General features: G+C 67.3%; 53 protein-coding genes and 1 tRNA gene (1 of these 54 only partly in view). 22 read left to right on the plus strand and 32 right to left on the minus strand.

Going from position 1 to position 55287, the window contains the following annotated elements; genetic code table 11:
• Window positions 1-594: 594 nt before the first annotated feature.
• Together CFB81_RS00010 and CFB81_RS00015 are read right to left on the minus strand one after the other, a co-directional pair.
• Window positions 595-1125 carry a cytochrome b gene (locus tag CFB81_RS00010; protein ID WP_179235886.1) on the minus strand — a complete coding sequence of 177 codons (531 nt, stop codon included), beginning with the start codon at window positions 1123-1125 and terminating at the stop codon, window positions 595-597.
• Window positions 1125-2210: a catalase family peroxidase gene (locus CFB81_RS00015; protein ID WP_089434416.1), complete on the minus strand. Its 1086-nt coding sequence runs from the start codon at window positions 2208-2210 to the stop codon at window positions 1125-1127. Before CFB81_RS00015 ends, CFB81_RS00010 begins: the two co-directional genes overlap by 1 nt.
• Before the next feature lie 158 nt (window positions 2211-2368).
• Between CFB81_RS00015 and CFB81_RS00020 the strand changes: the two genes are divergently transcribed.
• The gene (locus CFB81_RS00020; protein WP_089434307.1) at window positions 2369-2890 is read left to right on the plus strand and encodes a sigma-70 family RNA polymerase sigma factor; all 522 of its coding nucleotides are present in this window, start codon (window positions 2369-2371) and stop codon (window positions 2888-2890) included.
• Complete coding sequence (locus CFB81_RS00025) at window positions 2887-3645, plus strand: anti-sigma factor (RefSeq protein ID WP_089434308.1); 759 nt, start codon at window positions 2887-2889, stop codon at window positions 3643-3645. Before CFB81_RS00020 ends, CFB81_RS00025 begins: the two co-directional genes overlap by 4 nt.
• Before the next feature lie 246 nt (window positions 3646-3891).
• Here CFB81_RS00025 and CFB81_RS00030 read toward each other — a convergent pair whose 3' ends face one another.
• Both CFB81_RS00030 and CFB81_RS00035 read right to left on the minus strand, forming a co-directional pair.
• A complete protein-coding gene (locus tag CFB81_RS00030) occupies window positions 3892-4494 on the minus strand; it encodes a hypothetical protein (protein WP_089434309.1) in 603 nt (200 codons plus the stop codon).
• A 570-nt stretch (window positions 4495-5064) separates the two neighbouring features.
• Window positions 5065-5316, minus strand: a complete 252-nt coding sequence (locus tag CFB81_RS00035) for a hypothetical protein (protein ID WP_143328550.1) — start codon at window positions 5314-5316, stop codon at window positions 5065-5067.
• Between the two features lie 773 nt (window positions 5317-6089).
• On the opposite strand from CFB81_RS00035, the gene CFB81_RS00040 reads away from it, so the two are divergent.
• Together CFB81_RS00040 and CFB81_RS00045 are read left to right on the plus strand one after the other, a co-directional pair.
• Window positions 6090-6166, plus strand: a tRNA-Val gene (locus tag CFB81_RS00040).
• A 309-nt stretch (window positions 6167-6475) separates the two neighbouring features.
• Window positions 6476-6991 (plus strand): DUF2628 domain-containing protein, encoded by a 516-nt coding sequence (locus CFB81_RS00045; RefSeq protein WP_089434311.1) that lies wholly within the window; start codon window positions 6476-6478, stop codon window positions 6989-6991.
• A 100-nt stretch (window positions 6992-7091) separates the two neighbouring features.
• Here CFB81_RS00045 and CFB81_RS00050 read toward each other — a convergent pair whose 3' ends face one another.
• Entirely contained in the window at window positions 7092-7973 is an 882-nt protein-coding gene (locus tag CFB81_RS00050) for a sigma-70 family RNA polymerase sigma factor (protein ID WP_089434417.1), read from the minus strand.
• Complete coding sequence (locus tag CFB81_RS00055; protein WP_089434312.1) at window positions 7973-8449, minus strand: carboxymuconolactone decarboxylase family protein; 477 nt, start codon at window positions 8447-8449, stop codon at window positions 7973-7975. Before CFB81_RS00055 ends, CFB81_RS00050 begins: the two co-directional genes overlap by 1 nt.
• Window positions 8450-9027: 578 nt before the next feature.
• Between CFB81_RS00055 and egtB the strand changes: the two genes are divergently transcribed.
• The 5 genes from egtB (at window position 9028) to CFB81_RS00085 (ending at window position 12706) form a co-directional block, all read left to right on the plus strand.
• On the plus strand, window positions 9028-10251 hold the full coding sequence (egtB, locus tag CFB81_RS00065; RefSeq protein WP_089434313.1) for an ergothioneine biosynthesis protein EgtB: 1224 nt from the start codon (window positions 9028-9030) through the stop codon (window positions 10249-10251).
• Window positions 10235-11248 carry an L-histidine N(alpha)-methyltransferase gene (egtD, locus tag CFB81_RS00070; RefSeq protein ID WP_089434314.1) on the plus strand — a complete coding sequence of 338 codons (1014 nt, stop codon included), beginning with the start codon at window positions 10235-10237 and terminating at the stop codon, window positions 11246-11248. The genes egtB and egtD overlap by 17 nt, the downstream gene beginning before the upstream one ends.
• Before the next feature lie 293 nt (window positions 11249-11541).
• Window positions 11542-11847, plus strand: a complete 306-nt coding sequence (locus tag CFB81_RS00075; protein WP_069618823.1) for a hypothetical protein — start codon at window positions 11542-11544, stop codon at window positions 11845-11847.
• Window positions 11848-11884: 37 nt separating this feature from the next.
• On the plus strand, window positions 11885-12139 hold the full coding sequence (locus CFB81_RS00080) for a hypothetical protein (protein WP_069618822.1): 255 nt from the start codon (window positions 11885-11887) through the stop codon (window positions 12137-12139).
• 198 nt (window positions 12140-12337) lie between these two features.
• Window positions 12338-12706 carry a hypothetical protein gene (locus CFB81_RS00085; RefSeq protein WP_006477219.1) on the plus strand — a complete coding sequence of 123 codons (369 nt, stop codon included), beginning with the start codon at window positions 12338-12340 and terminating at the stop codon, window positions 12704-12706.
• A 265-nt stretch (window positions 12707-12971) separates the two neighbouring features.
• Here CFB81_RS00085 and CFB81_RS00090 read toward each other — a convergent pair whose 3' ends face one another.
• From CFB81_RS00090 to CFB81_RS00140, 11 genes are all read right to left on the minus strand, one after another.
• On the minus strand, window positions 12972-15998 hold the full coding sequence (locus CFB81_RS00090) for a type III restriction-modification system endonuclease (protein WP_089434315.1): 3027 nt from the start codon (window positions 15996-15998) through the stop codon (window positions 12972-12974).
• Window positions 15998-18016, minus strand: a complete 2019-nt coding sequence (locus tag CFB81_RS00095) for a site-specific DNA-methyltransferase (protein WP_089434316.1) — start codon at window positions 18014-18016, stop codon at window positions 15998-16000. Before CFB81_RS00095 ends, CFB81_RS00090 begins: the two co-directional genes overlap by 1 nt.
• Window positions 18017-18349: 333 nt before the next feature.
• Window positions 18350-19132 carry a flagellar biosynthetic protein FliR gene (fliR, locus tag CFB81_RS00100; protein ID WP_089434317.1) on the minus strand — a complete coding sequence of 261 codons (783 nt, stop codon included), beginning with the start codon at window positions 19130-19132 and terminating at the stop codon, window positions 18350-18352.
• A gap of 23 nt (window positions 19133-19155) precedes the next feature.
• Window positions 19156-19428 (minus strand): flagellar biosynthesis protein FliQ, encoded by a 273-nt coding sequence (fliQ, locus tag CFB81_RS00105; protein WP_006401718.1) that lies wholly within the window; start codon window positions 19426-19428, stop codon window positions 19156-19158.
• 17 nt (window positions 19429-19445) lie between these two features.
• A complete protein-coding gene (fliP, locus tag CFB81_RS00110; protein WP_069618817.1) occupies window positions 19446-20207 on the minus strand; it encodes a flagellar type III secretion system pore protein FliP in 762 nt (253 codons plus the stop codon).
• Window positions 20208-20243: 36 nt separating this feature from the next.
• Window positions 20244-20810: a flagellar biosynthetic protein FliO gene (gene fliO, locus CFB81_RS00115; protein WP_069618816.1), complete on the minus strand. Its 567-nt coding sequence runs from the start codon at window positions 20808-20810 to the stop codon at window positions 20244-20246.
• Entirely contained in the window at window positions 20807-21295 is a 489-nt protein-coding gene (gene fliN, locus CFB81_RS00120; RefSeq protein WP_069618815.1) for a flagellar motor switch protein FliN, read from the minus strand. Before fliN ends, fliO begins: the two co-directional genes overlap by 4 nt.
• A complete protein-coding gene (fliM, locus tag CFB81_RS00125) occupies window positions 21288-22286 on the minus strand; it encodes a flagellar motor switch protein FliM (protein WP_069618814.1) in 999 nt (332 codons plus the stop codon). Before fliM ends, fliN begins: the two co-directional genes overlap by 8 nt.
• A 22-nt stretch (window positions 22287-22308) precedes the next feature.
• On the minus strand, window positions 22309-22809 hold the full coding sequence (gene fliL / locus CFB81_RS00130; RefSeq protein WP_089434318.1) for a flagellar basal body-associated protein FliL: 501 nt from the start codon (window positions 22807-22809) through the stop codon (window positions 22309-22311).
• Window positions 22810-23064: 255 nt separating this feature from the next.
• Complete coding sequence (locus CFB81_RS00135; RefSeq protein WP_089434319.1) at window positions 23065-23787, minus strand: LrgB family protein; 723 nt, start codon at window positions 23785-23787, stop codon at window positions 23065-23067.
• 13 nt (window positions 23788-23800) lie between these two features.
• Window positions 23801-24274 carry a CidA/LrgA family protein gene (locus tag CFB81_RS00140; protein WP_069618811.1) on the minus strand — a complete coding sequence of 158 codons (474 nt, stop codon included), beginning with the start codon at window positions 24272-24274 and terminating at the stop codon, window positions 23801-23803.
• Between the two features lie 142 nt (window positions 24275-24416).
• Between CFB81_RS00140 and CFB81_RS00145 the strand changes: the two genes are divergently transcribed.
• Window positions 24417-25343 (plus strand): LysR family transcriptional regulator, encoded by a 927-nt coding sequence (locus CFB81_RS00145; RefSeq protein WP_089434320.1) that lies wholly within the window; start codon window positions 24417-24419, stop codon window positions 25341-25343.
• Between the two features lie 72 nt (window positions 25344-25415).
• On the opposite strand, the gene CFB81_RS00150 is transcribed toward CFB81_RS00145, so the two are convergent.
• Complete coding sequence (locus tag CFB81_RS00150; RefSeq protein ID WP_006491289.1) at window positions 25416-26978, minus strand: DHA2 family efflux MFS transporter permease subunit; 1563 nt, start codon at window positions 26976-26978, stop codon at window positions 25416-25418.
• Window positions 26979-27156: 178 nt separating this feature from the next.
• Window positions 27157-27645, minus strand: a complete 489-nt coding sequence (locus CFB81_RS00155) for a MarR family winged helix-turn-helix transcriptional regulator (protein WP_089434321.1) — start codon at window positions 27643-27645, stop codon at window positions 27157-27159.
• A 175-nt stretch (window positions 27646-27820) separates the two neighbouring features.
• On the opposite strand from CFB81_RS00155, the gene CFB81_RS00160 reads away from it, so the two are divergent.
• Window positions 27821-28117, plus strand: a complete 297-nt coding sequence (locus tag CFB81_RS00160) for a multidrug ABC transporter ATPase (protein ID WP_089434418.1) — start codon at window positions 27821-27823, stop codon at window positions 28115-28117.
• A 290-nt stretch (window positions 28118-28407) separates the two neighbouring features.
• Entirely contained in the window at window positions 28408-29979 is a 1572-nt protein-coding gene (locus CFB81_RS00165) for an efflux transporter outer membrane subunit (protein WP_069618807.1), read from the plus strand.
• Between the two features lie 25 nt (window positions 29980-30004).
• On the opposite strand, the gene CFB81_RS00170 is transcribed toward CFB81_RS00165, so the two are convergent.
• The 8 genes from CFB81_RS00170 to gspG are packed head-to-tail and all read right to left on the minus strand — an operon-like array spanning window position 30005 to window position 35977.
• Window positions 30005-30793, minus strand: coding sequence for a type II secretion system protein N (locus CFB81_RS00170; protein ID WP_089434419.1), 789 nt, complete (start codon window positions 30791-30793; stop codon window positions 30005-30007).
• A gap of 36 nt (window positions 30794-30829) precedes the next feature.
• Complete coding sequence (gspM, locus tag CFB81_RS00175) at window positions 30830-31336, minus strand: type II secretion system protein GspM (protein ID WP_089434420.1); 507 nt, start codon at window positions 31334-31336, stop codon at window positions 30830-30832.
• Window positions 31333-32706: a type II secretion system protein GspL gene (gene gspL, locus CFB81_RS00180; RefSeq protein ID WP_069618805.1), complete on the minus strand. Its 1374-nt coding sequence runs from the start codon at window positions 32704-32706 to the stop codon at window positions 31333-31335. Before gspL ends, gspM begins: the two co-directional genes overlap by 4 nt.
• A gap of 26 nt (window positions 32707-32732) precedes the next feature.
• Window positions 32733-33842, minus strand: coding sequence for a type II secretion system minor pseudopilin GspK (gene gspK / locus CFB81_RS00185; protein ID WP_089434421.1), 1110 nt, complete (start codon window positions 33840-33842; stop codon window positions 32733-32735).
• A 2-nt stretch (window positions 33843-33844) separates the two neighbouring features.
• Window positions 33845-34534, minus strand: a complete 690-nt coding sequence (locus CFB81_RS00190; RefSeq protein WP_089434322.1) for a type II secretion system protein J — start codon at window positions 34532-34534, stop codon at window positions 33845-33847.
• Window positions 34512-34913, minus strand: coding sequence for a type II secretion system minor pseudopilin GspI (gene gspI, locus CFB81_RS00195; RefSeq protein WP_089434422.1), 402 nt, complete (start codon window positions 34911-34913; stop codon window positions 34512-34514). The genes CFB81_RS00190 and gspI overlap by 23 nt, the downstream gene beginning before the upstream one ends.
• A 2-nt stretch (window positions 34914-34915) precedes the next feature.
• Complete coding sequence (locus tag CFB81_RS00200; protein WP_089434323.1) at window positions 34916-35485, minus strand: GspH/FimT family pseudopilin; 570 nt, start codon at window positions 35483-35485, stop codon at window positions 34916-34918.
• A gap of 39 nt (window positions 35486-35524) precedes the next feature.
• Window positions 35525-35977 (minus strand): type II secretion system major pseudopilin GspG, encoded by a 453-nt coding sequence (gspG, locus tag CFB81_RS00205; RefSeq protein ID WP_012492990.1) that lies wholly within the window; start codon window positions 35975-35977, stop codon window positions 35525-35527.
• Window positions 35978-36152: 175 nt separating this feature from the next.
• On the opposite strand from gspG, the gene CFB81_RS00210 reads away from it, so the two are divergent.
• Window positions 36153-36563, plus strand: a complete 411-nt coding sequence (locus CFB81_RS00210) for a type II secretion system protein N (RefSeq protein ID WP_006477247.1) — start codon at window positions 36153-36155, stop codon at window positions 36561-36563.
• Window positions 36564-36600: 37 nt separating this feature from the next.
• Here the strand turns inward: CFB81_RS00210 and gspF are convergent, their stop codons facing one another.
• From gspF to gspD, 3 genes are read right to left on the minus strand one after another with little or no spacing between them, the layout of a single operon-like run.
• A complete protein-coding gene (gene gspF / locus CFB81_RS00215; RefSeq protein ID WP_069618801.1) occupies window positions 36601-37818 on the minus strand; it encodes a type II secretion system inner membrane protein GspF in 1218 nt (405 codons plus the stop codon).
• A gap of 4 nt (window positions 37819-37822) precedes the next feature.
• Window positions 37823-39322, minus strand: a complete 1500-nt coding sequence (gene gspE, locus CFB81_RS00220) for a type II secretion system ATPase GspE (protein WP_089434324.1) — start codon at window positions 39320-39322, stop codon at window positions 37823-37825.
• Complete coding sequence (gspD, locus tag CFB81_RS00225; RefSeq protein WP_089434325.1) at window positions 39319-41661, minus strand: type II secretion system secretin GspD; 2343 nt, start codon at window positions 41659-41661, stop codon at window positions 39319-39321. Before gspD ends, gspE begins: the two co-directional genes overlap by 4 nt.
• Before the next feature lie 366 nt (window positions 41662-42027).
• On the opposite strand from gspD, the gene CFB81_RS00230 reads away from it, so the two are divergent.
• Both CFB81_RS00230 and CFB81_RS00235 read left to right on the plus strand, forming a co-directional pair.
• Entirely contained in the window at window positions 42028-42525 is a 498-nt protein-coding gene (locus CFB81_RS00230; protein WP_069618799.1) for a lytic transglycosylase domain-containing protein, read from the plus strand.
• Window positions 42526-42679: 154 nt separating this feature from the next.
• On the plus strand, window positions 42680-43993 hold the full coding sequence (locus CFB81_RS00235) for a GTP-binding protein (protein WP_089434423.1): 1314 nt from the start codon (window positions 42680-42682) through the stop codon (window positions 43991-43993).
• Between the two features lie 129 nt (window positions 43994-44122).
• Here the strand turns inward: CFB81_RS00235 and CFB81_RS00240 are convergent, their stop codons facing one another.
• Entirely contained in the window at window positions 44123-44401 is a 279-nt protein-coding gene (locus CFB81_RS00240; protein ID WP_006401505.1) for an HU family DNA-binding protein, read from the minus strand.
• Between the two features lie 388 nt (window positions 44402-44789).
• Between CFB81_RS00240 and mnmC the strand changes: the two genes are divergently transcribed.
• From mnmC to CFB81_RS00285, 7 genes are all read left to right on the plus strand, one after another.
• Complete coding sequence (gene mnmC / locus CFB81_RS00245) at window positions 44790-46721, plus strand: bifunctional tRNA (5-methylaminomethyl-2-thiouridine)(34)-methyltransferase MnmD/FAD-dependent 5-carboxymethylaminomethyl-2-thiouridine(34) oxidoreductase MnmC (RefSeq protein WP_089434326.1); 1932 nt, start codon at window positions 44790-44792, stop codon at window positions 46719-46721.
• A gap of 671 nt (window positions 46722-47392) precedes the next feature.
• Window positions 47393-48607, plus strand: a complete 1215-nt coding sequence (locus CFB81_RS00260; RefSeq protein ID WP_069618797.1) for a cation:proton antiporter — start codon at window positions 47393-47395, stop codon at window positions 48605-48607.
• Between the two features lie 14 nt (window positions 48608-48621).
• Complete coding sequence (locus CFB81_RS00265) at window positions 48622-49737, plus strand: YbdK family carboxylate-amine ligase (RefSeq protein ID WP_006490006.1); 1116 nt, start codon at window positions 48622-48624, stop codon at window positions 49735-49737.
• 505 nt (window positions 49738-50242) lie between these two features.
• The gene (locus CFB81_RS00270; protein ID WP_043887672.1) at window positions 50243-50881 is read left to right on the plus strand and encodes a MarR family winged helix-turn-helix transcriptional regulator; all 639 of its coding nucleotides are present in this window, start codon (window positions 50243-50245) and stop codon (window positions 50879-50881) included.
• A gap of 28 nt (window positions 50882-50909) precedes the next feature.
• A complete protein-coding gene (locus tag CFB81_RS00275) occupies window positions 50910-51620 on the plus strand; it encodes a glutamine amidotransferase (protein WP_089434424.1) in 711 nt (236 codons plus the stop codon).
• Window positions 51621-51838: 218 nt separating this feature from the next.
• Entirely contained in the window at window positions 51839-52951 is a 1113-nt protein-coding gene (locus tag CFB81_RS00280; protein WP_069618796.1) for an NADH:flavin oxidoreductase/NADH oxidase, read from the plus strand.
• Between the two features lie 177 nt (window positions 52952-53128).
• Window positions 53129-53659, plus strand: a complete 531-nt coding sequence (locus tag CFB81_RS00285; protein ID WP_089434328.1) for an SET domain-containing protein — start codon at window positions 53129-53131, stop codon at window positions 53657-53659.
• A 159-nt stretch (window positions 53660-53818) separates the two neighbouring features.
• Here the strand turns inward: CFB81_RS00285 and CFB81_RS00290 are convergent, their stop codons facing one another.
• On the minus strand, window positions 53819-55287 hold the 3' portion of the coding sequence (locus tag CFB81_RS00290; RefSeq protein ID WP_089434329.1) for a sensor histidine kinase. The gene runs 16 nt beyond the window's last position; the window shows 1469 of its 1485 coding nt (coding positions 17-1485); its start codon lies beyond the right edge, outside the window — the gene reads right to left on this strand; the stop codon is at window positions 53819-53821.

The raw sequence follows: 55287 nt of genomic DNA on the forward strand, positions 1-55287 counted from the left end.
AAACTCTTCAGTTCAAACCTGTTACTGTTTTCGGTTCGGTTAAGAACCGGTCGCTCACTCAAAGCTGACAGGAATATGAATCACTTCATAAACCTGACTTACTTTAGTGTGAGACTCTTGATACTTTCGCTTTCTGATCCGAGGATCAGCTCGCTACCATCAAGCGCCCACACTTATCGGCTGTTAATTTTTAAAGAGCATTCTGCGAGGAACTTCGTGTTTCCCGGCAGCGCTGCGTTTTCAGCAGCAGAGAAGCGAGATTATCAACCGTTTTTTGAGACTCGTCAACAACTTTTTTAACTACTTCGTTGCGACGACTGCGGTTTAATTTCGCGTGCACTGGAATCGATAAAACCGACTTCAACAGCACCGCTTCCCTCTTCTTCCCCCGCGCTGCGTTTCCGTTAGCGCGAAAGAGGCGTGATTCTATGCATCCGCCCCGGTCTCCGCAACCCCTTTTGTGAAATATTTTTGACGTGCTATGGCGGGGACCGTTGAGCCCTTCCTGGCGCTCATATATAGGAGGCGACACGGCAGGCGCAGCCTCGGTCGCCCGTGAACTGCCCCGCCGTATCGAACACAACCGTCCGTCGATTACCGCCCCACCATCGCCCTCACCACGCCGTCCCGCCGAATCAGCCCGTGATACAGCGCCGCGGCAAAGTGCGCGAGGAACGTCAGGAAGAAGAGATAGGCCAGCACGCGATGTGCAACCCGGAGCCAGGCGAACGTCACCGGATCAGCCGCCACCAGCGCCGGCAGTTGTACGCCGCCGCCCAGCGTCACCGGATACCCGCCCGCCGACAGCATCGCCCAGCCGATCAGCGGCATCGCCACCATCAGCGCATACAGCACGAGATGCGACCCATGCGCCGCCGCCTTCTGCCACCACGGCAGATCGTCGGGCAACGCCGGCGGCTTCGACAGCATCCGCACCACGATCCGCACACACACCAGCACCAGTACGGCCACGCCCAGCGGCTTGTGAATCGCCACCAGGATCTCATGTCGCCCGGAAACCGACGCCACCATCCCCACTCCGATGAACAGCATCGCGAGAATCATCGCGGCCATCACCCAATGCAGCACCCGCGCCGGCAAACTAAACGTCGTCGAAGCCTTCATCACCGTCCCTCCCCACTCACTCGCGCCACGCCTGCCACGCCGGCCTCTTCACTCGTGCGCCGCAGATACGAATCCGCATACGCGGCCGAACGCGCGGCCAGCAACGGATCGCCCGACACCTGAATCCCCTGCGGCAGCACCGTCGGGTCGTAGTTCACGTCGCGGCACGGGCCGCTGTCCTGCGCCTCCACGCGATCGAGCACGAGCGTGCCCGCATCGATCGTCGTGCGCTGCGCGGGCCAGACCTTCGTCGCGTCGTCCACCGGGTCGCCGGGCTCCGCCAGCGTGACCAGCAACTTCCACTTCTGCGGGCCGGCCGCGATGCGCTGCGTCACGTCCTGCTGCAGCACGTTCGGATCCGCGGCCGTCGCGACGTCGCCGGCGCCCGCCGTCTGCTCCGGCACGACGCGCCACCGCACCGCCTGACGCTTGCCGGCCGCGTCGACGAAGTAGAACGCGTTCAGCCCGTAATAGCTTTCGGTGACGTAGCTCGCGCTCGGCTTCGCACCCTTCACCCATTGCAGGAACGCGCCCGCTTCCGGATGTGCGCCGAAAAACGCCTTCACCTTCGCCGGATCGGGCTTGCCCGTCTTCAGATCGGGCCGGGTCGCGAGCGTCTGTTCGTAGAACGCCTGCGGCGTCGCGACCGGAAACACCGGCATCGCGTTCATCCCGGTCCGCCATTGCTCGCCGTCCGGCGCAGTGAGCTTCAACGCGAGGCTGCGGATCGGTACGCTACTGTCCGGCGCATAAGGATTCCCGCCCGGCAACGCGAAACGCCCGACCACCGGCGTACGCACCGCCTTGAAGAACGGCGCGACCGAATACGCGCTCGCGGCGCCGTTGCCTTCGAAGTAGCCGGTCACGCACACGCCCTTCGCGTGATTACGCCGGTAGCCGGGATGGATGCCGCTGTTGGTCTGCAGCGCGTCGACGAGCCGGTGCGGGGTCAGACGCGCCGGCGCGAGCCACCCGCCGGCATATCCGAACGCCACGGCCATGCCGGCCACCGCGCCGCCGATCACGGCCCAGCGCCACCCGCCCCGCCCGGGCTCGCGCTGCGGCGAAGAAGAAGATTGCTTCATGAATGCACTCCCGATCGTCAGATCATTGTCGAACGCGTGTAGGACGCCGCCCACGCCGCTTTATTCCACGAGAAATTTTTTCGTATGCTGGAGGGAATAACCGATGCCGGCCGGCGTCCTACGCGGCATCTACAACCCTTTCGGCAACCGGCCCGGCCATGCCCTCCACCGCCCCCGACGACGAAGCATTGCGCGAACTCATCCCCCGGCTGCGACGCTTCGCGCTCTGGCTGGCGCGCGACGTCCACGCGGCCGACGATCTCGTCCAGTCGACGCTCGAGCGCGCGCTGTCGCGCTGGACGAGCCGTCGCGACGACGCGTCGCTGCGCAGCTGGCTCTTCACGATCCTGTACCGGCAATTTCTCGATGGCAAACGCAGCGCGAAGCGCTACGCGTGGCTGCTCGGCCGCATCCGCGACGACGACGAAGCGCATTGGCCGTCCGCCGAACGCGAATTCGCGGCGCGCGCGACGCTCGAAGCGTTCGGCCGGCTCTCGGACGAGCAGCGCAGCCTGCTGCTGCTCGTCGCGGTCGAGGGCTTCACCTATCAGGAAGTCGCCGACCTGCTCGAGGTGCCGATCGGCACCGTGATGTCTCGGCTCTCCCGCGCGCGCCAGGCGCTGCGCCAGCTCAGCGACGGCGAACTTCCTGCTCCTTCTCTCCGATTGATGAAGAAATGAACACGCCTCCGAACGAACACGACCTTCAGGCCTATGTCGACGGCCAGCTCGACGACGATGCGCGTGCCGCGGTCGAGCGCTATCTCGCGCTGCATCCGACGCGCGCCGAACAGGTGAAGCAATGGCAGCAAGACGCGCAGCGGCTGCGGGCCGCGCTGGAAAGCGTGCGGATGCCGGCGGACAACCCCGCGCTGGATCCGGCCGCGATTCGTGGCCGACGGGCCGAGCGCGCGCGGATGCGGTTCGCGATGGCGGCTTCGTTCGTGTTCTGCGTCGGGCTCGGCACGTTCGGCGGATGGCAGGCGCGCGGGTGGAACGCGGCGCCGCCCATCGCGCCGATGAGCGATGCGGTCAAGGCTTATCAGATGATGGTGGTCGATCGGACGGCCAAGGTCGATTACCGGCCGACCGGTGCGGGCGATTTGCAAGGGTGGCTCACCAAAGGCGTGGGCGCATCGGCGAAGCTGCCGGATTTGAGCGCGGCGGGGTTCAGGCCGGTCGGTGGGCGGCTGTTCACGACGGACAGCGGGGCGACTGCTGCAATGGTGCTCTATGAGGATGATGCGGGACGGACGCTGAGCTTCTATCTCCGGCCGGCGGAATCGGGACATCGGCTGCTGCCGAACGGGCAACGCGTGGATGGCGCGCTGCTCGCGCGGTATGGGTCGGTGAATGGGCTCAACTATGCGGTGGTCGGGCCGGCCGGGAGTCTTGGCGAGAAGGCAGTGGTGCAGGCGCTCGATCAGCAGACTTGAAGCGGTAGGATGCGCGCCCGGTTGGCGGTGGGTGGCGGCCGCCAGCGGCTTTTGTGGGGCGGCCCGACGGGCTTGAACGGGGCCCGCTCACCATTCGCATGCACAGCGTTTCGACTGACTTTCCCCGGCTGTTATGCACATCGGGCCGCGCCGGCGCCCTCACCTTTGGAATCACAGGGTTTCGAGTCGTCGCTGAACGGGATTTCCACATCGATCACGGGTAAGCGATCTGGCTTCCAAGGCGGGCTACGATCCTGTCCGTCCAGGTAGAGTCGCCACGGAGACCCGGCTGCCGGCAAGCATCTTGTTCGTTCGGCGCACAAACACCCAGTGCCAAACCCAGAGGAAAACCGCGACGCCGCCGGCGATGGAGCCAATGATATTGGGTATCAACGAAAGAACCTGGGCAGCACACCACCCGATGCCGCTGATCCGGCCGAACGAGCGCAAACCCGACAGCGCCGGATTGATACGAGACTCCGCTTCCAGGGACTTCGCGACGTTGGAAATAATGAAGAAGTCCTCGATGAAGTTGTAGGGCAAGAGGAACATCAGCCAGACGCTGTTGGGTTCGGCCACACGCGATCCCCGGCTGACCGATTTCAGGATAGTCCTGAGGTCGCTCGCGTAGGCATAGACCAGAGCCAGGAAAACCGCGATGACGACGATGCTTCCGATTGGCCCAAGCACTGCTATTTCACCGAGAACGCCGCCGTCTTCGGAGGGATAGACAAGGGGATAGGCGAGCCCAAAGGCAATGGGGATGCTCAGAATGGCTTTGAGAATGGTCCGTGCTGTTGTGCCCATGTGTATCGGATGATGGAATCGATGCGTTGTCACCGGCAGCATAGCGAACGATCATCCTCGCCGGGCGACTTTGTCCTGCCCTATGCCGCCTTCTCTCGCGACGCCAGCCGAGTCGGCGTTTGAACCGCACCGGGAAATCGTGGCGTCGAGTTGAATGGAAGCGCGATATCCACGCCCCGTGAGGTCACGCGAACGCCCTCACCGAATTCCCGTACCCTCACCCATTGAATGCACAGAATTTCGAGTGCCTTGGCTGATCGATATCCACACGGCGTTCGAGTTGATTCGCATGGTCGAATGCATGGCGCTCACCTGTCCGGCGCACAGCGATTCGACTGGTTGGGCGTGCGGGTTGTCCACATACGCGCCGTCGGCAAGCGCACGAACCCCGATGTACGTTTCGCATGCACCCAATTCTCAAGGCTTGCCTCTCTCCGTCCAGTCGCGTGCCGAAACATTCTGAGCGGCTTATCTAGGTCATGATTCGCCGAGATCCGGACCCAGCTTGTGATCCGTGCAAACGCTCACCTTTTGCCAGCACAGCGTTTCGCATCGTTTTGTGCCGCGGTTATCCACATATGAAGGCCGCGCGTTCCTTCATCGCTTCCGAAGTCACCTGGTCAGACAGACGCTGAGAATCTCGCCGGTTTCCGGAAAGACGACATCCTTCATCGACGTCCCAAGCGGATTCGCGTCATCGAAGCCGTGTCGATGGCAAACGAGCGGTTCCATCAGCGCCTCCGGTTGCGGGTAGCGCTTGTGGCGCCCTCGTCCTGCTTCGATTTCATCGTGTCCCTCGATCGCCGGGTTGATCGCCTTGCCGGATGACATGCCGTCGAGCGTGGCGATCTCGATGCCGTGCACGTGTTCCCACACGTCATCGCAGTGATGGTTCGTACCAGCGCTGCAGTGCAGTCAAGGAATCGGTCATGTCCCTGTGCCTGTCAGTTCATCCGGCTCACACCGCGGCGAGCCATCCGACGATCGCGTCGATGTTTTCGTCGGAGAGTTGCCCGACACGTTCGACACTCCCCGTAGCCGAGATCGAACTTCACGTCGAATCGCTCGCCCGTGTAGCGGCAACACAGTGCCGGCGATTCTACAGACATGAAGGCTCACGTATCGCTCGAAGCTTCACAGCATTCCGCTTCGGTTGTCCGCGCGCTGCACGCAGTGCATATCCCGCACGGATCACAGTCGACGGACTGTGCTTATCCAAAGGTGTTAACAGGGTTCGTATATATACGTAGTGATAGTTAACAAACCCTGTGCCCCACAGTGGATAACCTCTGTAACGCACTGAATTTTCAACGCGAACCGAAATGCATAACCCTGGGTGTGCGACGTGAACAGCGTCCGGCAGCACAGAACAACTTTTCGTCGATTCACAGCCGCGCCGACATATCCTCAATCGTTCCACTGTGAATCCAGAGCGTTCCCGGACGGTTATCCAGAGGGTAATGTGGATAACACCACAGCACATCGACGCGTTTTCCTGTGATGCAAACAAATGAAGCTTCAGCGTGCCCGCATCGCCAGGCCACGTCGATCGCGAGCCACCGCGCACGCCGATTCGAAAAATTTTGACGAAGGGGCTTGTGCTCCCCCAAAACCCTCTCTATAATTCGCGGCTTCTTAGGCTCGTAGCTCAGTTGGTTAGAGCACCACCTTGACATGGTGGGGGTCGTTGGTTCGAATCCAATCGAGCCTACCAACGAACAAAATGAAGGGGTCCGGCAGCACAACTTGCCTACAGGCAACGCGGCTCGCCAACATACAAACGCCACGCGGCAACCTCGCGTGGCGTTTTTCTTTTCCGGTCCGAAACAACGCATGAAGCCCCGATGCGTTGCGCGAGTCACGGCCCGGCATCGCATCGTCATCAACCTCCGATTCGCCACACAGCTGCCGCTGCGCGGCGCGTAGAATCGTGTGCGCATCGACGCGGCGGCATCGCCCGTCACCCGACTTCCACCGCATCAAAACAACGACGCGCAATCCGCGCAACTGAGAGCACACGATCATGTCCGAGGCCACGACCGCCGCTTCATCCGCGAGCAACGACGAAATCGCCGCTTACGTCGGCACGAAGGCCGCCTGGTACGAACGAAAATGGGCGATCGCCGACTCGCGCAAGAGCCGGCAATCGTGGAACTGGGCCGCGTGCTTCCTGGGCCCGGCCTGGATGGCGTATCGATGCATGTACTGGCAGGCGGCCGTCGTGCTCGCCGTCACGCTGGGCATCACGCTGGTCGAGTTGCTGTACTTCCCGACATACTTCGAATCGAGCACGCTCGACCCGATCACCATCGGGATCGCGGTCTCGCTCGGCTGGTGCGGGAACAGCCTCTACAAGCGATACGTCGAACGCCAGATCGAAAAACTGCGCCCGCACGCGACGTCTCGCGAATCGTTTCTCGCGCTGCTCGAGGCGCAAGGCGGCACGAACTGGCTGGCAGCGGCCGGTTTCGCCGTCGCGACGCCGCTGCTCGGCGTACTGCTGTACATGATCGGCAACGTCGGAGGCGCGACGTATTGATCGCGATAGCCGGCAATCGGCCACGCAGCGCAGAACGAAGAGGGCGGACGGCGCCGTCGCCATGCATCCACATCGCATACGGCACACGCTTGCACCGCCCTCAATGCAGATGCTTCAATTTGTCAGGATTCCGCACGACATAGATCGCGACGATCTTCCCGTCGTCGATCTCGAGCGCCGTCGTCTGCAGCTCGCCGTCGGCTTCCAGCGTGACGAAACCGGGCAACCCGTTGATGAACCCGGCCCGCACGAGCTTCGACGCATGCGTGGCAAACAACTCGGCCAGGTATGCGTGCACCCGCATCACCAGCTCGAAGCCGAACACCGGCTTGCCGGCCGCCGTGCGCTTGCCGCCGCCGTCCGAATGCAGGCTCACGTCCTCGGCGAGCATCGCGCCGAGCGCGCGCATGTCGCCGCTGCGTGACGCCGCGAAGAACGCTTCGGCGAGTTCGATCCCGCGCTGCTTCTCCACATGAAAACGCGGTCGCGCCTCGCGCACGTGCGTGCGGGCCCGCGCGGCGAGCTGCCGGCATGCGGCCGGGTCGCGCTGGATCGTCGTGGCCACTTCGTCGAATTCGACGCCGAACACATCGTGCAGCAGGAACGCCGCACGTTCGAGCGGCGACAGCCGTTCGAGCGCGAGCAGCAGCGGCAGCGTGACATCGTCCTGTTCGTCTTCCTCGACGACCGGCTCGGGCAACCACGGGCCGATATAGGTTTCGCGCTGGTGTCGCGCGGACTTCAGTTGATCGACGCACATGCGCATCACCATGCGGCGCAGGAACGCCTCGGGCACGCGCACCTCGGTGCGGTCGACGTTCATCCAGCGGATGAACGCCTCCTGCACCATGTCCTCGGCATCCGCGACGGAGCCGAGCATCCGGTACGCGACGCGGATCAGCGTGCGACGCAGCGGATCGAAGCTCGCCGCGGCGTCGGCCCGTTCGTCGGCGCGGCCGCTGGCCGGGTCGAGGTTCGGCATCAAGCCACCATCTTCGCGGCGGCGGCCTTCGCGTCGGCCGGGTCGACCCATAACCCGAAGCCGACGGCGAGCCGGTTCCAGCCGTTGATCACGTTGATCATCACCGTGAGTTTCACCTGTTCCTCTTCGCTGAAATGGTCGTTCAGCGCCGCATAGGCCGCTTCGTGCGCCGCGTGGCCCTCCGACAGCCGCGTGAGCGCCTCGGTCCAGCCCAGCGCCGCGCGCTCGCGGTCGGTGTAGCAGGGCGCTTCGCGCCACGCGGACAGCAGGTAGATGCGCTGCTCGGTCTCGCCTTGCTCGCGCGCCTCGACGGTGTGCATGTTAAGGCAGTTCGCGCACGCGTTGATCTGCGACGCGCGGATCTTGACCAGCTCGATCAGCGTCGGCTCGAGGCTCCCGGCGGCGGCCACCGACACGGTCATCCACTGCTTCATCAGCGTGGGGGCGGCGGCAAACGGATTGAGTTTCGCAGTCATGTTGCTTCTCCTTTCGTGTGGGTTCCGCCGATATGACGAGCGAGCACCCCGCGCGTGTGACATCGACGCAGAAAATTTTTTACGGCCGGAGAAGAAAGCGACGGCAAGCGAAGGACGGAGCCGTTGAGCGGCGCACCAAGAAGGTCGCGATATCGACTGACGAATCGGCCGCCTGACGCCGCTCCTGCGGCGCATGCGCGCCATCGACCTTTCACGCATGCCGAGCGGCTGTCACCGGACGTCAGTAGGGCGCGGCCGCGGGCACGCGTATTGCGTTTGCCGGCCAGCCCCGCTACGAAGGGCGCCGACGGTTCATTACTTACGCGTGCCGACGTCATGAATGCTTTCATTTTTCTTTCGCCTTCGTTTCATCCGAAATCCGATTCGCGACGTTCACATTTCTGGACCATACTGTTCTGCACGGGCAGATGAAGTGAAGCCGCATGAGCGGCCCGGCGCGCGCGCCGGCTGCCCGACGACGCAGCAGCAAATCGCCCGTCAGCCGCGCGCATCCCAGCGCAAGGCTTTCCCTTTTCCGGCAACGCAACGCAGCGAATCGCGACGTGAACGGTAAACCGATGAGCCTTCTTGCATCACAGCTTCAGCGCCGTTACCAGGACGTGCGCGCCCATAGCGTCGCGTTGACCGCGACGCTATCCGCCGAAGACCAGGCCGTGCAGTCGATGCCCGACGCGAGTCCGACGAAATGGCATCTCGCGCATACGACCTGGTTCTTCGAAACCGTCGTGCTGATGCGCCGCGTGCCCGGCTACGCGCCGTTCGACGACGCGTTCCAGTTCCTCTTCAATTCCTATTACGAAGCGCTTGGCCCGCGCCATCCGCGGCCGCAGCGCGGGCTGCTTACACGTCCGTCGCTGGGCGACGTGCATGCGTACCGGCAATACGTCGACGACGCGATGCTGCGCGCGCTGGCCGGCGCCGATGCGGCGCTGCTCGACGCGATCGCGCCCGAGCTCGTGCTCGGCCTGCATCACGAGCAGCAGCATCAGGAGCTGATCGTCACCGACATGCTGCATGCGTTCTCGTGCAACCCGTTGAAGCCGGCGTTCCGGCCGCATAACGCGACGGACGGCGACGCGCTCGCCGCGGGCGACGCCGGCCCGCTGCGCTGGCTGCCTCAACCCGGCGGCCTCGTCGAGATCGGCCACGACGGCGACGCGTTCTCGTTCGACAACGAACGGCCGCGCCACACCGCGCTCGTGCGGCCGTACGAGATCGCGAACCGCCTCGTGACGAATGCGGAATTCGCGGCGTTCGTCGCCGACGGCGGCTATACGCGCCCCGAGTTCTGGCTGTCCGACGGCTGGGCCACCGTGCAGCGGGAAGGGTGGCAAGGCCCCGCGTACTGGATGCCGGACGACGACGATGCGGCCGCCACGCGCGTGCGGCGCACCTTCGGCCTGCACGGCGTCGAACCGCTGGCGCCCGACGCACCGGTGTGTCACGTGAGCTTCTACGAGGCGGCCGCGTATGCGGAATGGGCCGGCGCGCGGCTGCCGACCGAATTCGAATGGGAAACCGCGTTCGCGGCCGACGGGATCCGGCAGATGCTCGGGCACGTGTGGCAGTGGACGCGTTCGTCCTACGAGCCGTATCCGGGCTTTCGGCCGCTGGCCGGGGTAGCTGCCGAATACAACGGCAAGTTCATGGTCGGCCAGCAGGTCCTGCGCGGCAGCAGCATCGCGACGCCGCCCGGGCACGAACGGCCGACGTACCGCAATTTCTTTCCGCCGGCGGCACGCTGGCAATTCACGGGGGTGCGACTTGCGCGAGACGTCTGACCTGACGGCCACGAGCGGTGGCCTGCAACCCGCCCGCGATTCGCGGCCGAGCGCGTTCGAGCGCGACCTGATCGACGGACTGTCGCGTACGCCGCGCAGCATCCCGCCGAAATACTTCTACGATGCGGTCGGCTCCGCGCTGTTCGACCGCATCTGTGAACTCCCCGAGTACTACCCGACACGCACCGAACTCGGCATCCTGCGCGATCGCGCGGCCGAGATCGTGCGGCGCGTCGGCCCGCATGCGGACATCGTCGAATTCGGCGCGGGTTCGCTCGAGAAGATCCGCGTGCTGCTCGACGCGTTCGCGGACAATTACGCGAACGCGCCGGCGCGCTACGTGCCGGTCGACATCTCCGCCGATTACCTGCACGGCGCCGCCGCGCGGCTGCGTGCGGCCTATCCGTGGCTGGACGTCGCGCCGCTCGCGGCCGATTACACGAAGGCCGAGCAACTGGCCGAGCTGACCGAAACGCCGCGGCGACGCATCGGCTTCTTTCCCGGCTCGACGATCGGCAACTTCTCGCCGGAAGAGGCCGACACGTTCCTGCGTGACGCCGCACGGCTGCTGCGCGGCGGCGGCCTGCTGGTGGGTGTCGATCTCGTGAAGGACGAGCGCACGCTGCATCTCGCATACAACGACGCGCAGGGCGTGACCGCGCAGTTCAACCTGAACCTGCTGGTGCGCGCGAACGCGGAGCTCGGCGCGGATTTCGACGTCGACGCGTTCTCGCACTGCGCGTTCTACGACCGCGAGCGGCAGCGCATCGAGATGCATCTCGTCAGCGACGTCGCGCAGACCGTGCACGTGCGCGGCCACGCGTTCCGCTTCGAAGCCGGCGAGCGCATCCACACGGAGAACTCGCACAAGTTCACGATCGACGGCTTCCACGCGATGGCACGCCGCGCGGGGTTCGCACCCGATACCGTGTGGACCGACGCGGACAACCTGTTCAGCGTGCACTGGTTGCGCAGCGTCGACGATATCCGCGCGTAACGCGCACTGTTGCGAGCCGCCCGCGCCGCAGGGCGAGGGCGGTTCGCTCCCCGTGCACACCGGCGGGTTCGATCCGATCGCCGGTTTCGTGCCGAAAATCCCCCTTTTTACCGACCCTGTGCATCGCTGCAACGGTGTGTGGAACGTCGCCTTTCCCTTGCTCCATCAGGCTTTGCGGGCACCCGTAAACGTCCGTTACCTGTCTCGCATACCCGTTTCACCTGTGTCAGCGTCCGGTGCCTAGACTCCGAACCGTAGTCACATGACGCACGACACGTGCAGGGAGTTGCGAAATGAGCAAGAAACTTATTCTCGGTGCAGTTCTCGGTGTAGCGGCGCTGGCAGCCTCGGGCGTCGCGTCGGCCCACGTCGACCTGTCGGTCGGCATCGGCGTGCCGGGCGTCTACACGGCGCCGGCGCCCGTCTACGTGGCGCCGCCTCCGCCGGTGATGTACGCGCCGGTCGGCTATCGCGACTACGGTTGGCGCGGCGACGGCTGGCGTCAGCGCGAATGGCGCGAACGCGAATGGCGCCGCCATGAATGGCGCGAGCACGAGTGGCGCGATCGCGGTGGCTGGCGTGGCGGCCGCTGGGATTAAGCGGTCCATCTGATCGTCGCAACAGGAGAGTGAAAACATGATGCCCGTGCGATACATCAGGCTGTGTGCCGCCGCCACTGTCGTTGCGCTCGCAACGATCGGCAGCGCGCACGCGGCGGGCTGCATGAAGGGTGCGGTGGCCGGCGGTGTGGCCGGCCACTATGCGGGGCACCACGCGGTGGTCGGCGCGGTCGGCGGCTGTATCGTGGGCCATCACATGGCAAAGAAGCACGCGCAAGAACAGGCCGCGCAGCACAAGGCCGCCGCGCAGGGCATGCAGCCGGCGCAGTAAGTGACCTCGTCACCGGGGCGATGCCGTGGCGTCGCTCCGGTGCTTCGTTCCCGCCGTTCCTGCGTGCGCGTACACCGCGGATTGATCCGACGAATGCGTGGCGCGCGCGCGTCGTTACGATCATTTACAACGTCGTGCGGCGCGAATGTCGCGCGTTCATACAATGCAGTCACATCAACGCGCTCCGGGGAGTACAAGATGAAACAGCAACGATATCTGTCCGTCCTGACGGCCGCGCTGCTCGCGCTCGGCTCGGTGTCCGCCCATGCGGCGGCCGGCGGCAATGGCGGGGGCAACGGGGGCGGCCATGGCGCAGGAGGCTCGGGCGGCAACGCGGGCGGCATGTCCGGCGGCCACATGAGCGGCCAGGCGCTGAGCAACTCGAACGGCATGCACGCGGGCGACCGCGACAAAGGCCTCGCGCGCGCGGCCGACCGTTCCGACACGATCGCCGATCGCGCCGGCACGCAGCCGGGCCGTGGTCACACGCACGCGCATGGCCATACCGCGCATGCGTCGACGTCCACGCATCATTCGCATCGCAACGCATTCGGCCGCACGCTGTAAGTCCGGCCAGGGAATGCAGAAGAAGGGCGCTTCGGCGCCCTTCTTTCATGGAGAAAACGCAACGTGACGGGGCGGGTAAAAACATCGTGCCGACCCGATTTGCAACCAGCCGTAACCGCGGCGCCCGCCCGCGAGAATACGGATCGCTTTCACGCGGATGACAAGATGAGAACCGGCGGAGCAACAGGCGCCGCCGGCACTCGGCACGATCGATAAAGGCCGAGCCACGCCGATAAAAATGGGCGGCTCGTCGCCGCCCTTCGTCTTACCGCCCGGCGCCCGCCAGCGGCGCCGCAGGTTCGAACAACGCATCGGGCTGCGTGACCCGCACGAAGCGCGCCGCGCCGTCGCCGTCGACCAGCGCACGGAAATGCGCTTCGCCGCACGCGAGCTTCGCGCGCTCGTGCTCGCTCGGCACGTGGCCGTCGGCATTCGGCGTATCGACGACGAAGTACAGCCGCTCGCCGCCGTCCTGTTCCGCGAGCACGGCCCAGTCCGGGTGATAGCTGCCGAGCGGCGTCTGCACGCGGAACCACGCCGGCAGCTTCGCGTACAGCTTCACGTCGTCGTGCGCTTCGAGTGCATCGGCGAATGCGCGCTCCGCGTCCGTCTCGCACACGACTGCCTCGTGGATCGACTTGTGCGCATCGAGCCGCAGGTTGCGCAGGTAGCCGGTCAGCGCTTCGCTCTCGAACGATTCGAGCGCATGCACGTGGCGCTCGCCGAGCTTGCGGTACGCGATGCCGGCAACCAGCGCGAGCCGCTTGCAGCGGTTGATCGCGTCGGCCGCGACCGCGATGAACTGCTGCGGATTCACGCGGAAATCGTCAAGCCGGCCGCTGTCGGCGAGGATCGTCGCAAGCGAACGGCGCGTGAGCTGCGTACGGTCCTGCAGCTCGGTGAGCAGGTCGGGCAGCGGCAATTCGCCTTCGTCGAGCAGCACCGTGCCGGCGCCGGCCACCTCGATCGCCTCGATGCCGGCCTTGCCGATGTCGATCTCGGCCTTGCGCCACTGCAGCCGTGCACGCGCGATGTCCGGCGCGTCGCGCAGCGCGGCCGTGCAGTCGCGCACCAGCTTCGCGTTGTCGAACTCGACGCGGTACACGGTGCGGTGGCGGATGCGATCCCACAGCGCGCGAAACTCCTCGCCGAACACGACGGCCTTGCCCGACGCATCGCGCCGCAATGCGATCGCGCGGCGCTCGTCGGCGTTGCGCACCGCGAAGCGGCCCGACAGCTTGCGTAATGTCGCGACGATCGGCGCGCGCAGCCGCTCGAACGCATCCGGCAGCACGAGCGCGCTCTGGCGCAGCGCATCCTTCAGCCGGTCGAGCACCTTGCCCTGCGCGTCGACGTAGCCCTGCTCACGCAGATGGTTCCACAGCACGCGCGACAGCTCGATGCCGAGCGCATGCGCGGGGCCGTCGTCTTCCTGCACCGGCAGCGCCGCGAACTGGTGTTCCTCGACGATCCCGAAACGGATGCCCGTATCGGCCTCGATTTCCTTCTGCAGGTTTTCCGCGAACGACTCGTAGCGCTCGGTCGCGATCACGGTCAGCGTGTTCACGCCCGGGTCGCGCACGCGTTCGCCGTCCTGGTCGACCGCGAGGCGCAGCCCGCGGCCGAGCGTCTGGCGGCGCTCGCGCTCGGTCTGGATGTCGCGCAGCGTGCAGATCTGGAACACGTTCGGGTTGTCCCAGCCTTCCTTCAGCGCCGAGTGCGAGAAGATGAACTTCAGCGGCGTGTCGAACGACAGCAGCGCTTCCTTCTCGCGCATGATCAGGCCGTACGCGCGCTCCGCGTTCTCGCGGGCCGCCGCGCTGCTTTCGCTCGTGTCGGTCCAGCCGCCCTTGCGGTCGATCGAGAAGTAGCCGTTGTGTGCGCGCTCGACTTCCTTGGCGACGTCGACGCCGTCGAACAGCGCACGGTAGGCCGGCACGCGCGCCGCGCGCGCATATTCCTCTTCGAAGATCAGCGCGTAGTCGCCCTTTACCGGCACGCCGTTCTCGTCGTAGCGGCGATAGCGTTCGACCGAATCGACGAAGAACAGCGACAGCACCTTCACGCCGCGCTCGGCGAGGCGCAATTCCTTGTCGAGATGCTCGCGGATCGTGCGGCGGATCATCTCGCGCTGCACGGCGAGCGTGTCGATGTCGCCGAACGCCTCGCCGAGCGACAGAAACGCCTCGCCTTCCGGATGGCGCAGCTCGACGTATTCGGCGCCCTTGACCGCGTGCACTTCGCCGATCCGCAGCCCCGCGTACAGCGCGCGTTTCGTCAGCCGCTCGAGATCGTCGCCGTCGGTGGCCGACACGATCTGGCGCTTCACGCCGGCCGCCGTCGCGACGTCGAGCTCGACGCGCGCGCTGATCGCGCCGCGCCGGTTCGACACGCCGACGAGCCGCACGTACGGCTTGTTGTGCGCATCCTCGACGATCGCCGACGCGATCTCGATCTGCTTGACGAGCTTGCGCTCGTACGCGTCGACCGCATCGAGCCGGTACACCATGTGGTGCCGGTCGACGTGCGTGGCCGAATAGCGCAGCGTGCAGAGCGGCGCCATCGCGGCGAGCGCTTCGCGCCCGCGCCCTTCGAGCCCGCCGTCGACGCTCTGCGGTTCGTCGACGATCACGATCGGCCGCGTCGCGCGGATCAGGTCGATCGGCTTCTCGCCGCCGGTCTTCTCGCTGTCCTTGTAGAGATTGTTGATCTCTTTCTTGTTGATCGCGGCAACCGTCATCACCATGATCTGGATCGCCGCGCTCGCCGCGAAGTGGCGCACCTGGCCGAGCTTCGCGGAGTCGTACAGGAAGTAGTCGTACGGCACGCCCGCGTACAGCGCGCGGAAATGATCCTCGGTGATCGAGAGCGTCTTGTGCACGCCTTCCTTGATCGCGATCGACGGCACGACGATCACGAATTTCGTGAAGCCGTAGCGGCGGTTCAGCTCGAAGATCGTGCGCAGGTACACGTAGGTCTTGCCGGTGCCCGTCTCCATCTCGACGGTAAAGTCGCGCGAGCCGGGCAGGCCGGACGGCGGCAGCCCGCCGCGCAACTGCACGTCGGCGAGATTGCGCGCGAGCGCGTCGTCGGTCAGCGACAGCCGGTTGCCGACGCCTTGCTCCGATACCGCGAAGCCGAGCGAACCTTGCGCGGCGGCCGTCGTGCCGGGCGCGGCGTTCGCGAGTACGCTGAAGTCGCCGCGATACGATTCCTGCCCGCGAAACAGGTCGCAAACGGCGTCGATCGCCTCGCGCTGGTAGTCGAGATCCGCTTCGAAATGCAGCCGCATCACAGGCTCCGCACGCGCTTCACGCCGTGCTGTTCCAGCAGCGCGGCGAGATTGAGCTTCGCGACGTCGTCGACGAAGCCGCTGTCGCGGAACAGGCACGTGACGTCGCGCGATGCGCCAGTCGCATCCACCAGGTCGACGATGCCGTCGGCGAGCGGGCCCGCGTCGTCGCGCGAAATGCGCGCGTCGAAGCACGCGACGATCGCGCGGCCGATCAGGTGTACCGTCTTGCCGGCCACCTGGTGATGCTCGACCGGCGTGCACAGGTCGAGGCCGAGCTTGAGCGTCAGCTCGGCGAGCAGGTCGTCCTCGGTGCGGCCGGTCTTCACGTGTTCGACGGACGCGAACAGCGCATGGTCGAAATCGTCGCGGCGCGGGTCCCACTCGATCACGTTGGTCGTGTCGAGCCGGTATACGCGAAAACCGAGGTCGCCATAGCTTTCCGGATAGTCGCGCGCGACCTGCTGCGCGGCGCGGCGCAGGCGTTCCTTCGTGATTTCGGCGAGCGTCAGCGGCTTCTTCAGCTTCGCGCAGAAATCGGCGGCCGCCGTCTGCGTCTTGTCGCGGCGATCGAGCGCCTCGGGCAACTGCACGAGGATATAGCGGCGCGCGCCGCCGTCGGTCGCGTTCACCTGCATCACCGCGTGGCCGGTCGAGCCGGAGCCGGCGAAGCAGTCGAGCACGATGTCGTCGCCGCGCGTGCACCAGCCGATCACCGCCGCCGCGAAGTCGACCGGCTTCGGCAGGTCGAACGGGATGCCGAGCGTCTTCAACAGCGCGTCGTCGGAGCCGGCGAACGGCAGCACCGACGGCACGTTCTCGTACATGTTCTCGTCGAGGTAGTAGATCCGCTGCGGCTGCGTGGTTTCATCCGGGCCGAATTCGATCTGGCCGCGCTCGAGCAGCGCCTGCATCGTCGCGGGCGGGTTGCGCCAGCCGCGCGCCGGCATCGCGCACGGCTTGCCGGTGACCGGGTGGATCAGGGGCGTGAAATATTCGTCCGGCGCCTTCTTCTTGTTCGGCCAGGCCATCGACACGAGGCGGTACACGCGGCCTTCCGCCGACAGCCGGTCGTACATCACCTCGCCGCCGGACAGGTTGGTCTGCGCCTTCATCCATGCGCGGTACGCCTTTTGCGCGTCCTTCGGGTTGCCGCTGCGGTACACCGCGTCGTGCGCGGCGTCGAGCATGCGCTGCGCGTTGCGCTTCGGGCGCTTGAGCGGCGCGCGTTCGAGCAGCGTCTCGGCGTTGCGCGCGAACAGCACCAGCGATTCGTGCTGGTACGCGACGCCGCGCGCGTCGCCCTTCGGGTTGCGCTTGTCCCACACGGCCACGCCGAGCTCGTTTTCCTCGCCGAAGATCTCGCGCAGCATCAGGACCAGCGCATGCACTTCGTGCTCGTCGATGTGCACCGCGATCAGCCCCTCGTCGGACAGCAGCGCGTGCGCGAGCTTCAGGCGCGGGTACATCATGTTCAGCCAGTCGGTGTGGAACCGGCCGTTCGCCTCGGTGTTGGTGCTGCGCTTCACGCCGGCTTCGGTCTGGCCCGTCATCGCCAGGTAGTGGCGGATGCTGTCGCTGAAGTCGTCCGGATAGACGAAATCGCTGCCGGTGTTGTACGGCGGGTCGATGTAGACGAGCTTCACCTTGCCGGCGTAGCTCTTGTGCAGCAGCTTCATCACGTCGAGGTTGTCGCCCTCGATCATCAGATGGCGCGTGTCGTCCCACGCGACGCTGTCGTCGGGGCAGGGCCTCAGCGTGCCCGTCGACGGCGTGAGCGCGGCCTGGCGCGCGGCGCGCTTGCCGTGCCAGTGAAAGCCGTAGCGCTCGTCGGCGTCGCCGACCGTGCGTTCGCCGACCAGCGCCTTCAGCACGTCGACGTCGACCGACGCGCCGTGCGGGCCTTCGGTCACGAGTTCGGGGAACAGCGCCTTCAGGCGCGCGACGTTGTCGGCGGTGAAATCCGTCGACATCGCCTGCGGGCTGGCCGCATCGAGTTTCTGCATCGTCTTTTCCATCGGAGCCCGGCCGCGCGCGCCAGGACGTCGGGCGCGCTCACGGCACCGGCGGCAATGGCCGCCCGGGCAAACCCGAAACGCTAGCGAGTCGGTCGGCGCAGGTCAAGCGCCGATGTGGGACGAACGTGCTGGTATCGGCCGCGATCGCCCGCCGGACGGGCTGGAAGCGGATTCGGGCCGGTTGTCGCATGGGGCGGGCGCGCCGCGGCTGCGGAAAGGACGAAAAAAAGGGCACGGTCGGAATCAAATGCCGGGGTGCCCGCAGGGCGAATCGCGGAAGGAAAGTGCGGCCCGCATGAGGCAGAAGAAGATCTATGGGCGTCGGCAGGGCGCCTACCGCCACCCGATCAACACCCGCCCCATCGCATCGAGCCCCATGTCGAACAGATGCGACACGAACGGCACGAGGTTCGGGATCATCAGTTGCACGAGCAACAGCCCGACGATCAGCGTGACGGGAAAGCCGATCTGGTACATGCCGATCTGCGGCGCCGCGCGGTTCAGGATGCCAAGCGCGAGGTTCGCGATCAGCAGCGCCACGACCACCGGCAGCGACAGCAGCAGCCCCATCTCGAACACGGTCGCGCCGAACGCGGCAAGCGTGCGCCAGCCCGGCGCGTGCAGCAGCTCGCCCGACACCGGCAGCGACTGGAACGACGCGGCGAGCGCGGCGAATACCTGCAGGTGGCCGTCCACGGCGAGGAACGCGAGCATCGCGACCGCGTTCAGGAACCGGCCCATCGCGGGCGTCGCGCCGTTCGAATGCGGATCGAAGAAGGTCGCGAAGCCGAGCCCCATCGACAGCCCGATGAAGTCGCCGGCCGCTTCGACGGCCGCGAACACGAGCTGCATCGTGAAACCCATCGCGACGCCGATCAGGAACTGCGTGACGAGGATCCAGATGCCTTGCGCGGAGAACACGGTGACGTCCGGCATTGCGCCGAGCGTCGGCGCGACGACCAGCGCCATGAACGCGGCCACGCCGATCTTCACGCGCACCGGCACGGCCGCGTGGCCGACCATGGGCGCCGTCGCGACGAGCGCGAGCATCCGCACGAACGGCCACAGGAACGCCGTGAGCCAGCCGTTGAGCTGCGCGTAGGTGACCGAGAACATCGCCGCGGGGCGGTGCGCGCCGCTCAGCCGGCGCCGAGCGTCGCGACGTGCAGCAGCGTCTGCCGCAGGTAGTCGAGCATCGTCGTCAGCATCCACGGGCCGGCGATCACGAGCGTCGCGGCGACCGCGAGCAGCTTCGGGATGAACGACAGCGTCGCTTCGTTGATCTGCGTCGCGGCCTGGAACAGGCTCACGACGAGGCCGACCGCGAGCGCGACCAGCAGCAGCGGGGCCGCGAGCAGCAGGCCCACCATCATCGCCTGGTGCGCCAGCGTCATCACTTGTTCGGGCGTCATCGCGCGTGTTCCTCCGCTTAACTGAAGCTCTGCGCGAGCGAGCCGATCAGCAGTTGCCAGCCGTCGACGAGCACGAACAGCATCAGCTTGAACGGCAGCGACACGGTGGACGGCGACACCATCATCATCCCCATCGACATCAGCACGCTCGCGACGACCATGTCGATGATCAGGAACGGGATGAACACCGTGAAACCGATCTGGAAGCCGGTCTTCAGCTCGCTCGTGACGAACGCGGGCACCAGCAGCGACAGCGGCACGTCCTCGGGGCCCTGCATCGGCGCGGCCTTCGAGATCTTCGCGAACAGCGCGAGATCGGTCTCGCGGGTCTGCTTCAGCATGAAGGTCTTGAACGGCGCGACGCCGCGCTGCACGGCCTGCTCCATCGGCATCGAGCCGTCGGAGAAGGGCTTGTAGCCGTCGTTGTACGCACGGTCGAGCACCGGCGACATCACGAAGAAGGTGAGGAACATCGCGAGCCCGACGAGCACCTGGTTCGGCGGCGTCGTCGCGGTGCCGAGCGCCTGGCGCAGCAGCGACAGCACGATGATGATGCGCGTGAAGCTCGTCATCATCAGCAGCATCGCCGGCAGGAACGACAGCATCGTGAGCAGCAGCATCGTCTGCACGCTCAGCGAATAGGTGGTGCCGCCGTGCGGGCCCGGGCTCGCGTTGAACGCGGGCAGGCCGTTCGCCTGCGCGCAGGCAAGCGCGGGCGCGAGACAGAGGATCAGCACGGGCGCGACGCGTGCCGCGTGACGCAGGAATGCGTGTTTCATCGGAATGCGGAGACTGAAAGAGGGCGCGACGCCATGTCAGCGGTCCTTGCCGCGACCGAGGCGTTTCGCGGCTTCGCCCGCGAGCGCGTCGCGAAAACGCGAGCCGAACGTGCCGGGCAGGGCGCCGTCGGACGGATTGCCGCCGGCGGGTGCGTCGGTCGAGGTCGACTCCGCGGTCGCCACCGAACCGGCCGGCAGCGTATGCAGCAGGCGCACGTTGCCCGGCGCGACGCCGAGCACGAGCCAGGTGTCGCCGATCTCGACGATCGTCGCGCTTTCCTTCGCGCCGAGCCCGACGCTCGACACGACCTTCAGCGGGCCGCCGCGTCGCGCGGGCTGAAAGCCGAAGCGGCGCGCGAGCCATGCGCACGCGAACACGAGGCCGATCACGACCGCGAGCCCGACGAGCGTCTGCAGCACCGCGCCGATGCCGAGCGACGGCACGGCCGAGCCGACCGTCACGCTCGACGCGATCGAACCGGCGTGGTTCACCGCGTTCATGTCGGCGGCGCCGGCCGGCGTGCACGCGAGCGATGCGGCGACGGCAAGCGCCGCCGCTGCGATCGCGCGACACACGCGCCGACCGGGCTTCACGACGTTCATCGATTCAGCTTCCGGATGCGTTCGGCGGGCGTGATGATGTCGGTGAGGCGAATACCGAACTTGTCGTTGACGACCACGACTTCGCCCTGCGCGATCAGGCAGCCGTTCACGAGCACGTCCATCGGCTCGCCGGCCATGCCGTCGAGCTCGACGACCGACCCCTGCGCGAGCTGCAGCAGGTTGCGGATCGCGATCTTCGTGCGGCCGAGCTCCACGGTCATCTTGACCGGGATGTCGAGGATCATCTCGATGTCGTTGTGCGTCGAGCTCGCCGCGGCCTTCGACAGCGGCTGGAACACGCCGGCGCCCGTCGCACCCGCCGGCACCGGCTGCTGATTCTGCTCGGCGAGCGCGGCCGCCCAGTCGTCGAGGCCCTGCTCTTCGTCGGCCGCGGCCGGCGCCTTCGCGTCGGCGGCCGACGCCGCGAGGGCCGCATCGGCCATCGCCTGCATGTCGTCGTCGGGCGTCTGGTTCAGCTCACTCATATCCACCTTCCTTCATCGAATCGCTCGCGCCGATCATCTTCTGCACGCGCAACGCATATTGACCATTGAAAATTCCGTAGCCGCATTCCATCACCGGCACGCCGTCGACCTTCGCGGTGATCGTGTCCTCGATCTCGAGCGGCAGCACGTCGCCCGCGCGCAGGTTCAGGATCTTCTCGAACGTCGACGAGATCTCGGCGAGATTCGCGGTCAGCTCGACCTCGGCGGCCTGCACCTGCTGCGACAGCACGCGCACCCAGCGGCGGTCGACCTCGAGCGCCTCGCCCTGGATCGGCGAGCTGAGCACGTCGCGGATCGGCTCGACCATCGAGTACGGCATGCAGATGTGCAGCGTGCCGCCCGTCGGCCCGAACTCGATCGAGAACTGCGTGACGATCACGATCTCGTTCGGCGTCGCGACGTTCGCGAACTGCGTGTGCATCTCCGAGCGCACGAATTCGAACTGCAGCGGCCGCACGCTCTTCCACGCGGTCGTGTAGTGCTCGAACACGAGGTTCAGCAGCTTGCCGATGATCCGCTGCTCGGTGGCCGTGAAATCGCGGCCCTCGACGCGCGTGTGGAAGCGCCCGTCGCCGCCGAACAGGTTGTCGACGACGAAGAACACGAGGTTCGGGTCGAACACGAACAGCGACGTGCCGCGCAGCGGCTTCACGTGCACCAGGTTCAGGTTCGTCGGGATCGGCAGGTTGCGGGTGAATTCGCTGTACTTCTGCACCTTCACCTGGCTGACGGAGATTTCCGCCGTGCGCCGCATGAAGTTGAAGATGCCGATCCGCAGCAGGCGCGCGAAGCGGTCGTTGATGATCTCGAGGCCGGGCATCCGGCCGCGGACGATCCGCTCCTGCGTCGCGATGTTGTAGGGGCGGACGCCCGATGTGTCGCGCTGCTCGTCGACCGCATCGGTTTCGCCCGTGACGCCCTTGAGGAGGGCATCGACCTCCTCCTGGGACATGAACTCCTGGTGACCCATACGCGCTCCTTTCGCGGCCGCGTTACTGGACGACGAATTCGGTGAACAGCACCTCGTCGACCTTCGCGCGCTGGTTGCCCGGCTGGGTCGGCTGCTCGATCAGCGCGCGCAGCTCCTTCGCGAGCGAACGTTTGCCGTCCGGCGTCGCGAGCTCCTCGGGATGCTTGTTCGACAGCGCGAGCAGGATCCGGCTGCGGATTTCCGGCATCCGCGCGGTCAGTTGCTCCTGCGCCTTCGGGTCGGTGAGCTTCAGCGACAGGCCGACGCGCAGGTAGTGCTGCGCGCCGTCGTCGGACTGCAGGTTCACGGTCAGCGGGTCGAGCGCGAAGAACACCGGCGCGGCAAGCGGCGCCGGCTCGGCGGGTGCGCTCGCATGGCCGGCGCCTGCCTTGCTCAGGAACACGTACATGCCGCCGGCGGCGGCGGCGGCCGCGCCCAGCGCGATGACGGCGATGAGCGCGATGCGCTTGAACTTGCCGGAGGAAGCCGGCTTGTCGGCGGTCGGGGTTGCAGTCGTGGCCATGTGAATGCGTGCGTGATGTCTCGTAGCATGCATTGTTCGGCATCCGGGCCGAGGCCGATGGGCGGAAAAGAGGGGGGAATTGCGGCTATCTCAGCCGATTGTCGGCCGGGTGTCGGCCAGATGTCGGCACGATGCGGGGCAGGAACGGCGGCGGAAACGATCGGGCGGGGGGGACGGCGTGCGGCCGGCGGGACCCGGGCCGTCACACAAGGAAGGAGCGCGGCAGGCGGGCAGCGGCGCCTGCCCGCGCGGGCGTCAGATCGGCAGCAGCGACAGCAGCGGCGCGATCAGCACCATCGCGACGCCCGCGATCATCATCGTCAGGCTCGACACGACGCCTTCCTCGCTGCCGATCTCACGCGCCTTCGCGGTGCCCACGCCGTGCGCGGCCGCGCCGAACAGCGCACCGCGCGCGAGCCGCGTGCGCATCGGCACGAGCGCGAGCACCAGTTCGCCGAGCAGCATCCCGCAGATACCGGTCGCGATCACGAAGAGGGCCGTGAGGTCCTTCGGCGCGTGGATCTTGTCCGACACGGCGAGCGCGAACGGCGTCGACACCGAGCGCGTCATCAGCGAGCGCTGCAGCTCGGGCGACAGGTGCAGCAGCTTCGCGAGCAGCAGCGATCCGCACACGCCCGCGGCGATCCCGACCGCGACGCCGACCGACAGCGACAGCCAGTGGCGGCGAATCAGGTCGCGATAGTCGTAGATCGGCACCGCGAACGCGATCGTCGCCGGGCCCAGCAGCCACATCAGCCAGCGCGTGTCGCGGAAATAGACCGAATACGGGATGCCGGTCAGCAGCACGAGCAGCACCAGCACGCCCGGCACGAACACGAGCGGCGAGAACAGCAGCGTCTTCTTGTATGCATAGAGCCGCTTCGACGCGAAATACAGCACGATCGTCAGCACGAAGCAGCCGACGGAGATCGCGGTATTCACGCGGTCGGCGGGCAGGTTCGCTAGTGCGGCGAGCATGAGCGGCTCCGGCTCAGTGCGCGACGGCGCTCAGGCGCGCGCGGCGGCGTTCGGCGAATACGCGCTGCGCGGCGAGCCGGCGTTCGAGCTTCGCGGCGAGATCGACCGCGACGGCCACCGCGACCATCACGAACGCGGTGCCGGCGAGCATCACCAGCGCGATGCGCCAGCCGTCCTCGCGGAACAGCCCGCCGTACTGCACGGCCGCGACGGCGGCCGGCACGAAGAACAGCAGCATGTCGGACAGCAGCCAGTTCGCGCCGTCCTTCACCCATGCCGGTGCGACGCGGCCCGAGAACAGCAGCACGAGCAGCACCGCGAGGCCGATCACGCCGGACGGAATCGGCAGCCCGACCTTGCGCACGGCCCAGTCGACCGCCATCCACAGCACGCCGAGCGCGGCGGCCTGCAGCACGATCCGGCCCGTGTGCGCGAGGCTGCCCGAAGCGGCAGGGCGGGCGGCGGCAGTGGCGGACGGCTTGTTCATGGCGGGACTCCCTACAGATGTTTCTGTCGATGGCGTCAGTATAGGGTTTCCCCTAACCATAAATAAAATGACTTGTCTCTATCCTTGTCATTCCAATTCGGAATTCGCTTGAATTCAGCTGCACCAATCTGGGGAGTGATCGATGGAATTGCGCGCGCTGCGGTACTTCGTCGAGGTGGTTCGCCAGCAGAGCTTCACCGCGGCGGCCGACAAGCTGTTCGTCACGCAGCCGACCATCAGCAAGATGGTGAAGGCGCTGGAAGACGAGATCGGTTCGCCGCTGCTGCTGCGCGACGGCCGGCAGATGGTGCTGACCGACGCCGGGCGGATCGTGTTCCAGCGCGGCCAGGACGTGCTCGCCGCGCAGGCGCAGCTGCAATCGGAGCTGAACGATCTCGGCACGCTCGGACGCGGCGAGTTGACGATCGGCATCCCGCCGCTCGGCGGTTCGCTGTTCACGCCGATCATCGCCGCGTACAAGCAGCGCTACCCGAACATCGAGCTGAAGCTGTTCGAGCAGGGCGCGCGGATGATCGAGGCCGCGCTGACGTCGGGCGAGCTGGAACTCGGCGGGCTGCTGGAGCCGGTGGATCCCGGCACGTTCGAGCGGCTGCCGATGGTGCGCGCGCCGCTGTGGCTCGTCGCACCGCGCGAGTCGCGCTGGGAGGACCACGCGGCCGTGCCGCTCGCCGATCTCGCGCGCGAATCGTTCGTGTTCTATGCGGAAAGCCTCGCGCTGCACGACGCGGTGCTGGATGCGTGCCGGCAGGCCGGCTTCACGCCGTCGATCGTAAGCCGCAGCGGCCACTGGGATTTCATGGCCGCGCTCGTGCATGCGGGCGTCGGCATCGCGCTGCTGCCGGAGCCGTATTGCCGGCGGCTCGACGCGGGCCAGTTCACGTGCCGGCCCATCGTCGAGCCCGAAATCACGTGGGCGATCGCGCTCGGCTGGCTGAAGAAGGGCTACCTGTCGCACGCGGCGCGCGCGTGGCTCGACGTCGCGCGGGCGACGCTGCCGCTCGCGCCGGGCGACGATCTGGCGTTCGGGGGATTGCGGGCGCGGGAGTGAAGGCCGGGCCGCCGGGCGATGAAGCGAACGGTGAAACGAAAAGGGCGGCCGTGATGGCCGCCCGTCGGATCATCAATGCCCCATCGCCGGCCCAGCTCCCTTCTTCGGCTTCGTGATCCACACGAGCGCCGCGAGCGCGATGAACACGCCCGCCGACAGGTGGAAGAAGTCGTTCGTCGCCATCATGAAACCCTGCTGCGTGACGAGCTGGTTGAGCTGCGCATTGGCCGTCTGCCCGACGATGCCGAGCTGCGCGAGCGCGCCCTGGTAGTCGGTCGTGTTCTGCGCGTAGACGCTCACCGATTCCGACAGCCGCGCATGATGGTAGATCGCGTCGTTCTCCCAGAACGTCGAGCTGGCCGCGGTGCCGATCGCGCCGGACAGCGTGCGCAGGAAGTTCGACAGCCCCGACGCGCTCGCGAGCCGCTCGTCGGAGATGCTCGACAGCGTGATCGTCGTCATCGGCACGAAGAAGCACGCGACGCCGATGCCCTGCACGAGCCGCGGCAGGATCACGTGGTTGAACGGCACGTCGAGCGTAAACGTCGCGTTCCACAGCGACACGCCCGCGAACACGATGAACGCGAAGCTCGCGACCATCCGCAGGTCGAGCCGGTGCATGTTGCGGCCGATCAGCGGCGACAGCACGAGCGCGAGCAGCCCGACCGGCGCGGTCGCGAGGCCGGCCTTGCCGGCCGTGTAGCCCATCACCGTCTGCAGCCACAGCGGGAAGATCACGACCGAGCCGAAGAACGCCATGAAGCCGAACGAGATGATCAGCGCGCCGAGCGCGAAGTTGCGGTCCTTGAAGAGCGACAGGTCGACCACCGGCTCCTTCTCGGTCGCCTCCCACACGAGCATGAACGCGAGCGACACGACCGCGATCAGCGCGAGCGCGACGATGAACGACGAGTTGAACCAGTCGCGGTCCTTGCCGAGGTCGAGCATCATCTGCAGGCACGACACGCCGATCACGAGCAGCGCGAGGCCGATCGCGTCGATCCGCTGCTTCGACGTCTTCGTTTCGCGGCCGCGCAGCAGGAAGTACGCGCAGGTCGCCGAGAACACGCCGATCGGCAAATTGATGTAGAAAATCCACGGCCACGTGTAGTTGTCGCTGATCCAGCCGCCCAACAACGGGCCGAAGATCGGCGCGACGATCACCGTCATCGCCCATAGCCCGAGCGCGAGCCCGCGTTTCGCCGGCGGGTAGCTGCGCATCAGGATCGTCTGCGACAGCGGCACCATCGGCCCCGACACGAGGCCTTGCAGCAGCCGGAACGCGATCAGCGTCTCGAAGTTGGTCGCGAGGCCGCACAGCGCCGACGCGATCGTGAACGCGAGCACCGACAGCGTGAACAACCGCACCTCGCCGACCCGCCGCGCGAGCCAGCCGGTCAGCGGCACCGCGATCGCGGACGCGACCGAGTACGACGAAATCACCCATGTGCCTTCGCTCGTCGCGACGCCGAGGCTGCCCGAGATGGTCGGCACCGCGACGTTCGCGATCGACGTGTCGAGCACTTCCATGAAGGTGCCGAGCGCGAGCCCGACGGTCAGCAGCGCGAGCGCGCCGCCGGTCAGCGGCGCCGGTTCGGCGGCGGGGGAGGGGGCGGATGCCGTGGTGGCGGACATCGGAATCTCCTAGACGCGGCGCGCGGGACGCGCCGGCACAACGCACGGGCGCGCGACGCAGCGCGGCCCGGCCGGGTGGAATGAAAAAGGGGAAAAGCGGAGCACGTGCCCTGTCATCTTCTGCCCAGACAGATAAATAAGCGATTGTTTAAATCCGGACATGGAGGCTCCGTACGCATCAGCAGCCGGGTTCGTCGGGCGTCGGGCAGCCGGTCGAACCGGGCCCGTTGGCGATGAAGCGCTGCAGCAGGCCAATGAGCGTCGCCAGTTCGTCGGCCGAGAAGCCTTCGAGCTGCGCGTTCAGCACGGTCGCGACCAGCGACGGCAGCGCGCGGGCGGCTTCGATGCCGCGCTCGGTCAGCGTCAGCTCGATCATCCGGCGGTCCTGCTCGCTGCGCGCGCGTGCGATCAGCCCCTTGCGTTCGAGTCGGTCGAGCATGCGCGTCATCGACCCGCTGTCGTACGACATCTTGCGCGACAGTTCGAACGGCGTGCGCGCGTAGCCGCGCGACAGCAGCAGGATCACGCCGATCTGCTGCGCGGTGAGGTCGAGCGGCTCGAGCGCGCGATCCATCCGCTCGACGAGCGCCTGCTTCGCCTTCGACAGGTAATAGCCGAGGCTCGTTTCCAGCGCGATGTTCTCGGGATCGTAGAGGCCGCCGGTCATGCGATTGCGCGCGCAGCAATAGTGCGTTTCGGGTTTGAACGCGCCCAGTATCTTGAAAAATGATTGCTTAGTCAATATTATTTAGGTCAACCAGTTACGACGTGCATGTTGCACTGCCGGAGACTATGTTCTGACCGATTGGCCCGCGCTGCCGGGCACCCCGAGGATGTTCGCGATGCTGTTCCTGAAAAATGCCGCCGGCGCGCTGCGCCGCAACCTGACCGATACCGCTCATCATGTGTTCTCCGGGCCGCACCGCGGCTGGAAGATCGCGCTGTACGTGACGATGCTGGTCGTGCCTGGCGGCTCGCTCGCGGCGCTCGGGTTCGCATGGTTCGATCATCGCCGGCAGCGCAACGCGAAGGGCGGCGCCCGCCGCACGACCCAGTCGGCCCCGTCCGCGACGGAGCCGTCGACATGGCGGGCCGCCGCCGAGTCCGTCCCGGTCCCGGTGCCCGTGCGCTGCCACTGACGCCGCACCGCTGCCGCTTTCCCGAACGTCCCGCCCGTCCCGCCTGAGCGCCGGCCGCGTCACGCGTGGCGGGCGTCGCGCGCCCGCTCGCACGTCCGTTTTCCCGCAAGCCGGCCGTAATGGCCGGTAAACCGGCCAGCTGCGCCGGTAACACATCCGGGCCGCCGCGCACCGTACCCTTACGGCTGCGCAGCTTTCCCGCCGTCAGTTACCATTTGTCCGCCAGCGGCATGACGACCGCATCGCGCGGCGCCGCTCGCCGGCCGTCACGCCCAGACAGGAAAACCACCATGCCGTACGCCCCCCTCCCGCGCGCCGTTCGCCCGCTGAGCGCCGCCGTCGCCATTGCGACGGCCGTGCTGCTCGCCGGCTGCGCCGTCGGGCCCGACTATCACCGGCCCGACACGTCGATTCCCGCCGCCTTCAAGGAAGCGCCGGCCGGCTGGAAAGTCGCGCAGCCCGCCGATCGCGCCGACCGCGGCGCGTGGTGGACGGTCTACAACGATCCGCAGCTCGATGCGCTGATCGGCAAGCTCAACGCGTCGAACCAGACCATCGCGCAATCGGCGGCCGCCTACCGGCAGGCGCGCGCGCTCGTCACCGAGGCGCGTGCCGCGTATTTCCCGACCGTCGGGCTGACCGCATCGGGCTCGCGCGCGCGGTCGCCGCGCACGTCGCTGTCGTCGGGCGCGTCGTCGAGCTTCGGCAGCGGGTCGACCGGGTCGATCAACAACAGCTACAGCGTCGGCCTCGACGCCAGCTGGGAACCCGACCTGTGGGGCAAGGTGAGCCGCACCGTCAGCGCGCAGCGCGCCGGCGAAGCGGCCGCGGCGGCCGATCTCGCGAACGCGCGGCTGTCGCAGCAGGCACTGCTCGCGCAGACCTATTTCCAGTTGCGCACGTCCGATGCGCTGCAAAAGCTGCTCGACGACACCGTGAAATCGTACGAACGCTCGCTGCAGCTCACGCAGAACCAGTACGCGCAGGGCGTCGCCGCGCGCGCGGACGTGATCCAGGCGCAGACGCAGCTGCAGAGCGCGCAGGCCGCGCAGATCGACAACGGCGTCGCCCGCGCGCAGTACGAGCATGCGATCGCGACGCTGATCGGCGAGCCTGCGTCGACCTTCTCGCTGCCGCCGAACCCGCTCGCGGCCGAGCCGCCGATCACGCCGGTCGACGTACCGTCCGCGATCCTCGAGCGCCGGCCCGACATCGCGGCGGCCGAGCGCCGGGCGGCGGCCGCGAACGAGCAGATCGGCGTCGCGATCGCCGCGTTTTTCCCCACGCTGACGCTGTCGGCCACCGGCGGCTTCCAGAGCTCGGTGTGGTCGCAGCTGTTCACGCTGCCGGCACGGTTCTGGACGGTCGGCCCGCAACTCGCGGCCACGCTGTTCGACGCGGGGCTGCGCGCCGCGCAGACCGACGCCGCGCGCGCGACCTACGACCAGGACGTCGCCGCCTATCGCCTCGCGGTGCTCACCGCGTTCCAGGACGTCGAGGACAACCTCGCGTCGCAGCGGATCCTCGCGCAGGAAATCGACGTGCAGCGGCAGGCCGTCGACAGCGCCGAGCACGCGCTCGCGATCGTCACGAACCAGTACAAGGCGGGCACGGTCGCGTACCTGAACGTGCTGACCGCGCAAACCACCGCGTTTACCGCGCAGCAGAAGCTCGCGACGATCGCCGGGCAGCGGATGGTGTCGTCGGTCGGGCTCGTGAAGGCGCTCGGCGGCGGCTGGAACGTGTCGGAGATGGCGCGCGAGAACGGCGACATGGCGGCGCCGGCGCCTGTGCCGGCGTCCGGTGCGGCCGCGCCCGCGGCCACCGCGCCGTCGGTCGCAGCGCCGCTCGCGCAGAAGTAGGAAGGAAAGCGGGCGACGCGCGTAATCAGCGCTGCGCGTCGCCGAAGATCAGCGAAACCTGGTTGTTGCCGATCGGGTGGCCGAGCAGGTTCAGCAGCCCGGCGAGGTTCGCCTGCTGCTCCGGCGCCGCATGCGCGGTCCCGCGGAACGACCCCTGGCCGGGGCCGAAGCTGCCGTGCCCGTCGAGGAACAGCGGGCCCTGCGTCGTCGACAGGTCGAGATCGGCGCCCGCGCCCTTCGCCTGCAATACCGCGCGGTACGAACCGAGCGGCTTCACGCGCGACACGCGCGAACTCATCGAATCGATCGTCACCGTCAGCTGGCCGAACGCGTTGTTGCCGATGAGCCGCCAGTCGCTCCAGCGGAGCCGCACGTCGCCCTGCAGGTCGAGCGTGTTGAACGGCGTACCGAGCCCCGTGAGCAGCGACGCGGGTACGGCCATCGTCCCCGCCGACAGCACCGCGCCGCGCCACGTCGCGTCGAGCGTGACCGCATCGGGCATCGCTTCCGTCTGCCGCATGTGCATCTGCACGCGCCCGGTCAGCAGCGGCCAGAAGCGCGTGGTCCATTCGACCCGGCCCGGCAGCAGCGTCGCCGCGCTCTGGTCGGCGCCAGGCGCGAGCATCAGCGTGCCCGAGCCGTGCCACAGCGACCCGTCCGGATCGACGAGATTCACGTGGCCGCCGGTCGCGCGCGCGAACTGCGGCGCGATCCACGCGGCCGGCGCGAGCGCGACGAGCGTCACCGCCGTCGCCACGCCGCCCGCCAGCACCCACGGCAACACGGTGACGAGCCGTCTCACCCATGGCCGCATCGGCCGGCCTTCGTTTGCGTCATCCACTGCGGTCATCTATTTCTGGACGGACGGTTGCATCACGGCCGTCAGATCCACCTGACCGTCTTCCTTCAGGGCCGTGGCATGCGCTTCGCCGACCTGCACCTTGAACTGCCGGCGCGCATCGTCGAGCCACTGGGTCCATGCCGGGAACGACACGTTCTTCATCTGGACCTGCACGCCGTTGCCGACGATCTGCACCTGCGCGCCCTGCAGCCCGTGATCGGACAGCGATGCAGTGAGCGCATCCTTCAGCGCGAGGCCGGTCGGCGCGACACCCTGCGCGGCGACCGACAGCGATTTCGCCTCGTTCGCCTGCGCGGTCATCTGCGCGAGCTCGTGACGCATCGTCGGCAGCTCGCGCTGGATTCGCGCACGGCCTTCCTGCGCGGGCGACCACAGCACCGAATACGCAATCGCGACCGCCAGCACGGCGCCGCCCCAGCCGAGCAGCATTTTCTCGCGCGGCGAGCGCTCGCCCCAGAACTGGGCCAGCGTCTGGTTCAGTTGTTCGGTTTTCATGAGCGGCTCCGGATCGTCCATTTGCCCGTGTTGCTGTCGACTTCGCCGGACAGTCCGTTACGCGCGAGGCGCTGCGTGAAATCGGGATCGACCTTGACCTCCGGCTTGAAGCCGACGTCGAGCCGCCGGTCGTGATAGTCGAGCGACGCGATGCCGTTCAGCGGCAGCGCCCCCATCGAGCGCGCCAGGCCGCTCGACAGCGCGAGGAAATCGTTCGGCGACAGTTCGCCGGCCGCGAGGCGCAGCTGGTCGAGCTGGCGCTGCATCTGCGCGGGCGGGTCGAGCACGGTGGTCGTCTTCGGGAACGCAGACAGCAGCGTCTCGGTAATCTGCGCGGACAGCGCATCGCGCTCGCGCGACAGCTTCCACCAGTGCACGTTCATCCCGATCACAGCGACGCCGAGCGTCGCCGCGGCGAGCGCGATCGGCACGCGCAGGCGCTTGAGCGTCGCGCGGTCGAAGCGCCACGGCTGCGACTCGAATTCGAACTGGCACAGATCGAACTTCTCGGCGAGCGCCCGGCGCGCGAACGTATCGAACGACAGCGGTGCAGCGCCCGGCAGCAGCGGCGCGTCGGTGCGGCCGACCGACGCGAGCCGCGGCTCCGCGCCCGGCTCGCCGAGTTCGTACAGTTCGACGTCGCCGCCGCCCGCGAGCGCGGCCAGCGTGCCGGCCGCGCGCGACGCGGGCGCCGCGAAACCTTCGCCAAGCGCGCCGCGCGCGACCGCCAGCTCGAGGCGCCGCGCACCGGCCGCGGCCGGCAATGCGCCGGCTTCGACGAGTACCGGTTCGACCGCCGTCGCGAGCCCGAGCACCGCGGCGACCGTCGCCGGGCGGGCAGCCGGCTCGGTGACGTCCGCGACGAGCGCGGCGGCGTCGGTCGCCTCGCCGTCGGCCGGCACGGTGGATGCGGCCTCGGCCGACCCACGCGGCGCCGGCAGGCAGCGGGTCGCGGGGACCGCGCTCAGGTGCCGGTGGCCGGCCGCGGTAAACGCGTCGCAGATCGCGCGGAACCACGCGCGATCGACGACGGCCAGCACGCGGCGCCCGTCGGGCAGCGGGGCCGGGTCGAGCGCGATGTGGCAGCCGAGCGGATCCTGGATCAGCTGATCCTCGACGATGTTGGGCAGCGCCTGGCGCAGCTTCGGCCCCTTCAGCGGCGGCACGGTCGCGGCCAGCAGCAGCACGTCGCGCGCGGCGACGATCAGCACCGTCGCGTTCGCGCGCGGCAGCAGCGCGAGCGCGGCGCGGCCCGCGCGCTGCACGTGGCCGGCCTTGTCGACGAGCGTGAACGGCAGCTCGGGCCACTGCCATTCCTGCAACGGCACGGCAGGCTCGCGCGGCGGCAAAGAAACAATCAACGTGCTCACAAGAGCTCCTCTCCCGATTGGCGTCGTTATAGCTGGTCGCGGATGCGCACGACCCGTGTCGAGTGCGTGGTCGGATCACGATACACGAGCGAGGTGCGGTCGACCTCCGCGCGTTCGTGCTGAATCCGGCCGTGCACGATGAAATAGCTCGAATTGACGTCGACGAGGCTCGAGTCGATCGTCACGTTCGGCGGCGCGCCGGCGCCGCGCAGCGCGAGCTGCACGTCGCCGACGTTCCGGAAAAACACCGTCTCGCGGCGCGCCACGAGCGCCTGCGCGGACGACACGCTCATTCCCGGTATCAGCGCGGCGATCACTTCGGCCGGCGCGGTGTTCATGTTCACGGGCGTCGTGGTCGGCAGCACGGTGACGAACGGGCGCAGCCGCGCGACCATCTCCGGCGTCACGCCGTCGACGTCGAGCAGGCTGTCGACGCGCGTCATCATCAGCGGCGCGGGCCCACGGTCGCCGCCGGCCATCCCCGGATCGTCGGTGAAGCCGCTGCCCTGCATGTCGCTGCTCGTCACCGGCGCGGTCGCGGCGTTTGCGGCCGTCCCGCCGCCGCCGGGCAGGTTCGGCATCTGGAACCGCGTGGCCGAATGCAGCAGCCCCGCGCGCACCTGCAGCGCGATGCGCTTCGCGAACGCGCTGTCGTAGCCGAGCGTCGTCAGCAGGCGCTGGAACGCCTGCATCTGCGTGACGTTCAGCTGCAGCACGCCGGGCGCCGGCGACGACACGAGGTTGCGCAGGTTGAACTTCGCCTGCGCATCCTCGATCGAGCCGGACAGATAGGTGTCTTCGGCGTCCGTGTCGTTGGGCGCGCCGATCCGGCCGAGGAAATCCGACAGCTTCGTCTTCGCGATCGGCACGCCCCAGATCCCGCCGAGATACGTGATGCCGGGCGCCGTATCGCCTTCGGAGCGCAGGATCATCCGGGTCCAGTCGAGCGCGCCGCGCGCGACCCACTGCGCCTGCGCGATCACGCGCTGGTTCTCGATGCGGCGGATCTGCACCTGCTGGCGCCACAACATCCCCGAGACGAGGATCGCCGACAGCGCGACCACGAGCAGCGCGGTGATGATCGCGGCGCCGCGCTGGCGGCGGGCAGGCATTCGACGGGCTGGGCGCGCACGCATCGTCATTCCCCGACGAGGAAGATGCGCGTGACCGGCACGCGCAGCGACGTCGCGCCGATGCTGACCTGCAGCCCGGTCACCGCGCGCGCCGGCGGCGCGTTGCCGATCTGCGGCACCTTCAGCGCGTCGTTGTTCTGCGCGAGCGCTTCGTCGGCCGTCTGCAGGTTGGTGGTCCAGCCCACGCGCGGCACGTACAGCTTCGCGTCGATCGCGCCGACGCCGCCCATCAGCGCGACCCAGCTCCAGCCTTCGACGCTGCTGTCCTTCAGCACGGTGCGCAGCCGGTTCGTGTCGTCGATCGGCGGCGACGCATAGCGCACGACGCGGCCGCCGGCGATCCGGTAGCGGACCACCTGCAGCCGCGGCGCGACGCCCGGCACGTCGAGCTCGCGCACGATCTGCAGCGTGTTGCCGGCGACGCCGATCGCCGGCTGGCCGGCCTCGTCGTCGGTCGCGGCGAGTCGCGCGTCGATGCGCATCTGGTCGAACATCTGCGCGAACACGCGCTCGTCTTCCATCGCGGCCGCGACCTTGTCGCGACCGCGCATGATCTGGTCGAGCCCGCGCCATGCGAGGATCGCGACCACCGCGAGAATCGCGATCGCGATCATCAGCTCGATCAGCGTGAAGCCGCGGGCGGGGCGGGCGAACGGGCGTCGCATCGGCGCGTCAGAGCGGGCGGCTGGTTTCATTCGCGACCACCGTCACCATTTGCGCGAGCACGCCGGCACGGCCGGGCATGCTCACCGAAATCCGCACGCGCCGGAACACCGGGTTCGGCGTGGTGCTCACGCGCTGCGTGCACACGAGCTGCACGTTGCCTTGCGAGCAGTCGAAACTCTGTTCGCCGACCTCCGGCCATGCATGCGTGAGCCGCAGCTGCGCGAGCGCGTTGTCGGCGCTCCAGCCGGCGAGCAGGCGGCGATGCAGGTCGGACGCATTGGTCGCCATCGTGCCGACCGCGCGGATCGACGCGGCGAGCGCGACCGCGATGATCGCGAGCGCGACCAGCACCTCGATCATCGTGAAGCCGCGGGAAGGGGAAACGGAGAAGGGCAGGCGACGACGCATCGTCATTGCACCTCGTAGCGGCCGTTGCCGGTGCCGACGATCGTCGCGCTGCCGGCGGCCGAATGCAGCGTCACGCGCACCGGCGTGTCGATGCTCTCGGTGCCGAACACGACGCGGTTCGCGCGCGTGTCCGACCCCGGGTAATCGATGTCCGCGCCGGTGACGCCGCCGTCCCAGTCGCGCGGGCGCAGCAGGTCGTCGCGCAGCGTGCGCCAGCCGTCGGGCGAACTCACGTCGAACTGGAAGCCGTGCGCGGTCGGCTGCCACGCGATCGGCCGCGCGCGCACCTGCGCTTCGTCGCCGGCCGTCTCGAACAGCAGCGCGATGCGCTGCGCTTCCTCGCGCAGGTCGGTGCGCGGATTACGCGTCAGCGACAGCGACGCGAGCGACACGAGCAGCCCCGCGATCACGAGCACGACCAGCATTTCGAGCAGCGTGAAGCCGCGCGCGCGACGGCGCGCCGCACGGTGCTTCGTCAAGCCGCCATCGGCACGTGCCGGTACGGACGGCGCCGCACCGCGACGCACCCGGCAATCGCGGTCGCAGCGGGAGGTCGTGCGAATGGCGAGCATGAAGAACGGAAATGAAACGTCGGGCCGATCAGCGCCGGCTTACTGCCACGAGCCGATGTCGGAGTCGTTGCTTTCGCCGCCTTCCTTGCCGTCGGCGCCGTAGCTGAACACGTCGATCTCGCCGTGCACGCCCGGGTTCAGGTACTTGTACCCGTTGCCCCACGGGTCGTTCGGCAGGCGCTCGAGATAGCCGCCGTCCTTCCAGTTGTTCGGGATCGGATCGTTGGTCGGCTTCTGGATCAGCGCGTTCAGGCCCTGCTCCTGGGTCGGATAGCGGCCGTTGTCCAGACGGTACAGCTTGAGCGCCTGCATGATCGTGCCGATGTCCTGCTTCGCGGCGATGCGGCGCGCCTCGTCGGGGCGGCTCATGATCTTCGGCACGATCAGCGCCGCCAGGATCCCGAGGATCGCGACCACCACCATGATCTCGATCAGCGTGAAACCGCGCTGACGACGCACGGCCGCGTTGCGGCGAGTGATCCACGTTTGCATGACTGACTACCTCTTTCCAAAAAATGTCGTCGATTGAGTGACGCACCCGGCGCACCGGACGATTGCCTGACAGCAACCTTCCGGACCGGCGGGCGCGGAGCACGCATTGTAAGGCGCGCATCGCCGAGGGCTTTCACCCAACGCAAATTTCATATACATCCGTACAATAGCGCGCATGAACGCGCTCTCGATCCGGATCCTTTCCCTCGCCCTCTTCGCGGGTTTGTGCGCGACGGCCACCTACTGGGTCGTCACGCTGTCGGCCCGCGAAGCGCCGCTGCCCGCCGCCGCCGCGCGGCTGCCGATCCGCACCGAGGACGCCGCCGCGCTCTTCGGCGGTCAGCTCGACAAGAATCCCGTCCAGGACATCCACCTGTTCGGCATTCTCGCGCTCGACCACGGCGGCGCGGCGATCGTCGGCGTCGGCGGCGAACCGCCGCGCGCCGTGTCGCTCGGCGCGGAGGTCACGTCCGGCGCGAAGCTCGCCGAAGTCCGGCCGCGCTCGATCATCGTCGACCGCAACGGCGCCCGCGCCGAAATCCAGCTCCCGGCGAACACGCCGTCCCCCGCGATCTACATGCGCTGAACGGTAGCGGTCCGTCCGTCGGAATCGGGCCGCACCGTCACTGCACCATGTTGTTCAGCTCGATGATCGGCAGCATCACGGCCAGCACGATCACGAGCACGATGCCGCCCATCGCGAGGATCAGCAGCGGCTCCAGCAGGCTCGTCAGGAACATCGTGCGGCGCTCGAGTTCGCGCGCTTCGCCTTCGGCCGCGCGATCCAGCATCGTCGTCACGTCGCCCGTCGCTTCGCCCGAACGAATCAGGTGCACGAGCACCGGCGGAAACGTCTTCACGTTGTTCAGCGCGCGCGACAGCGCGGAGCCTTCGCGCACGCGCACGATCGCATCGTCGATGTTCGCGCGCATCGCGCGGTTCGACAGCGTCTCGCCGGCCGCCTGCAACGCGCGCAGGATCGGCACGCCGGCCGCGGTGAGAATGCCGAGCGTGCTCGCGAAGCGCACCGTGTTGTAGCCGCGCACGAGCTTGCCGGCGAGCGGGGCGGTCAGCACCCAGCGGTCGAACGCGAGCCTCGGCCCGGCGCGCGACAGCGTCGTCTTCACGAACCACACGACGAGCGCGACCGCGATCAGGATCGCCCACCACCAGTGCCGCACGAATTCCGACAGCGCCATCATCACGACCGTGAGGATCGGCAGCTGCTGCTTCGTGCTCGCGAACACGTTGACGACCTGCGGCACGACGTAGCTCAGCAGGAACGTGACGATGCCGAACGCGATCAGCGTGACGATGCCCGGATACGTGAACGCCAGCAGGATCTTCTGCTTCAGCGCGTTGCTCTGCTCGATGTAGTCGGCCAGGCGCGACAGCACGATGCCGAGCTTGCCGGTGTGCTCGCCCGCGGCAACGAGTGCGCGGTAGATTTCCGGAAAATCGCGCGGATGCTGGCCCAGCGCATTCGCGAGCGAATGGCCGCCGAGCACTTCCGCGCGGATCGCGGCCATCAGTTCGCGGATGTAGTCGCGCTCGGCCTGCTCGGTCAGCACGCCGAGCGCCTCGTCGAGCGGCAGCCCCGCGATCAGCAGGCTCGCGAGCTGGCGCGTGAGGATCGCCTGCTCGCGCTGCGACAGCTTGCGGCCGAACGCGAGCCGCTGCGAACGTGCGCCGCGCGTCGCGCTGGCGGCCGGCTCGACGACGAGCGGCGTCAGCCCCTGCGTGCGCAGCTGGCCGCGCGCGGCACGCGCGCTGTCGGCATCGATCACGCCTTTCTGCGCGCGCCCCGCCGAATCGATTGCTTCGAAACGGAATGCCGGCATCGCGCTATGCGCCTCCCGTCACGCGCAGCACTTCCTCGAGCGACGTCACGCCGGACGCGAGCCAGCGCTCCGCGTCGTCGCGCAGCGTGCGCATCCCTTCCGCTCGGCCGGCGGCGAGAATTTCAGCATCGGCCGCGTTGCGGTGAATCAGCGAGCGGATCGAATCGTCGATCACCAGCAGCTCGTACACACCGCGCCGGCCCGCATAACCGGAATGTCCGCACTTCGCGCAGCCGACCGGATGCCATACGGTGCGGCCGTCCTCGTGCCGCTCTTCCTTGCAGACGGGGCAGAGCTGGCGCACGAGGCGCTGCGCGAGCACGCCGAGCAGCGACGACGCGAGCAGGTACGGCTCGACGCCCATGTCGGTCAGGCGCGTGACGGCGGACGCCGCATCGTTCGTGTGCAGCGTCGCGAGCACGAGGTGGCCCGTCAGCGACGCCTGCACCGCGATCTGCGCGGTTTCGAGGTCGCGGATTTCGCCGATCATGATCACGTCCGGGTCCTGGCGCAGGATCGAGCGCAGCGCGCGGGCAAAGGTCATCCCGATCCGCTCGTTCACCTGCGTCTGGCCGATGCCGGACAGATCGTATTCGATCGGGTCCTCGACGGTCATGATGTTGGTCGTCGCGGTTTCGAGCCGCGACATCGACGCATACAGCGTGGTCGTCTTGCCCGAACCGGTCGGGCCGGTGACGAGCACGATGCCGTGCGGGCGGCCGATCAGCTTGTCGAACTGGACGAGCGTGTCGCGCCCCATCCCGAGCGCTTCGAGGTTCAGCCGCTGCGCATCCTTTTCCAGGAGACGCAGCACCGCGCGCTCGCCGTGCCCGGTCGGCAGCGTCGACACGCGCACGTCGACCGGCCGGCCGCCGACGCGCAGCGTGATGCGGCCGTCCTGCGGCAACCGCTTCTCGGCGATGTCGAGCTGCGCCATGATCTTGATCCGCGAGATCAGCGCGCCGTGCAGCGCCTTCTTCGGGCGCACGACGTCGCGCAGCGTGCCGTCGACGCGAAAGCGCACGACTGACGCATTCTCGAACGGCTCGATGTGGATGTCCGACGCCTGTTCGCGTGCCGCTTGCGTGAGCAGTGCGTTGATCATCCGGATGATCGGCGCGTCGTCTTCCGATTCGAGCAGATCCTCGACTTCCGGGATGTCCTGCATCAGCCGCGACAGGTCGACTTCGCCTTCGACCTCGCCGACCACCTGCGCGGCGCTGCCGTCCTGGCGCGCATAGGCCTGGTTGATCGCCTGCGCGAGCTCGTCGGCCGGCACGCGATGCACGGCGATCGAGCCGAAGTTGCGCGCGATCTCCGCGAGCGCGGCATCGCTCGTGCGTTCGCTGATCCACACCTCGAGCGTGTCGTCGAGCTGGTGCGCGATCAGCACCTGGCCGCTCTTCGCGAAGCCGTACGGCAGCAAACGCGCGGCGAGCGGCGACGGCGGCTGGCGTTCGCCCGGCGCGCCGTCGTGGGCGGAGGACGCGAGCACGTCGCTCACTGCGACGCTCCCGGCGCGGTGGTCAGCGGCTGTTGCGGCACCGCCTGCTGAGGCACGCTTTGCGGCTGCGCGGGCGTCGCCTCGGGCAACGGCTGGGCCGGTACCGGCGCGACCTGGCGCTGCAACTGCTGGCGGCGCATCTTGTCGAGATCGAACAGGTTGCCGGCCGGCGTGCCGCCCTGGCTCGGACCCAGCGGCATCGGCGGGACGACCGGGTCGTCCTTGTCGCGGATCACGTTGTTGTCCGACTTGTACGCGCCCGTCACGCCCTGGATGTAGTCGTAGCGGTTCGCGGTGACTTCCTGCGCGGTGCTGCGATCGGAAATGATCACCGGACGCAGGAACACCATCAGGTTGGTTTTCGCGCGCTGCTTCGATTCCGAACGGAACAGCTGGCCGATCCACGGGATGTCGCCAAGCAGCGGCACCTTGCTGTTCGACACCTGGTAGTTGTCCTGCATCAAGCCGCCGAGCACGATGATCTCGCCGTTGTCGGCCAGGATCGTCGACTGGATCGAGCGTTTCGTGAAGGTCGGGCCGGTCTGCGCGTTCGTGGTGCCGCTGACGACGGCCGAATCCTCGGTATAGAGCTGCAGCTTCAGGATCCCGCCGTCGGTGATCTGCGGCTTCACGTGCAGCGTCAGGCCGACGTCGCGACGATCGTAGGTATTGAACGCATTGCTCGTCGTGCCGCTCGTCAGGTTCGAATACGAGCCGGTCGCGATCGGCACGTTCTGGCCGACGACGATCTTCGCTTCCTCGTTGTCGAGCGTGATCAGGTTCGGCGTCGACAGCACGTTCGCGTCGCTCACGCCCGCGAAGTATTGCAGCAGCGCGCCGAGCCCCTGCACGCCGAACATGTTGTGCAGCCAGCCGATGTTGAGCCCCTGGGACAACTGCCCGAGGTTGGCGGCCAGCCCGCCGCCGGTGACTCCGCCGGCTGCGTTGGTCAGGCCGCCCGCCGTCAGGTTGATGATGCTGTTGCCCAACCCCAGCCCGGGGTTCAGGTTCGTGCCGCCGAGGAACTGGCCGCTCGCGACCTGCCACTGGATGCCGAGGTTGCCCTGCGTCGTCGAATTCAGCTCGACGATCAGCGCTTCGATATAGACCTGCGCGCGCCGTGCGTCGAGCTGGTCGATCACCGAGCGCAGGTTCCGGTAGACCGGATCGGACGCAGTGATGATCAGCGAGTTGGTGGCCGAATCGGCCTGGATCATCCCGCCTGGCTGGTTGTCGTCACCGCTCTTGTCCTTGTCGCCGCCGAGCAGGCCGCCCGTGCCGAGGCCGCCGCCGGACGAGCCGCCGCCATACGCCGACGAGGACGACGAACCGCCGAGGCCGCCCGACGGCAGCGGCGGGGTGCCCGACGTGCCGGTCGAGAAGTTGCCGCTCGACGACGAGCCGCCGTTCTGGTTGAAGCTGTTCGCATCGTTGGACGACGCCGACGAGCCGCTGTCGTTGCCGCCCTTGCCGAGCATCCCGCGCAGCGTCTTCGCGAGCTTCACCGCATCGGCGTTGCGCAGCGGCACGACGTGCATGTTGCCGGGCACCGCGCTCGGCGCGTCGAGCTGCTGCGCGAGGCGTTTCGCGGCCGCGAGGCGCGAGCCGTTCGATGCGCGCAGCAGCAGCGAGTTCGTGCGCGGGTCGGCCGTGACCGACACCTTCAGCGTCGCGTCGCTGTTGCCGATCGCACCCGGGTCGAGCATCTTCTGCATCTGCGCGGCGAGGTCGATCGCGTTCGCGTTGCGCAGCGTCACGACCTGCACCTGCGCACCCGCGGCGCTGTCGATGCCCGAGATGATCTGCGCGATGCGGCGCACGTTGTCCGCATAGTCGGTCACGACGATCGTGTTGTTCGCCGGGTAGGCCGTCACCGTGTTGTTCGGCGAGATCAGCGGCCGCAGCACGGGCAGCAGGTTGTTCGCCGATTCGTTGTGCAACTCGAACACCTGCGTGATCACCTGGTCGCCGCGCGCCTGCGGCGCATTGCCGACGTAGGTCGGCACGCCCTGCAGCTTCGCGTCGGCTTCCGGCACGACCTTCAGCACGCCGTGATCCTGCACGAGCGCGAAGCCCTGCATGCGCAGCGCGGACTGCAGCGTCTTCAACGCCTGGTCTTCCGGCACCGGCCGTTCGGCGACGAGATTGAGCTGCCCCTTCACGCGGGGATCGACGATGATGGTCTTGCCGGTCGCGGCGCCGATCGCTTTCGCGACCTGGTCGATGTCCGCATTCACGAAGTTGAGCGTGACCTGAGCGTAGGCAGCCTGCGAGACGATGATGCCCGCCACGAGCAGGGTCGTGGCGATACGCCGCATAACGAAGCGATTTCTTGTCATGGATGAATGGGTCGATGCCGGCTCAGGCCACTTCCGGCGGTAGTGCTGGGATCCAAGTCCGAAAGAGGCGACATTAGCAGTTTTTCATGTCCGAAATATCACATTGATCCGAAGACTGTCTCACATACGACATGTGTCCGGCGAATCGTATGCGATATGTAAGGATCCGCGTAACCCTCCGCATGCCGGCCGTCGCCCCGATTTCGAGATGAATCGACACGGAAATGCGGTATAAACGGGCTGCCGTATTCCTGCTGTCGCAATCGGACGGTCTGCCGGTATGATACGGGCGGCGCGTTTCTCGTCGCACTAATAACAGGCACGGGTTTTCCCGAGCTTCGCGCAATTCCTTTCCGTTTCCGCACGATGAACAGACGATTCGCTTCGCTCGCGTTGATCGCCGCCGGCGCGTGGTTCGCCAGCGGCAACGCACGCGCGGATTGTTTCGACGAAGCGGCCAAATATCAGCAGGTCAATCCGCTGATCCTGCGCGCGATCGCGTGGCAGGAGTCGCGCAACCGGCCCGGTGCGCTGAACAAGAACACGAACGGCTCGGTCGACTACGGCCTGATGCAGATCAATTCGATCCACCTGCCGACGCTGTCGCGCTACGGGATCGGCCGCGACACGCTGATGGAGCCGTGCAAGAACGTGTACATCGCCGCGTGGCATCTCAAACAGAAGATGAACCGCTACGGCAACACGTGGCAGGCGGTCGGCGCCTACCATTCGGAAACGCCGTCGCTGCGCGACAAGTACGCGCGGCAGATCGCCGGCATCCTGACGCAATGGAAGCTGCTGCCGCCCGCGCAGACTGCTCAGGCCGCTCCGGCTACTCAGGCCACGCAGGCCGCCGCTCAGTGATTCGGCGCCGCGTCGCCGGCTGACGCCGGGCCGGCCGGCGCGCGTTTGATGCACAATGCGGGCTGACGCCGCCGTTTCACCCGCGTGCGGGCCGATCGCGCCCCGGCAGGGCGCCGCGGCCGCTTTTTCATCTTTTCCGTTGGTGCATATCATCATGAATCCGGCAATGAAACAGCCGTTGCCCGTCACCGTGCTGTCCGGTTTCCTCGGCGCCGGCAAGACCACGCTGCTCAACCACGTGCTCGCGAACCGCGCGGGCCTGAAAGTCGCGGTGATCGTCAACGATCTCGCCGCGGTCAACATCGACGCGTCGCTCGTGCGCGATGCGCAGGCGCTGTCGCACGTCGAGGAACGCCTCGTCGAGATGTCGAACGGCTGCATCTGCTGCACGCTGCGCGACGATCTGCTCGTCGAGATCCGCAACCTCGCGTCCGAAGGCCGCTTCGACGCGATCATGATCGAATCGACCGGTATCGCGGAGCCGATGCCGATCGCCGAAACGTTCACGTTTGTCGACGACGACGGCGCGTCGCTGTCGGCGATCGCGCGGCTCGACACGCTCGTCACCGTGGTCGACGCGTACAACTTCCTGCGCGACTACGGCTCCGACGACGCACTCGCGACGCGCGGCATCGCCGCGTCGGAAGACGACGACCGCACGCTCGTCGAGCTGCTGATCGAGCAGATCGAATTCTGCGACGTGCTGGTGATCAACAAGGCCGACCTGGTCGGCGCGGACGATCTCGCGCGCCTGCAGCACATCCTCGCGCGGCTCAATCCGCGCGCGCACCAGGTCGTATCGACGTTCGGCAACGTGCCGCTCGACGAAGTGCTGAATACCGGCCGCTTCGATTTCGACGAAGCCGCGAACGCTCCCGGCTGGCTCGCATCGCTCGACCACGGTCACACGCATTGCGACGACCCCGACTGCCATGACGACCATCACGCGCACGTGCACGGCGAAGCGGACGAATTCGGGATCGGCAATTTTGTTTACCGTGCGCGCCGGCCGTTTCACCCGGCACGTCTCTGGGCGCTGCTGCATCAGGAGTGGCCGGGCGTGCTGCGCAGCAAGGGGGTCTTCTGGCTCGCGACGCGCAACGACATCGCGGGTTCGCTGTCGCAGGCGGGCGGCGTATGCCGGCACGGGCCGGCGGGTTTGTGGTGGGCGGCGCAGGACCGCGCGGAATGGCCGGACGACGACGAGCTGCTCGCCGAAATCCGCGCCGAATGGCTCGGCGATCTCGACGATCGCACGGTCGGCGATCGCCGACAGGAACTCGTGCTGATCGGCATCGCGCTCGACGCCGACGCGTGGCGCACGAAACTCGATGCATGCCTGCTGACCGATGCGGAATTCGCGCTCGGCGCAGCGGGATGGGCCGCATTCGACGATCCGTTCCCGGCGTGGGACGTCGATTCGCACGACGACGACGATCATGGCGACACGCAGATCGTGCACGCATGATCGCGTGGTAACGGCTTGTAAAAACAACCGTTAACTTTTGCAAGGGCGGCGCGAACTGTGGCGAAAATGCCGCGCGCGCCCAACAAAAAACCCGCCAAGAGGCGGGTTTTTTTGGGAACAGGCGCGGGTTTAACGCTTGTTGACGGCGTCCTTGAACGCCTTGCCAGCCGTGAACTTGACCGTCTTGGCTGCCGGGATCTTGATGGTTTCGCCCGTCTTCGGGTTGCGGCCCGTACGTGCTGCGCGCTTGCCCGAACCGAAGCTGCCGAAGCCGATCAGCTGAACCGCATCACCCTTCGACACGGCCTTCTTGATGACTTCGAGCAGCGTGTCCAGCGTTTCGCCGGTTTGAGCCTTGCTGGCGCCCGTTTGGGCGGCGACGGCGTCGATCAGTTCCTGTTTGTTCATTAAGGTTCCTTTATCAGGTTAGGTTGACACGAACAGCGCGAACGCGCCGATTATACGTGCGCGAACCGTGCCGTCGAGAGTCAGACTCCGACGACACAGCGCCGAATCCTGGCCCGCGCGACGCGCCCTCCGGCTTGCCGGCGGCCACCCCGCGGTACGGCGTTGCTATGATAGCGCAGCGCAAACCCAATAACGACAAGGGTTTCAAAGATTTTCATCGGTATTTCGCCGAATGAATCGTCGATTGCCCGTTTTTTGACCTGCGCCAACCGGACAGGACACGCAGCGTGGTCCGCCCATGCGCCGCCCCGTTGCCCTTTTCCAACGGCCGGCCGGACGGCCTCCCGCAATCCCTTGCCAGGCTTGGCTGCCACGTTTTTTGTTTCGCATGCCCGACCGACTTGTTTACGCCACGCTCGCGCTTCGCGACGACGGCACGCTCGTCTCGCCCGAGTTCGGCGAGCTCCATCGCGGCGCATCCGGCACGCTCGCGCACGCACATCGCGCGTTCGTCTCCGGCAACGGGCTGCCCGCGCGCTGGCAGCGCCGCCGGACGTTCACGATCGTCGCGACCGAATTCGGCGCGGGCGCCGGCTTCCTTGCGGCGTGGGCCGCGTGGCGCGACGATCCCGCGCGCTGCGAGCGGCTGCATGTCGTCGCGGTCGAGTCGCATCCGTTCTCGCGCGACGACCTGCGCCGCGCGGTTGCGCACATGGTTGCGGACACAACCATATCGGCAGACGTCGACGCGTTGATCGACGCATGGCCGATGCGGGTACCGGGCGTGCATCGGCTCGAATTCGACGAAGGGCGCGTGGTGCTCACGCTCGCATTCGGCGACGCGATCGACCTGTTGAAGAAGCTCGTCGCGCGCGCCGATGCGTTTTTTCTCGACGGCGCCGCGATATCGAGCGACGGGATCCGCGCACTCGCGAAACTCGCCGGCGAACACGCGACGTTTGCGACACATGCAAAGTCCGACGACGTGAAGCACGCGCTCGGCGAAACAGGTTTCACGTTCCGCGAAGTCGACGATCGTCTCGTCGGCGAATATGCGCCGCGCTGGCGCGCGCGCCGGCACGAGCCGCCGCGTGCGCTGCCCGTTGCAGCGCGCCGCGCGATCGTGATCGGCGCGGGCCTCGCCGGCTGCGCGGTCGTCGAACGTCTGGCCGCGCGCGGCTGGGACGTCACGCTGATCGAGCGGCACGAACGGATCGCGAGCGAAGCGTCGGGCAATCCGGCCGGGGTTTTCCATCCGCTGATGACGCGCGACGACAACGTCGCGAGCCGGCTCACGCGCGGCGGCTTCCTGCACGCGATCGCGCGCTGGCGTGCACTCGAACACGCAGGGCATGCATTCGCACGCAGCACGCGCGGGATGATCCATCTCGCCGAATCGGCCGACGATTTCGCGCGAATGCGCGACGCCTTCGATGCGTTCGGCGCGCCATCCGACTACGTGGCGCTGCTCGATGCCGATGCCGCGCGCGCGCATCTGAATCTGCCGGTCGCACACGGCGGCCTGCTGTTCCCGCACGGCGGCGCCGTCTGGCCGGCCGGGCTATGCGCCGCGCAATATGCGGCGGCCGGCGAGCGCGTGCGCCTGCTCGCGTCCACCTGCGTCGCACGGCTCGAACGGCGGGGCGACGCCTGGCATGCGCTCGACGACGCGGGCGCTACGCTCGCCGAGGCACCCGTCGTCGTGCTCGCGAACGCGGGCGACGCCGCGCGTCTTGCCGGGCTGCGGCATGTCGCGCTGCAACCGGTACGCGGCCAGCTCACGCTGCTGCCGCCGGGCACGACGGCGCCGCTGCCGTGCCCGGCGATCGGCGACGGTTACGCGGTGCCGCTCGAAGACGGCACGCTGCTGATCGGCGCCACGTTCGAACCCGACGACACCGATCCCGCAATGCGCGCGGCCGGCCACGCCGAAAACCTCGACCGCGTGCGGCACCTGCTGCCGGGCCTGATCGGCGACCTGCCGGATCCGGCCACGCTGCGCGGCCGCGTGGCGTTCCGCTGGGTCGTCGGCGACCGTCTGCCGCTCGTCGGCCCGCTCGCCGACGAAGCGCAGGCCACCGCGAACGCACGCGCGCTGGGCGGTGCGCAGGCGCGCGACCTGCCGCGCACGCCGGGCCTCTACGGCGCATTCGGCTTCGGTTCGCGCGGCCTCGTATGGGCTGCGCTCGGCGCCGAGCTGATCGCGTCGCAACTCGAAGGCGAGCCGTGGCCGCTCGAGCGTGAACTCGCCGACGCGGTCGATCCCGCCCGCTTCCTGATCCGCGCACTGCGCGCCCGCCGCGTCGGTTCGGCCGGCTGACCGGCCGCGCGCATCCGTCACAGTTTCCCGATTGTTCCGCGCAAGGTTATCCACGCGACGCTGTGGATAACCGCGCGGAATCCGCGCGCACTTCGTGTGCAATCACAGTGGACGTAAACTGGGCAACTCGGCACAGCTGTGATGCGGCCCGAAAGTTGCTCAACTCAAACCGCTGTGCGCGAACAGCCTGTGCAACCGGTTATGGTTTCGCCAACACCTTGATCTGCCAGCGTAAACCGGAGTTATCCACAGAACTGTGCGCCCTTTGTTAACTTCTACTACGTATATATACAAGTAAACCTTTGAAACCAAAGGCCTGCCGTGCCGCACAGCACCTCGAGTGGATTCAATCGGTTCCGGAGCGAAAAAGCTGTGGCACAATCGGTTTCCTTCGCGTTCGTTCGGCCAAGCGCCGGGCATGCTTCAATGGAACGGTCGGCACGATTTCGAATCTGAATCTTCGAGACTGCGCAGTCCGTTCACACACCAGGCCGACAATCCAGATCGGCAACCTGAACGACGTTCCGCCTTGTGGCGGAACAGGCGGACCCCATGTACCGCCATCGTCGAGCACAACAATCACATTCGGGGCAATACCCAGCCGGCGCGCATCCATTCCTGTCGCTTGACCCGCGTCGCTGGCGGTTGCTTCCAAAGGAGAAGTCACCACGATGAAGTCGGCGTTCTCATTCCTGCCCAACTGGCCGCTCGCGCCGGATGCCGTGTTCTGGGCCGGGCTCGCGCTGTTCGCAGCCGGCCTGTGCGGGGAGCTGTGCTATCGCGCGTGGCGCCTGCCGCGCATCACCGGCTATGCCGTGATCGGCCTGATCGCCGGTTCGTTCGGATTCGGCGTGATCGATACCAGCACCGACGAAACCTCGCGGCTGCTGATGGACGTCGCGCTCGGCCTGCTGCTGTTCGAACTCGGCAGTCGCCTCGACCTGCGCTGGATCCGGCGCAATCCGTGGCTCGTTGCGTCCAGCCTCGCGGAAGCCACGCTCACGTTCGTGCTCGTGCTGTTCGTGATGCTCGCGCTCGGCGTATCGGGGATGGTCGCGCTGGTGCTGTCGGCGATCGCGATCGCGACGTCGCCGTCGATGGTGATCCAGCTCAAGACCGAACTGCGCGCGGAAGGGCAGGTGTCGCAACGCCTGATCACGCTCACCGCGCTCAACAGCGTGTACGCGATCGTGCTGACCAAGCTCGTGACGAGCTGGCTGCACCAGGAAGCGTACGGCAACGTTTTCGCGACGATCCTGCAACCGCTCTACCTGCTCGCCGGTTCGTTCATCGTCGCGTATCTCGTCGCGCGTTCGTGCAACTACCTGTTCCGTCACATGACCGCGACGATGCGCGACGAGCATTCGTTCGTCGCGCTGTTCGGGCTCGTGATGCTCGCGATCGCCGTTGCGCAGGCGCTGAAGCTGTCGACGCTGCTCACGCTGCTGCTCGCCGGCATCATCGTGAAGAACCTCGAAGCGCGGCCGCAGCTGTGGCCCGAGCACTTCGGCACGGCCGGCTGGCTGCTGACGGTGGTGCTGTTCGTGCTGACGCTCACGTCGTTCACGTGGGGCGACATCGCGCTCGGCGGGCTGCTCGCGATCGTGCTGATCATCACGCGGCTCGCCGCGAAGCTGGCCGGCGTCGTCGCGTTCGCGAAGCCGAGCGGCCTCGGGATGAAGCAGGGCATCGCGCTCGGCATCGCGCTCACGCCGATGTCCGCGCTGTCGTACCTGCTCGTCGACGACACCTACCAGCTCTATCCCAATTTCGACCCGCACCTGCGCGCGATCGTGATGTGCTCGATCGTGATCCTGCAGCTCGTCACCCCGTTCGTCGTCTATCGCTGCCTGTCGGCGGTCGGCGAACGCAGCGACGGCAACTGATTCCGGAACCTGCCATGGCACTCGAAACCTTCGTCAATTCCGAACCGTTCACGTTCGGCGTCGAACTGGAGATCCAGGTCGTCAACACGCACAACTACGACCTGACCAAAGCGGCGTCCGACCTGATGCGCCTGATCCAGGGCGAGACCTTTCCCGGCAACATCACGCCGGAAATCACCGAAAGCATGATCGAACTGTCGACCGGCATCTGCCATTCGCACGAGCAGGCCGTCAGCGAACTGCATGCGATCCGCGACGTGCTCGTGAAGGCGGCCGACCAGCTCAACGTCGGGCTGGCCGGCGGCGGCACGCATGCGTTCCAGCAATGGAGCGACCGGCAGATCTACGATGCGCCGCGCTTCCAGTACATCTCCGAGCTGTACGGCTATCTCGCGAAGCAGTTCACCGTGTTCGGCCAGCACGTGCACATCGGCTGCCCCGATCCCGACAGCGCGCTGTTCCTGCTGCACTCGATGTCGCGCTTCATTCCGCACTTCATCGCGCTGTCCGCGTCGTCGCCGTTCGTGCAGAACGTCGACACGGGCTTCCATTCGGCACGCCTGAATTCGGTGTTCGCGTTCCCGCTGTCGGGCCGCGCGCCGTTCGTGCTGACCTGGGACTCGTTCGAGGAGTACTTCACGAAGATGGTGAACACCGGCGTCGTCAACTCGATGAAGGACTTCTACTGGGACATCCGGCCGAAGCCCGGCTACGGCACGATCGAGGTGCGCGTGATGGACACGCCGCTGTCGGTCGACCGCGCGGCGGCGATCGCCTGCTACATCCAGACGCTCGCACGCTACCTGCTGACCGACCGGCCGCTGAAGCTGTCGGAGGACGATTACCTGGTCTACACGTTCAACCGTTTCGAAGCGTGCCGTTTCGGGCTCGAGGGCACCTGCGTGAATCCTCAGACGGGCGAGCGCCGCACGATCGCGGAAGACATCCTCGATACGCTCGACCGGATCGCGCCGCATGCGGCCGCGCTCGGGTCGCGCGCGGCGCTCGACGAGATCGGCGCGCTCGCGAAGGCGCGCGTGAACGACGCATCGTGGTTGAGAACCGTTTTCAAACAGGAAAAATCGCTGAACGAGACGGTCCGGCAGCAGTGCTTACGTTGGCGCGAGTGAAAAAATGTTTTGCAGATTGCAGGATCGACCGCGCCGCGATTCGCTGAACGATTATCGGCGCCCTGTCGCGCCGAAATCGTTGGCAGGCGCCGTCGAAATCTGTGGATAACCCGATATTCCGCTGCAAAGTCAATGCTCTGCAGGCAGGATAACCCGGTGGATCATTCCCGCGCGGCCGATGGCCGATCCGAACAGGAAAATACCGGCACGCCCCGTTTCTCGGGCGCGCGACATTGCGCGCACAACGAAAAATTCCGGTTATCCAGTGATTTTCCACAGCATGCGGGGGATAACTTAGCTGTGCGATTTTCCGCTCTCGCTTAGAATGTCGGCTTTGCGGACACCGGAACGATGCGTGTCTCTCCGGTCGCCGCGAACGCGACCGCCGCGTGTGCCTCGCGACGGCCGTGCTGACGCACTCGAGAGAGGGCGTCTGTTTTGAGATAGATTCGATCTCCACACTACGGCCGCTCGGCCATCCGGGCGGCGGCAAAGCGAAAAGACTATGAGCGAAGGCGTTTACGGGAACCAGGCTGCGGGACGTGTGACCCACAGCCTGCTGCGGTTGAGCACGGCCATGCGGAGCGAGGCATGGGATTGGGCGGAAGGCGCTGGCCTCACGCCGACGCAAGGCGAGATTCTCGTGCTGCTGCTGCAGCGCAAGGGCCCGATGCGGCTCGGCGAGATCGCGCGCGAGACGCAGCTCACCGCGGCCACCACGAGCGATGCGGTCAGCACGCTCGAGACGAAGGGGCTCGTCGAGAAGCGCCGTGCGCTGGACGACGGCCGGGCACTGGCCGTCCGCCTGTCGGCGCGTGGCCGCACGGCCGCGAAGAAGGCGCTGCAATGGCCTGAATTCCTGACGAAAGCGGTCGGCAAGCTCGGCGCGGACGAGCAGGGCACGCTGTATCGCGCGCTGCTGAAGACGCTGCGCGAGCTGCAGGTGGCCGGCGCGACGCCGCCGCAGCGCATGTGCCTGACGTGCACGCATTTCCAGCCGGGCAAGCCGTCGAAGAAGACCGTGCATCACTGCGCGGTGCTCGACATCGCGATGTCCGACAGCGATCTGCGTCTCGACTGCTCGGTGCAGGAAGAAGCCGACGCGGCGACGCAGAAGAAGACCTGGAAGATTTTCGCAGGCTGACGTCCGTCGATCGACCGGGAGGCCGATGATGAACGCTGAAGTCGTGGCGATCCGCCACGTGCATTTCGAGGATCTCGGAAGCTTCGAGCAGGTGCTCGGCGAACGCGGTCGACGGGTGCGCTATGTCGATGTCGGATCGTCGCGGGTCGAAGTCCTCGACGTGCTCGAGCCGTCGCTGCTCGTCGTGCTCGGCGGGCCGCTCAGCGTGTACGACGACGCGCAGTATCCGACGATCGCGCCGCTCCTGGCGCTCGTGCGCCAGCGCATCGACGCGGGGCTGCCGATCCTCGGCATCTGCCTCGGCGCGCAGTTCATCGCGCGGGCGCTCGGCGCACGCGTCTATCCGGCCGCGCGGCACGAGCTCGGCTGGGCGCCGCTGACGCTCACCGACGCCGGCCGCGCGTCGCCGCTGCGCCATCTCGACGGCGCGACGACGTCGATGCTGCACTGGCATGGCGATACGTTCGACCTGCCGGGCGGTGCGATCCATCTCGCGTCGACGCCGGCTTGCCGCCATCAGGCGTTCGCATGGGGGCAGCACGTGCTGGCGCTGCAATGTCATCCCGAGATCCGTACCGATCGCTTCGAACCGTGGCTGATCGCGAACGCCGGCGAAATCGCCGCGACGCCCGGTATCGACGCGCGCCAGTTGCGCGCCGATACCGCGCAGCACGGCCCCGCGCTCGAGACGGCCGCCCGGAGCATGTTCGCGGAGTGGCTCGGCGGCGTCGGACTCTGACGTCGCGGGCGGCCCCGCCCCGCCGCAAAGGCGGGCCTGCCTGCGTCCGTCGCGTGCCGGCGCATCGCCGTCCATTGCCCATTCCGTTTGTTCCACGCCCCGCCGGCGTCCGGCCGGCCATACCTGACCATCCGCTTACTGCCGAGCGCGCCGTCTGCACGCTTCAGGCGTGCGTGCTACGCTCGTCCGCTCTTTCCCTTTCCTGGCGAGCGGCTTCCATGACTGCGCTGTTTTCTCCGTTCACGCTGCGCGGCGTGACCCTTCCGAACCGGATCGTGATTTCCCCGATGTGCCAGTACTCGGCCGAACGCGGCGAAGCGACCGACTGGCACATGATTCATCTCGGCCATCTCGCGCTGTCGGGCGCCGGGCTGCTGTGCATCGAAGCGACCGCGGTGGAACCCGACGGACGCATCACGCAGGGCGACCTCGGCCTGTGGGACGACGTGACCGAAGCCGCGCTGAAGCCGGTGCTGGCCGCGATCCGCAAGCATTCGCCGATCCGCATCGCGATGCAGTTGTCGCATGCGGGGCGCAAGGCGTCGAGCGCGGCGCCGTGGGAGGGTGGCCAGCTGGTGCCGGTTGCCGACGGCGGCTGGCTGCCGCATGGCCCGTCGCCCGTGCCGCACAAGGACGGCGAGACGCCGCCGCTCGCGCTCGATGCGGCGGGCCTGAACCGCATCCGCGAAGCGTTCGCGGCGTCGGCCCGACGGGCCGCGCGGCTCGGTATCGATGCGATCGAAGTGCACGCGGCGCACGGCTACCTGCTGCATCAGTTCCTGTCGCCGCTCGCGAACCGGCGCACCGACGAATACGGCGGCTCGCGCGAGAACCGGATGCGGTTTCCGCTCGAGATCTTCGAGATCGTGCGCGCCGCGTTTCCGGAGGATCGGCCGGTCGGCGTGCGCGTGTCCGCGACCGACTGGGTCGAAGGCGGGTGGGAGCTCGACGATACGATCGCGTTCGCGCACGAACTGAAGCGCCGCGGCTGCGACTGGATCGACGTGTCGTCCGGCGGCGTGTCGCCGCTGCAGAAGATTCCGCTGTCGCCCGGCTACCAGGTGCCGTTCGCGCAGGCCGTGAAGCGGGCGGTCGGCATGCCGACGATCGCGGTCGGCCTGATCAACGAACCCGAGCATGCGAACCGGCTGATCGAGGCCGGCGATGCCGATTTCGTCGCGATGGCGCGCGCGATGCTGTACGACCCGCGCTGGCCGTGGCATGCGGCGGCCGAGCTGGGCGCGCAGGTGACGGCGCCGCCGCAGTACTGGCGTTCGCAGCCGCGCGAGCACAAGGCGCTGTTCGGCGACGTCTCGTTCGGCCAGCGCTGAGCGCATCGCGCAATATTGCGCGCGATGTTGAACGAAGCAATCTTGAACGTGTAGGATGCGGATGATTCGCCGCATGACCCGACGCGGCACCGACCGGTGCCGCGTTTTCGTTTGGCGCGGCGCCCGGCCGCGATCGCGGTCGCTTCCGTTCAAGTCGTCTTCACAAGGATTGGTTCGATGAGTTCACGCAGGATCGCGGTGCGCCGCTCGGGAGTACACGGCAAGGGCGTGTTCGCCGTGGCGCCGATCAAGGCCGGCGAACGCGTAGTGGAATACAAGGGCGAGCGAATCTCGTGGAAGGAAGCGCTGCGCCGCCATCCGCACGACCCGAGCGAGCCGAATCATACGTTCTACTTCGCACTCGACGAAGGCGGCGTGATCGACGGCAAGGTCGACGGCAACAGCGCGCGCTGGATCAACCATTCGTGCGCGCCGAACTGCGAGGCCGAGGAGGTCAAAGGCCGCGTGTACATCCACGCGCTGCGCGACATCAACCCGGAAGAAGAGCTGTTCTACGACTACGGCCTCGTGATCGACGCGAAGCTGACGAAGAAGCTCAAGCGCGAATACGCGTGCCACTGCGGTGCGGCGTCGTGCCGCGGCACGTTGCTCGCGACGTCCGACGAAGGCGGGAAGAAGAAAAAGAAGAAGGACAAGAAGGACGGCAAGCCTGCGTCCGGTTCGAAGGACAAGAAGAACAAGAAGTGATGCAGGCGGCAGCGCATCGCGCGCTGCCGCTGTCGCTCAGCCGACGGCTGCCGCGTCGTGGCGGCCGTCATTCCCTTTCCGTCTTTCCGTTCCTGTTCTGGCGGGGCGCCTCGGGTCGACGGGCCAGCGATTGCCCGCCGCGACTCGGTCGGTGGCCGTTCAGTGCGTCGGCGCCGCAGCCGGCGTTTCGCTGGCCGGCTTTTCCGTACGCGTAGCGAGCGGCACGCGCACCACGAAGCGCGAGCCGCCTTCCGGTGCATCCTCGTACGACACGGTGCCGCCGTGCATCGCGATGATGTCGTGCACGATCGCGAGTCCCAGCCCGGCGCCTGTTTCGACACCGTTGCCGCTTTGCGCGTCGCCGCGGAAGAAGCGCTTGAACAGGTCGGCCTGCTGGTTCGCGGGCACGCCGGGGCCGTTGTCCTCGACGACGATCTCGGCGGCCGGCTGGCCGTCCTCGAGCGCGGCGCGCGCGACGTTCACCGTGATCCGCGCGCCGTCCGGCCGCGCGAGCGGCACGTACTTCAGCGCATTGTCGAGCAGGTTCGCGATCACCTCGCGCAGCAACACCGGGTTGCCGCGCACGATCAGCTTCTCGTCGTCGCCCGGCTCGTCGCTGCGCTGGAAGCCGAGGTCGACGTGCGATGCGAGCGCGCGCGGCACCCATTCGGCGCCGGTCTCGAACGCCATCGCCGCGAGATCGACGTCGACGAAGCGCGCGGCCTGTTCGCCCGGCTCGGCCCGCGCGAGCGACAGCAACTGATTGGACAGCCGTACCGCGCGGTCGGCGGCCGCGCGCAACTCGCGCACCGCGGCGAAAGTCTGCTGCGGGTCGCGCGCGACGGCCGCCTGCTCGGCATGCAGCTTCACCGCGGTGAGCGGCGTGCGCAACTGGTGGGCGGCATCGGCGATGAACTTGCGCTGTGCGTCGAGCGCGGTTTTCAGGCGGCCGAGCAGCGCGTTCATCGCGCTGGTCAGCGGCCGGATCTCCAGCGGTACATCGGTTTCGTCGACCGGTTCCAGCGACGTGTGAGTTTGCCGGTTCAGCGAATCGGCGAGATGCGTGAGCGGGCCCAACTGCTGGTTCACGACGCGCCACACGATGCCCCAGCCCGCGAGCAGCAGCAAGAGCAGCGGCATCATGATCGCGACGAGGAATTCGGCCGCGATCCGGTAGCGGTGCCGCACCGGCTGCGCGACTTCGACGACCATCGGCCGGCCGCCCTCGACGTTGTCGACGCGCACCTGCGCGACCCGCACCGCGCGGTTGTCGTATTCGGCCTCGAACACGTACGCGTGATGCATCCGGCGCACGTTGATGCCCTGCAGCGGCAGCTTCGGATCGCCGGCGAGTTCCTCCTCGCCGTCGCTGATCCGGTAGATCAGCGCTTCGGCCGGATCCGAGAACATCGCCTGCGCGAGCGGCGGCACCGTGAACGGCGCGTCGGGGCCGGCGATCTGGATCTGCTTGGAGATGGCGGTCGCGAGGTCGGCGAGCGAGCGGTCGATCACGTGCTGCGTGTATTGCCACGCGAGCCAGTAGGCGATCAGGCCGCTCATCAGCGCGAGCATCGACAGCGGGGCGGCGAGGCGCCGGAGCAGCGAGCGGCGCAGGCTGGTGGTCACAG

The sequence above is a fragment of the Burkholderia sp. AU28863 genome, assembly GCF_002223195.1.
Classification (GTDB): domain Bacteria; phylum Pseudomonadota; class Gammaproteobacteria; order Burkholderiales; family Burkholderiaceae; genus Burkholderia; species Burkholderia sola.

What these genes read in the sequence shown, in the direction of transcription:
- CFB81_RS00240 (WP_006401505.1), bottom strand. Translation starts at nt 44,401, where the DNA reads ATGAACAAACAGGAACTGATCGACGCCGTCGCCGCCCAAACGGGCGCC.
- CFB81_RS00235 (WP_089434423.1), top strand. Translation starts at nt 42,680, where the DNA reads ATGAATCCGGCAATGAAACAGCCGTTGCCCGTCACCGTGCTGTCCGGT.
- egtB (WP_089434313.1), top strand. Translation starts at nt 9,028, where the DNA reads ATGAGCCTTCTTGCATCACAGCTTCAGCGCCGTTACCAGGACGTGCGC.
- CFB81_RS00055 (WP_089434312.1), bottom strand. Translation starts at nt 8,449, where the DNA reads ATGACTGCGAAACTCAATCCGTTTGCCGCCGCCCCCACGCTGATGAAG.
- CFB81_RS00165 (WP_069618807.1), top strand. Translation starts at nt 28,408, where the DNA reads ATGCCGTACGCCCCCCTCCCGCGCGCCGTTCGCCCGCTGAGCGCCGCC.
- CFB81_RS00145 (WP_089434320.1), top strand. Translation starts at nt 24,417, where the DNA reads ATGGAATTGCGCGCGCTGCGGTACTTCGTCGAGGTGGTTCGCCAGCAG.
- gspM (WP_089434420.1), bottom strand. Translation starts at nt 31,336, where the DNA reads ATGAAAACCGAACAACTGAACCAGACGCTGGCCCAGTTCTGGGGCGAG.
- CFB81_RS00190 (WP_089434322.1), bottom strand. Translation starts at nt 34,534, where the DNA reads ATGAAACCAGCCGCCCGCTCTGACGCGCCGATGCGACGCCCGTTCGCC.
- CFB81_RS00090 (WP_089434315.1), bottom strand. Translation starts at nt 15,998, where the DNA reads ATGCGGCTGCATTTCGAAGCGGATCTCGACTACCAGCGCGAGGCGATC.
- CFB81_RS00170 (WP_089434419.1), bottom strand. Translation starts at nt 30,793, where the DNA reads ATGCGGCCATGGGTGAGACGGCTCGTCACCGTGTTGCCGTGGGTGCTG.
- CFB81_RS00135 (WP_089434319.1), bottom strand. Translation starts at nt 23,787, where the DNA reads ATGCTCGCCGCACTAGCGAACCTGCCCGCCGACCGCGTGAATACCGCG.
- fliN (WP_069618815.1), bottom strand. Translation starts at nt 21,295, where the DNA reads ATGAGTGAGCTGAACCAGACGCCCGACGACGACATGCAGGCGATGGCC.
- CFB81_RS00260 (WP_069618797.1), top strand. Translation starts at nt 47,393, where the DNA reads ATGAAGTCGGCGTTCTCATTCCTGCCCAACTGGCCGCTCGCGCCGGAT.
- fliR (WP_089434317.1), bottom strand. Translation starts at nt 19,132, where the DNA reads ATGTTCTCGGTCACCTACGCGCAGCTCAACGGCTGGCTCACGGCGTTC.
- fliP (WP_069618817.1), bottom strand. Translation starts at nt 20,207, where the DNA reads ATGAAACACGCATTCCTGCGTCACGCGGCACGCGTCGCGCCCGTGCTG.
- CFB81_RS00075 (WP_069618823.1), top strand. Translation starts at nt 11,542, where the DNA reads ATGAGCAAGAAACTTATTCTCGGTGCAGTTCTCGGTGTAGCGGCGCTG.
- gspG (WP_012492990.1), bottom strand. Translation starts at nt 35,977, where the DNA reads ATGCAAACGTGGATCACTCGCCGCAACGCGGCCGTGCGTCGTCAGCGC.
- CFB81_RS00080 (WP_069618822.1), top strand. Translation starts at nt 11,885, where the DNA reads ATGATGCCCGTGCGATACATCAGGCTGTGTGCCGCCGCCACTGTCGTT.
- mnmC (WP_089434326.1), top strand. Translation starts at nt 44,790, where the DNA reads ATGCCCGACCGACTTGTTTACGCCACGCTCGCGCTTCGCGACGACGGC.
- CFB81_RS00200 (WP_089434323.1), bottom strand. Translation starts at nt 35,485, where the DNA reads ATGCTCGCCATTCGCACGACCTCCCGCTGCGACCGCGATTGCCGGGTG.
- CFB81_RS00020 (WP_089434307.1), top strand. Translation starts at nt 2,369, where the DNA reads ATGCCCTCCACCGCCCCCGACGACGAAGCATTGCGCGAACTCATCCCC.
- fliM (WP_069618814.1), bottom strand. Translation starts at nt 22,286, where the DNA reads ATGGGTCACCAGGAGTTCATGTCCCAGGAGGAGGTCGATGCCCTCCTC.
- CFB81_RS00010 (WP_179235886.1), bottom strand. Translation starts at nt 1,125, where the DNA reads ATGAAGGCTTCGACGACGTTTAGTTTGCCGGCGCGGGTGCTGCATTGG.
- CFB81_RS00045 (WP_089434311.1), top strand. Translation starts at nt 6,476, where the DNA reads ATGTCCGAGGCCACGACCGCCGCTTCATCCGCGAGCAACGACGAAATC.
- CFB81_RS00015 (WP_089434416.1), bottom strand. Translation starts at nt 2,210, where the DNA reads ATGAAGCAATCTTCTTCTTCGCCGCAGCGCGAGCCCGGGCGGGGCGGG.
- CFB81_RS00095 (WP_089434316.1), bottom strand. Translation starts at nt 18,016, where the DNA reads ATGGAAAAGACGATGCAGAAACTCGATGCGGCCAGCCCGCAGGCGATG.
- CFB81_RS00030 (WP_089434309.1), bottom strand. Translation starts at nt 4,494, where the DNA reads ATGCTGCCGGTGACAACGCATCGATTCCATCATCCGATACACATGGGC.
- CFB81_RS00270 (WP_043887672.1), top strand. Translation starts at nt 50,243, where the DNA reads ATGAGCGAAGGCGTTTACGGGAACCAGGCTGCGGGACGTGTGACCCAC.
- fliO (WP_069618816.1), bottom strand. Translation starts at nt 20,810, where the DNA reads ATGAACGTCGTGAAGCCCGGTCGGCGCGTGTGTCGCGCGATCGCAGCG.
- CFB81_RS00280 (WP_069618796.1), top strand. Translation starts at nt 51,839, where the DNA reads ATGACTGCGCTGTTTTCTCCGTTCACGCTGCGCGGCGTGACCCTTCCG.
- CFB81_RS00285 (WP_089434328.1), top strand. Translation starts at nt 53,129, where the DNA reads ATGAGTTCACGCAGGATCGCGGTGCGCCGCTCGGGAGTACACGGCAAG.
- CFB81_RS00155 (WP_089434321.1), bottom strand. Translation starts at nt 27,645, where the DNA reads ATGACCGGCGGCCTCTACGATCCCGAGAACATCGCGCTGGAAACGAGC.
- fliL (WP_089434318.1), bottom strand. Translation starts at nt 22,809, where the DNA reads ATGGCCACGACTGCAACCCCGACCGCCGACAAGCCGGCTTCCTCCGGC.
- CFB81_RS00210 (WP_006477247.1), top strand. Translation starts at nt 36,153, where the DNA reads ATGAACGCGCTCTCGATCCGGATCCTTTCCCTCGCCCTCTTCGCGGGT.
- CFB81_RS00140 (WP_069618811.1), bottom strand. Translation starts at nt 24,274, where the DNA reads ATGAACAAGCCGTCCGCCACTGCCGCCGCCCGCCCTGCCGCTTCGGGC.
- CFB81_RS00085 (WP_006477219.1), top strand. Translation starts at nt 12,338, where the DNA reads ATGAAACAGCAACGATATCTGTCCGTCCTGACGGCCGCGCTGCTCGCG.
- CFB81_RS00050 (WP_089434417.1), bottom strand. Translation starts at nt 7,973, where the DNA reads ATGCCGAACCTCGACCCGGCCAGCGGCCGCGCCGACGAACGGGCCGAC.
- CFB81_RS00265 (WP_006490006.1), top strand. Translation starts at nt 48,622, where the DNA reads ATGGCACTCGAAACCTTCGTCAATTCCGAACCGTTCACGTTCGGCGTC.
- CFB81_RS00025 (WP_089434308.1), top strand. Translation starts at nt 2,887, where the DNA reads ATGAACACGCCTCCGAACGAACACGACCTTCAGGCCTATGTCGACGGC.
- CFB81_RS00150 (WP_006491289.1), bottom strand. Translation starts at nt 26,978, where the DNA reads ATGTCCGCCACCACGGCATCCGCCCCCTCCCCCGCCGCCGAACCGGCG.
- gspK (WP_089434421.1), bottom strand. Translation starts at nt 33,842, where the DNA reads ATGCGTGCGCGCCCAGCCCGTCGAATGCCTGCCCGCCGCCAGCGCGGC.
- gspD (WP_089434325.1), bottom strand. Translation starts at nt 41,661, where the DNA reads ATGACAAGAAATCGCTTCGTTATGCGGCGTATCGCCACGACCCTGCTC.
- gspI (WP_089434422.1), bottom strand. Translation starts at nt 34,913, where the DNA reads ATGCGTCGTCGCCTGCCCTTCTCCGTTTCCCCTTCCCGCGGCTTCACG.
- CFB81_RS00230 (WP_069618799.1), top strand. Translation starts at nt 42,028, where the DNA reads ATGAACAGACGATTCGCTTCGCTCGCGTTGATCGCCGCCGGCGCGTGG.
- CFB81_RS00160 (WP_089434418.1), top strand. Translation starts at nt 27,821, where the DNA reads ATGCTGTTCCTGAAAAATGCCGCCGGCGCGCTGCGCCGCAACCTGACC.
- fliQ (WP_006401718.1), bottom strand. Translation starts at nt 19,428, where the DNA reads ATGACGCCCGAACAAGTGATGACGCTGGCGCACCAGGCGATGATGGTG.
- CFB81_RS00275 (WP_089434424.1), top strand. Translation starts at nt 50,910, where the DNA reads ATGAACGCTGAAGTCGTGGCGATCCGCCACGTGCATTTCGAGGATCTC.
- gspF (WP_069618801.1), bottom strand. Translation starts at nt 37,818, where the DNA reads ATGCCGGCATTCCGTTTCGAAGCAATCGATTCGGCGGGGCGCGCGCAG.